Origin of the sequence: Halanaerobium saccharolyticum (assembly GCF_004362045.1) — a bacterium.
Classification (GTDB): Bacteria; Bacillota; Halanaerobiia; order Halanaerobiales; family Halanaerobiaceae; genus Halanaerobium; species Halanaerobium saccharolyticum_C.
In genome coordinates this window covers 1-57,671 of record NZ_SNWX01000007.1, presented here as the reverse complement: position 1 = coordinate 57,671, position 57,671 = coordinate 1, and the positions used below count along the sequence as shown (strand labels likewise).

48 protein-coding genes, 1 tRNA gene and 2 riboswitches (1 of these 51 running past the window's edge) are annotated in these 57,671 nt (G+C 35.0%); of the genes, 46 read left to right on the top strand and 3 right to left on the bottom strand.

Annotated features, from left to right (window positions below; genetic code table 11):
• The 5 genes from DFR79_RS06330 to DFR79_RS06310 form a co-directional block, all read left to right on the top strand.
• Window positions 1–657: the 3' portion of a bifunctional diguanylate cyclase/phosphodiesterase gene (locus DFR79_RS06330; protein WP_133514658.1), read on the top strand. Its footprint begins 1,332 nt before the window's first position; 657 of the gene's 1,989 nt are visible here — the last part of the coding sequence; its start codon lies beyond the left edge, outside the window; the stop codon is at window positions 655–657.
• A 40-nt stretch (window positions 658–697) separates the two neighbouring features.
• Window positions 698–2,668, top strand: coding sequence for a methyl-accepting chemotaxis protein (locus DFR79_RS06325; protein ID WP_133514657.1), 1,971 nt, complete (start codon window positions 698–700; stop codon window positions 2,666–2,668).
• Between the two features lie 156 nt (window positions 2,669–2,824).
• Window positions 2,825–3,028: a cold-shock protein gene (locus DFR79_RS06320; RefSeq protein WP_076545296.1), complete on the top strand. Its 204-nt coding sequence runs from the start codon at window positions 2,825–2,827 to the stop codon at window positions 3,026–3,028.
• A 172-nt stretch (window positions 3,029–3,200) separates the two neighbouring features.
• Window positions 3,201–4,037: a DegV family protein gene (locus tag DFR79_RS06315; protein WP_133514656.1), complete on the top strand. Its 837-nt coding sequence runs from the start codon at window positions 3,201–3,203 to the stop codon at window positions 4,035–4,037.
• A 9-nt stretch (window positions 4,038–4,046) separates the two neighbouring features.
• Window positions 4,047–4,122, top strand: a tRNA-Thr gene (locus DFR79_RS06310).
• Window positions 4,123–4,134: 12 nt separating this feature from the next.
• Here the strand turns inward: DFR79_RS06310 and DFR79_RS06305 are convergent.
• Window positions 4,135–4,854: a hypothetical protein gene (locus DFR79_RS06305; protein ID WP_243727727.1), complete on the bottom strand. Its 720-nt coding sequence runs from the start codon at window positions 4,852–4,854 to the stop codon at window positions 4,135–4,137.
• Window positions 4,855–5,056: 202 nt separating this feature from the next.
• Window positions 5,057–5,142, top strand: a riboswitch (cyclic di-GMP riboswitch).
• Window positions 5,143–5,192: 50 nt separating this feature from the next.
• Here DFR79_RS06305 and DFR79_RS06300 point away from each other — a divergent pair.
• The 22 genes from DFR79_RS06300 (at window position 5,193) to gloA (ending at window position 29,674) form a co-directional block, all read left to right on the top strand.
• Complete coding sequence (locus tag DFR79_RS06300; RefSeq protein ID WP_133514654.1) at window positions 5,193–6,986, top strand: FapA family protein; 1,794 nt, start codon at window positions 5,193–5,195, stop codon at window positions 6,984–6,986.
• Between the two features lie 13 nt (window positions 6,987–6,999).
• Window positions 7,000–7,557, top strand: coding sequence for an HD-GYP domain-containing protein (locus DFR79_RS06295; protein ID WP_133514653.1), 558 nt, complete (start codon window positions 7,000–7,002; stop codon window positions 7,555–7,557).
• 91 nt (window positions 7,558–7,648) lie between these two features.
• The gene (modA, locus tag DFR79_RS06290; protein WP_166637992.1) at window positions 7,649–8,440 is read left to right on the top strand and encodes a molybdate ABC transporter substrate-binding protein; all 792 of its coding nucleotides are present in this window, start codon (window positions 7,649–7,651) and stop codon (window positions 8,438–8,440) included.
• Window positions 8,437–9,294 (top strand): molybdate ABC transporter permease subunit, encoded by an 858-nt coding sequence (locus tag DFR79_RS06285; protein WP_133514651.1) that lies wholly within the window; start codon window positions 8,437–8,439, stop codon window positions 9,292–9,294. The genes modA and DFR79_RS06285 overlap by 4 nt, the downstream gene beginning before the upstream one ends.
• Before the next feature lie 181 nt (window positions 9,295–9,475).
• Complete coding sequence (locus tag DFR79_RS06280; RefSeq protein WP_133514650.1) at window positions 9,476–10,612, top strand: pyridoxal-phosphate-dependent aminotransferase family protein; 1,137 nt, start codon at window positions 9,476–9,478, stop codon at window positions 10,610–10,612.
• A riboswitch (Fluoride riboswitch) is annotated at window positions 10,604–10,673 on the top strand. Its footprint overlaps the gene before it by 9 nt.
• A gap of 108 nt (window positions 10,674–10,781) precedes the next feature.
• Window positions 10,782–11,972, top strand: coding sequence for a cation:proton antiporter (locus DFR79_RS06275; RefSeq protein ID WP_133514649.1), 1,191 nt, complete (start codon window positions 10,782–10,784; stop codon window positions 11,970–11,972).
• A gap of 86 nt (window positions 11,973–12,058) precedes the next feature.
• Window positions 12,059–12,355: a hypothetical protein gene (locus DFR79_RS06270; protein WP_243727726.1), complete on the top strand. Its 297-nt coding sequence runs from the start codon at window positions 12,059–12,061 to the stop codon at window positions 12,353–12,355.
• Entirely contained in the window at window positions 12,355–12,957 is a 603-nt protein-coding gene (locus DFR79_RS06265; RefSeq protein ID WP_133514648.1) for a permease, read from the top strand. Before DFR79_RS06270 ends, DFR79_RS06265 begins: the two co-directional genes overlap by 1 nt.
• A gap of 182 nt (window positions 12,958–13,139) precedes the next feature.
• Window positions 13,140–13,571 carry a complex I 24 kDa subunit family protein gene (locus DFR79_RS06260; protein ID WP_133514647.1) on the top strand — a complete coding sequence of 144 codons (432 nt, stop codon included), beginning with the start codon at window positions 13,140–13,142 and terminating at the stop codon, window positions 13,569–13,571.
• 45 nt (window positions 13,572–13,616) lie between these two features.
• Entirely contained in the window at window positions 13,617–14,849 is a 1,233-nt protein-coding gene (locus DFR79_RS06255; RefSeq protein ID WP_133514646.1) for a complex I 51 kDa subunit family protein, read from the top strand.
• Window positions 14,842–16,554, top strand: a complete 1,713-nt coding sequence (locus DFR79_RS06250; protein ID WP_133514645.1) for an NADH-dependent [FeFe] hydrogenase, group A6 — start codon at window positions 14,842–14,844, stop codon at window positions 16,552–16,554. The genes DFR79_RS06255 and DFR79_RS06250 overlap by 8 nt, the downstream gene beginning before the upstream one ends.
• Before the next feature lie 381 nt (window positions 16,555–16,935).
• Entirely contained in the window at window positions 16,936–18,009 is a 1,074-nt protein-coding gene (gene carA / locus DFR79_RS06245; RefSeq protein WP_133514644.1) for a glutamine-hydrolyzing carbamoyl-phosphate synthase small subunit, read from the top strand.
• A gap of 77 nt (window positions 18,010–18,086) precedes the next feature.
• Window positions 18,087–21,302 carry a carbamoyl-phosphate synthase large subunit gene (gene carB, locus DFR79_RS06240; protein ID WP_133514643.1) on the top strand — a complete coding sequence of 1,072 codons (3,216 nt, stop codon included), beginning with the start codon at window positions 18,087–18,089 and terminating at the stop codon, window positions 21,300–21,302.
• Window positions 21,303–21,606: 304 nt separating this feature from the next.
• Window positions 21,607–22,146, top strand: a complete 540-nt coding sequence (gene pyrR, locus DFR79_RS06235; RefSeq protein WP_133514715.1) for a bifunctional pyr operon transcriptional regulator/uracil phosphoribosyltransferase PyrR — start codon at window positions 21,607–21,609, stop codon at window positions 22,144–22,146.
• Between the two features lie 232 nt (window positions 22,147–22,378).
• Window positions 22,379–23,677 (top strand): uracil-xanthine permease family protein, encoded by a 1,299-nt coding sequence (locus DFR79_RS06230; RefSeq protein WP_133514642.1) that lies wholly within the window; start codon window positions 22,379–22,381, stop codon window positions 23,675–23,677.
• Between the two features lie 22 nt (window positions 23,678–23,699).
• Complete coding sequence (locus tag DFR79_RS06225; RefSeq protein ID WP_133514641.1) at window positions 23,700–24,641, top strand: aspartate carbamoyltransferase catalytic subunit; 942 nt, start codon at window positions 23,700–23,702, stop codon at window positions 24,639–24,641.
• A complete protein-coding gene (locus tag DFR79_RS06220) occupies window positions 24,625–25,923 on the top strand; it encodes a dihydroorotase (RefSeq protein ID WP_133514640.1) in 1,299 nt (432 codons plus the stop codon). The genes DFR79_RS06225 and DFR79_RS06220 overlap by 17 nt, the downstream gene beginning before the upstream one ends.
• Entirely contained in the window at window positions 25,907–26,809 is a 903-nt protein-coding gene (gene pyrF, locus DFR79_RS06215) for an orotidine-5'-phosphate decarboxylase (RefSeq protein WP_133514639.1), read from the top strand. Before DFR79_RS06220 ends, pyrF begins: the two co-directional genes overlap by 17 nt.
• 64 nt (window positions 26,810–26,873) lie before the next feature.
• Window positions 26,874–27,650, top strand: coding sequence for a dihydroorotate dehydrogenase electron transfer subunit (locus tag DFR79_RS06210; protein WP_133514638.1), 777 nt, complete (start codon window positions 26,874–26,876; stop codon window positions 27,648–27,650).
• 61 nt (window positions 27,651–27,711) lie between these two features.
• Window positions 27,712–28,623: a dihydroorotate dehydrogenase gene (locus tag DFR79_RS06205; RefSeq protein ID WP_133514714.1), complete on the top strand. Its 912-nt coding sequence runs from the start codon at window positions 27,712–27,714 to the stop codon at window positions 28,621–28,623.
• Between the two features lie 24 nt (window positions 28,624–28,647).
• Entirely contained in the window at window positions 28,648–29,220 is a 573-nt protein-coding gene (pyrE, locus tag DFR79_RS06200; RefSeq protein ID WP_133514637.1) for an orotate phosphoribosyltransferase, read from the top strand.
• 70 nt (window positions 29,221–29,290) lie between these two features.
• Window positions 29,291–29,674, top strand: a complete 384-nt coding sequence (gene gloA / locus DFR79_RS06195; RefSeq protein ID WP_133514636.1) for a lactoylglutathione lyase — start codon at window positions 29,291–29,293, stop codon at window positions 29,672–29,674.
• A 111-nt stretch (window positions 29,675–29,785) separates the two neighbouring features.
• On the opposite strand, the gene DFR79_RS06190 is transcribed toward gloA, so the two are convergent.
• Complete coding sequence (locus DFR79_RS06190; protein ID WP_133514635.1) at window positions 29,786–30,367, bottom strand: DUF6036 family nucleotidyltransferase; 582 nt, start codon at window positions 30,365–30,367, stop codon at window positions 29,786–29,788.
• A gap of 75 nt (window positions 30,368–30,442) precedes the next feature.
• Entirely contained in the window at window positions 30,443–30,652 is a 210-nt protein-coding gene (locus DFR79_RS06185) for a hypothetical protein (RefSeq protein ID WP_133514634.1), read from the bottom strand.
• Window positions 30,653–30,837: 185 nt separating this feature from the next.
• On the opposite strand from DFR79_RS06185, the gene DFR79_RS06180 reads away from it, so the two are divergent.
• The 19 genes from DFR79_RS06180 (at window position 30,838) to DFR79_RS06090 (ending at window position 57,501) form a co-directional block, all read left to right on the top strand.
• Window positions 30,838–31,608: a DUF368 domain-containing protein gene (locus tag DFR79_RS06180; RefSeq protein ID WP_133514633.1), complete on the top strand. Its 771-nt coding sequence runs from the start codon at window positions 30,838–30,840 to the stop codon at window positions 31,606–31,608.
• Window positions 31,609–31,624: 16 nt separating this feature from the next.
• Complete coding sequence (locus DFR79_RS06175; protein WP_133514632.1) at window positions 31,625–34,225, top strand: PD-(D/E)XK nuclease family protein; 2,601 nt, start codon at window positions 31,625–31,627, stop codon at window positions 34,223–34,225.
• The gene (locus tag DFR79_RS06170; protein ID WP_133514631.1) at window positions 34,209–37,361 is read left to right on the top strand and encodes a UvrD-helicase domain-containing protein; all 3,153 of its coding nucleotides are present in this window, start codon (window positions 34,209–34,211) and stop codon (window positions 37,359–37,361) included. Before DFR79_RS06175 ends, DFR79_RS06170 begins: the two co-directional genes overlap by 17 nt.
• A 113-nt stretch (window positions 37,362–37,474) precedes the next feature.
• Complete coding sequence (gene gpmA, locus DFR79_RS06165) at window positions 37,475–38,215, top strand: 2,3-diphosphoglycerate-dependent phosphoglycerate mutase (protein ID WP_133514630.1); 741 nt, start codon at window positions 37,475–37,477, stop codon at window positions 38,213–38,215.
• Window positions 38,216–38,430: 215 nt separating this feature from the next.
• Window positions 38,431–39,579, top strand: a complete 1,149-nt coding sequence (locus DFR79_RS06160; RefSeq protein ID WP_133514629.1) for a S1C family serine protease — start codon at window positions 38,431–38,433, stop codon at window positions 39,577–39,579.
• 152 nt (window positions 39,580–39,731) lie between these two features.
• Window positions 39,732–40,421: a response regulator transcription factor gene (locus DFR79_RS06155; RefSeq protein ID WP_133514628.1), complete on the top strand. Its 690-nt coding sequence runs from the start codon at window positions 39,732–39,734 to the stop codon at window positions 40,419–40,421.
• Entirely contained in the window at window positions 40,414–41,814 is a 1,401-nt protein-coding gene (locus tag DFR79_RS06150) for a HAMP domain-containing sensor histidine kinase (protein WP_133514627.1), read from the top strand. Before DFR79_RS06155 ends, DFR79_RS06150 begins: the two co-directional genes overlap by 8 nt.
• 58 nt (window positions 41,815–41,872) lie before the next feature.
• Window positions 41,873–44,515, top strand: coding sequence for a DNA polymerase I (polA, locus tag DFR79_RS06145; RefSeq protein ID WP_133514626.1), 2,643 nt, complete (start codon window positions 41,873–41,875; stop codon window positions 44,513–44,515).
• Window positions 44,508–45,338 carry a DNA-formamidopyrimidine glycosylase gene (gene mutM, locus DFR79_RS06140; protein WP_133514625.1) on the top strand — a complete coding sequence of 277 codons (831 nt, stop codon included), beginning with the start codon at window positions 44,508–44,510 and terminating at the stop codon, window positions 45,336–45,338. The genes polA and mutM overlap by 8 nt, the downstream gene beginning before the upstream one ends.
• A 21-nt stretch (window positions 45,339–45,359) precedes the next feature.
• Entirely contained in the window at window positions 45,360–46,340 is a 981-nt protein-coding gene (coaE, locus tag DFR79_RS06135) for a dephospho-CoA kinase (protein WP_133514624.1), read from the top strand.
• A 20-nt stretch (window positions 46,341–46,360) separates the two neighbouring features.
• Window positions 46,361–46,972 carry a lytic transglycosylase domain-containing protein gene (locus DFR79_RS06130; RefSeq protein WP_133514623.1) on the top strand — a complete coding sequence of 204 codons (612 nt, stop codon included), beginning with the start codon at window positions 46,361–46,363 and terminating at the stop codon, window positions 46,970–46,972.
• 260 nt (window positions 46,973–47,232) lie between these two features.
• Window positions 47,233–49,044, top strand: coding sequence for an ABC transporter substrate-binding protein (locus DFR79_RS06125; RefSeq protein WP_133514622.1), 1,812 nt, complete (start codon window positions 47,233–47,235; stop codon window positions 49,042–49,044).
• Between the two features lie 107 nt (window positions 49,045–49,151).
• Window positions 49,152–50,186, top strand: a complete 1,035-nt coding sequence (locus tag DFR79_RS06120; RefSeq protein ID WP_133514621.1) for an ABC transporter permease — start codon at window positions 49,152–49,154, stop codon at window positions 50,184–50,186.
• 8 nt (window positions 50,187–50,194) lie between these two features.
• Complete coding sequence (locus DFR79_RS06115; RefSeq protein ID WP_133514620.1) at window positions 50,195–51,070, top strand: ABC transporter permease; 876 nt, start codon at window positions 50,195–50,197, stop codon at window positions 51,068–51,070.
• Window positions 51,071–51,106: 36 nt separating this feature from the next.
• Window positions 51,107–52,138 carry an ABC transporter ATP-binding protein gene (locus DFR79_RS06110; protein ID WP_133514619.1) on the top strand — a complete coding sequence of 344 codons (1,032 nt, stop codon included), beginning with the start codon at window positions 51,107–51,109 and terminating at the stop codon, window positions 52,136–52,138.
• Window positions 52,138–53,112, top strand: a complete 975-nt coding sequence (locus DFR79_RS06105) for an ABC transporter ATP-binding protein (protein ID WP_133514618.1) — start codon at window positions 52,138–52,140, stop codon at window positions 53,110–53,112. Before DFR79_RS06110 ends, DFR79_RS06105 begins: the two co-directional genes overlap by 1 nt.
• Window positions 53,113–53,234: 122 nt before the next feature.
• On the top strand, window positions 53,235–54,824 hold the full coding sequence (locus DFR79_RS06100) for an ABC transporter substrate-binding protein (protein ID WP_133514617.1): 1,590 nt from the start codon (window positions 53,235–53,237) through the stop codon (window positions 54,822–54,824).
• A gap of 272 nt (window positions 54,825–55,096) precedes the next feature.
• Window positions 55,097–56,104, top strand: a complete 1,008-nt coding sequence (locus DFR79_RS06095; RefSeq protein ID WP_133514616.1) for a LacI family DNA-binding transcriptional regulator — start codon at window positions 55,097–55,099, stop codon at window positions 56,102–56,104.
• 101 nt (window positions 56,105–56,205) lie between these two features.
• Window positions 56,206–57,501 (top strand): ABC transporter substrate-binding protein, encoded by a 1,296-nt coding sequence (locus tag DFR79_RS06090; RefSeq protein ID WP_133514615.1) that lies wholly within the window; start codon window positions 56,206–56,208, stop codon window positions 57,499–57,501.
• Window positions 57,502–57,671: the final 170 nt, after the last annotated feature.

Sequence of the window (57,671 nt, the reverse complement as noted above, 5' to 3'; positions counted from 1 at the left end):
CATCATCCAGAATTTGGTCAGATTTCGCCCGGATATTTTATTCCGATTGCCGAACAGAGCAACTTAATAACTCAAATTACCCGCTGGGTGATCAAAAGAGTGATTAAAGAATTCTCGGAGAATGAAGTATTAAGAGAATCAGAAAAAATAATTTCAATTAATTTATCTGCCTATGATCTAAAGGATGATTCACTAATTACTTTTTTAGAAAATTTAATTGAAAAAAGGGAATTATGTCCTGATCAGATTGATTTTGAAATTACAGAATCAATTTTTCTGGATGCAGCTGAGCGAGACTTAGAAAATTTAAATAAATTAAAAAGAGCTGGCTTTTATATTTCTCTTGATGATTTTGGTAAGGGTTATTCCTCGCTTTCTTATTTAGCTAAACTACCGATTGATATGCTAAAGATTGACATGTCTTTTATTCGTAATTTAGATCAGAGAAAAACCAGAATCTTAACTGAAAAGATAATTGAACTTTCCCATGAGCTTGATTTTATGGTTATTGCAGAAGGAGTAGAAGAACAAGAGGAACTGGAAATATTAAAGAAATTGAACTGTGATTTTGTACAGGGATACTATTATTATCGTCCGATGCCAATAAATGAATTAGAATCTATTATTTCTATAGATTGCAATATTCAGTCTGTATGATATAATTTTACTATCACATAGAAAAAAGGTAGGGGTTTAAATGCTTAATTCAATCAAGGGAAAAATGTTACTGGCAGTCACAATCTTAATTTTACTTATTGTTGGTGGAACAGCTTTTACTTTATATAATCAATCAACAAATATTTTAGAAGAAACAATAATGTCAAGTGCTAAAGAGAGTGCGAGACAGAATTCTAACACCATTAATCAATGGCTAAGTGGGATAGAAGTATTCTTAAAAGATTTAGCTGATTCTAATGATGTTCAGACTATGATGTGGAGCAGTCAGGAAAGATATCTCAAAGAAGCAAAACATCCAGAACTGGAAAATATAATTGTGGCAAGACCGGATGGAAGAGCTAATGTAGTTGGCGGTGAAAATATTAATGTTTCCGACAGAAATTATTTTCAGAGGGCGCTAGAAACAAACGAAGTCACATATTCAAATGCACGTCCCAGTCAATTAACTGAGGGTAATGTGATTTCTATTGCGGTACCTATTGTTGACCTGGGAGAACAGGTTGGTGTTTTAATTGGAACTGTTTCTACTGAGTATTTACAGCAGTTAATTACTGAGATGAACATCAATGGGGCCGGGTATGGCTGGATTATAAATCAAAATAAAAATACCATTGCTTATCCGGAACAGGAGTACATAGCAAGTAGAGAACTGGCCGAAAGCAATCAGGATCTTATTTCAATTACAGACAAGATGATTGCAGAAAAAAGTGGAGCAGTTCATTATAGCTTTAATAATCAGCGAAAAATAATGGCCTATCATCCTGTAGATATAAATGGATGGTCTGTTGCTATGACAGCAGACAGGTCAGAAGTTATGAGTGACCTTGTTAATTTGAAAAATGTCAGCTTAATTATTGCACTGGCTGCTTTAATAATTGGAATAATAGTTACAGTAGTTATTGCCTCTTATATAGCAAAACCGCTTAATTATGTTACTGCAACTGCCCAGAAACTGGCAGCCGGTAATTTTAATATTAATATTGAGGATAAATATCTAAAGCGGAAAGACGAAATTGGAAAATTAACAAATTCATTTTCCGAAATGATCAATAACCTAAAATCAATGATTCTGGATGTCAAAAACGTTTCAGAGCGGGTTGCAGCCTCCAGTGAGGAACTGTCTGCAAGTGGAAATCAGGTTGGAGAAAGTGCAGATGAGGTAAGTAAAGCTATCCAGGAAGTGGCTTCTAACACTGAAGAACAATCAGCTCAGGTTGAGGAAACTTCTGCAACTATGGAAGAGTTAATCAAACAGATTACAATGATCAATACTTCTTCTGATGCTATGGACCGTCAGTCAGTGAATGTAATGGAAAATATAGAAAAAGGTAATCAGTCGATTGATAAATCTGCAGCTGAAGTCAATAAAGTTAAGAATAATTCGGAACAGGTAGAAAAAGCAGTTCATTCTCTGGCTGAGTCATCCCAGAGAATTGGAGAAATTGTTAGTCTGATCAAAGATATATCTTCTCAGACAAATCTGCTTGCTTTAAATGCAGCCATTGAGGCTGCCAGAGCAGGAGAGGCGGGACGCGGTTTTTCAGTAGTAGCAGACGAAATAAGACAGCTGGCTGAAGAATCAAATCAGGCCACAGATGAGATTACAGAATTAATAGCAGATATTCAGAAAGATGTACAGGCTTCGGTAGAAAACATGGAGGAAACAGAAGAAGTAGTTGATTCCAGTGTTAGTTCTATTGAGGAAAGTGGGACAGCATTTGAAGAAATAGAACATACAGCAGGAGTATTAAGCAGAATAATTACCAATATAAATAATAAAGCAGAAGAAATGGCAGCAAATAGTGAGGATGTAGAAAGAGCAATTAGAGAAATTGCAGCAGCAAGTGAAACTGCAGCTGCCAACGCTGAAGAAGTTGCAGCTTCCAGTCAGGAACAGAATGCAGCCACAGATGAGATTATTACTGCTTCCCAGGAGCTGGCAGAGATGGCAGAAGAGCTATCAGATTCTATTTCCAGGTTTAAATTGTAAGTGATTGTGAGTATAAGATCAATACATTTAAATATATTGATAAATTGCAAATCAGAAAAATTTGACAAATAAGAAATCAAATGATATATTTAAATCACTGAGTATTCTAAACTAGTTACACATACTCAGCTTAAATTTTAGGAGGAAGATATTAATATGGTTTACACAGGAAAAGTTAAGTGGTTTGATGAGAAAAAAGGTTATGGCTTTATTGAAAGAGAAGATGGCGACGACGTATTTGTACATTTCTCTGCTCTTCAGCAGGAAGGTTTCAAAACTTTAGAAGAAGGTCAGGAAGTTGAATTCGAAATCGTTGAAGGCGATCGTGGACCTCAGGCAGAGAATGTTGAAGTTATATAATTAAAACATAATTATGTAAGCTTGCCCCGACTGTTAATTTGGTCGGGGCTTTTCTATGTGCAAATTGAAAATAAAATTGAATTAATTTGTTGATTTTTGCTTACAATAAAGATAAAATTATATAGTAGATTAAACTTTAAAGTTTTAAATAGAATATATTGGAGGTAATACTATGGACTTCAAAATAATAGTTGACATCTGCTGTGATTTAACAGAAGAATTAAGAAAAAGATTTAATATCTCAACAGCACCACTGTCGATAGATGTGGGAAATAGGCACTTTGTAGATGATGAAGATCTTGATCGAGAAGGTCTATTAAACGCAATGCGCAACAGCAGTGAGGCTCCTAAAACTGCAAGTCCGGGTCCAGGGCCTTTTTTAGATTTATATCGAAAATACGAAAATATTTTTGTGGTAACACTTTCTAAAGAATTGAGTGCAACTTATCAGAATGCTGTCCTGGCAAAGGAAATGCTGATGGAAGAGGCTGAAAATAAATTTGTCAAAGTTTTTAATTCTTTTAGTGCTTCTGCAGGTGAGACAATGATTGCTTATAAATTGGGTGAATTAATCGAAGCTGGTTTAACTAGAGAAGAGATTGTAGAAAAGACTGAAAAATACGTTGAAGAAATGCAGACATTGTTTGTACTAGATTCTTTAGATAATTTGATTAAAGCAGGACGCATGGGAAAATTGAAAGGTAAAATTGCTTCTTTTTTTAATATAAAGCCCGTTTTAGGGGCTACTGCAGAAGGAACTATAACTCTTGTTGATAAAGCCAGAGGTAGTAAAAGAGCAGTTAGAAAGCTGATAGATAAAATTGGAGAAAAGGGAGAAAACTTAGAACAGAAAGTACTTGGTATTGCTCACTGTAATGCTTTAGAGAAAGCAGAATTTATAAAAGAACAGGCTTCAGAAAAGTACAATTTCAGAGAAATAATTATTGTAGAAACTGCTGGAATCAGCACAGTCTATGCCAATGAAGGTGGGATAGTACTGGCTTTTTAGTAGAAAAAAGCCGGTGTAGCTCAATTGGTAGAGCAGTGGTATCGTAAACCACAGGCTGCAGGTTCAACTCCTGTCACCGGCTCCATTGATATATTTTCTAAGCTTTCCAGGCTTCTACAAACTTAGTTAAACCCTGCAGGAAAAATCCTCCTGCAACCCAGTAATAAACTAATTCTGGGTTAGAAATAATTAACATTCCAACAATTATATAAATTAAACCTGAAAATACCAGTGTTACTTTACCTGTTTTATCTGCTTCATCTGCCAATTTATCCACCCCCGAAATTAAGGCACTTGATTTATAATGCCTTAAGATCTTATTTTTTGGATTAAATTCTCCCAGATGTGATCTTAAATCTTTCCAGAAATCCGGGAAAAATATTATATTCAAAAATATTCCTCCGAGCAGTAAACTTAAGAGATAAGTTGTGCTGTGCCAGTAATCTCCCCCGCTTAATAATAAACCAATCTCATCCATAAACAATCCCAGTCCGATTCCATAAATTAAAGCATTGTCTCTGCGGTCTATAAATTCTGTCCTGGTAATCGAAAACCACCCGGCCAGAGCAATTAGAAATATTCCGATATATAAATGATGAATATGATAGCCGAAAAGGATTATATTTGAACCGATATAAAATTGTAGATCACCAGTTTTAGCAGCAGTTGAGGCTGCACTACCAGCAGAACCGGCAATCATTACAGCCAGTCTAATAAATAAAAAAGTTAGAAGGTAGGAGCTGCTGATAATAAAAGGTATTCTTCCATCTTTTTCATAATTTTCTTCTTTGTTATTCTTTTGAGCAGTAATTAGCATCACCTCCCAAAATTTTATTTACATTAAGTATAATAAAAGCTTTGTTTTATTGCAAGATTATAGCTAACAAATATTATGAAGTTTTTGTGAGGATACATAATATAAACTATCCAACTTTGCCTGATTAAACACTATAAAAATGATTTAGGGCTTCTGTTAAAATAAAGGATAATGAGTGCTAATCAAGAATATAAATATTAGAGTATATAAAAGGCAAAATTGTTGAAAAACAGTGACGCAAAGTTAAGGGGTCTAAGGCTTGAGAGCTATGATTGCCCGACTGCCACCTTTATCCAGAGGGATGGTTCTTTGTAAAAATAGGGGAAGAAGGTGTAACTATGACTAACAGCAATGGAAAAATAGAAATTAAACAGGGTAAAATTTTAGTTTCTGATCCAGAAGGTAATGGCAGGTATGCCAGACTTAAACCTGGAGAAGGAATTGAAATTTATCTAAATGGCGAAAAAATAAAAGAAGAAAGGGTAGTTTTTGCTGACAGTAAAATTGAAATAAAAAAAGAAAATCAGGATGCTAAAAAAGAGCTCAGTTTAGAATTGAATAATAATGCTATGGAGGCTTATTTAAATATTGAGCTGCAGCCTTCCTATCAGCTTGAAATTAAAGATCATTCGCCCTCTGATCTCGTAGAAGTTGAAGCCGAAAAAACAGGGGAAGAATATCCTGAAATAGAAAAATCGGAAATTTCAATTATTCTGCTGCAGAATAGAGTCAGGTATGGAGTTAAAAAAGATCTGATAGAAGAAATAGCAAAAAATAATAAGAGCGGAAATTTTTTGATTGCCGAAGGAAAGGAAGTAATTCAGGGTGAGGATGCAAAAATTGAACCAGTAGAAAAAGACGAAAGAACTCTGAGCCGTGATTTTAATTGTATTACTTCTTTTTCTGTAGGAGAGATTGTAGCCGAAAAAATACCGGCAGTTCCAGGCAAGGACGGGATAAATGTCCAGCAGGAAAGGGTTAAAGCTCCACAGGTTAAGGATTATCAGTTGACAGCAGGCAATGGTATTAAATTGATTAAGAATAATATGAAAGCAGTAGCTGTGGATGCTGGCAGACCTAAAATTGAAAAGAAAAAAGATAAATTTGTGGTATCAATTGTACCTCAGTATGTTGTCAATGGAGATGTTGATAAAACGACCGGAAATATTAAATACGAAGGGGATTTAATTGTTCAGGGAGGAATTTTTGATTATTTTGATGTCAGAATTGGGAATAATCTGCAGGTCAAAAAAAGTATTGCCGGCTGTAAGGCTTCAGTAGATGGTGATGTACTGGTAAAAGAAAATATTGTCCATAGTGAAATCACAGCCGGATTATTTATGCCAATAAAATTAATAGAGAAGATTAAAAAATTATATGAAGAATTGGATGCTCTTCTCCAGGCAGTTGATCAGATTTTAGGTGCTGCCAAAAATAGAAAAGGATTTTTAGAAAAAAATATGCAGCTTGGAAGGATCCTACGGCTGCTCTTAACCGATAAGTTTAAAGAATTACCACCACATGTTGCAGAGCTGGCCGAAGAGATGGAAGAATTTAATTTTGAATGGAAAGCTGCAGCTACTTTAAAAGAACTGCATTCTGAGTTTAAGGGTTATAAAAAAATCTTGAGGCTTAAAAACACGGAACTTTTTGAAAAGTTAAGAGAAGAGTTGGAAAATATTATTGATTCACAGGAAAATTTAAAGGAATCAGATGTTTATGCAAAATATATTCAGAATTCGGAAATTACTGCTTCTGGAAATGTAATTATCATGAAAAAGGGCTGCTATAATTCTACGATTCATTCGGGGCAGAGTATTATTAATATTTCTGGCAGAGGTTTTATCAAAGGTGGAAAATATTTTGCCAGAGATTATATTTATTTAAAGGAGGTAGGAAGCTCCTTAAGTGTTACTGAATTTCAAGTGGGTAAGGGGATTTATATCAAAAATACAGCAGGTAATATCAAAATTAGTTCTGCTGGAGATTTTATTTTTATAGACAGGCCAAGATCAAATATTTACTTAGAGGTAGATCAACAGGGTCAGCTCAAACAAAAGGTGGGTTCTCCTGATTTCAAAAAATTAAAAGAAATTTCTACTTATCAACAGATACCAATTGTAAAAGCTTAAGGGGGGATTAATTATGGATAATGAAATGAATTTAATATTACTTTTGTTTGAGGGGCATGACCTACATAATCAAAGACACGCCCAAAAAACTGCTATTTTTGCAGAAATGATTGCCGAAGAATTAAAAATGTCAAAAGCTGAAATTGAGCTTCTAAAAAAGGGAGCTCTATTACATGATGTTGGTAAACTTTTACTGCCACATGATATTTTAAATAAACCAGGAAAATTAGATAAAGTAGAGAAAGAAGTAGTTAGTGAGCATCCCGAAATAGGAGCTAATCTTTTAGAAGAAGCTGGTTATGACCAGAGAATTATTGAAATTGCAAAATACCATCATGAATGGTGGAACGGGAGCGGTTATCCTGAAGGATTAGAAGGGGAGCAGATTCCCCAGATGGCTCAGATTATCTCTATTATCTCTGCTTTTGATGTAATGACTTCTTCTAATATTTATTCTTCAATTAAATCGATTGAAGCAGCTCTGACAGAATTAGCTGATTACAGCGGTCTTCAATTTTCGCCTCACCTAGTAGAGGTTTTTAGTAAAATTGTGAGAAGAGAAATTATCTAGATTTATTTAACTGTAACTATTAAGTGAATTACTATGTTCCCATTATATGAGGTTAAACCTAACGAAATTGATTTTAAAGAGGTTGATAAAGATGGAAAAAAGAAAGATAAGCTTGATTTTAAGTTTTATTATATTGATTCTAATTATGTTTACACTCCAGACATCTGCCGCTGCTGCAATTAGAGTAATGGCAGCAGCCAGCTTACAGGAGCCTTTAAATGAAATAAAAGAAAGATTTGAGGCGGAAAATACTAATTTTGAACTTGAAATCAATTATGCAGGCAGCCAGGCACTTTTTAGTCAGATTAAACTGGGAGTAAAATTTGATTTATTTTTATCAGCTAATTTTCATTATTTAGCTCAGTTAAAAAAGGAAAATATGATTACAAAAGATAAAATATTTGCTAAAAATGAATTGATTATAATCATAAACTCTAGCAGTAAAAAAGTTGCCAATCTAGAACAATTACTGGGCAGTGATTATTCTCTGCTTATTGGAGCAGAAGCAGTTCCGGTTGGAGATTATACTCTAAAAATGTTCAATCAATATTTAAAATCAATTTCAAATAAAGAAAAGAGACAAAAATTAAAAAACAGTTTTGATTCTGCAGTTGTTTCCCGGGAATTTGATGTAAAAAGTGTATTAAATAAAGTTAAATTAGGAGCGGCTGAGGCTGGAATTGTCTATTTAAGTGACTACAGTCAGGATGAAAATTTGTATAAAGTCGAGATTCCGGCAGAATATAATATTGAGGCCAGTTATTATATGGGGTTGAGCCAGCAATCGCAAGCTGGAGCAGTAAAATTTTATAATTATATTTTAAGTACGGCAGCTCAGAAAGTATTTGGAGAATATAATTTTAAGCAGGTGCAAAATAAATGAATGAGAATATTTTCTCAGAAGCAGAAAAGAAAAACAACAGTTATCAAAAAACAGCTCTATTTTCACCGACTTATTTTAATGAACCTCAGAGCTTTTCCTTTACTGCTCAAATTTTAATTATTCTGACAGCAGCTTTGAATATAATTTTTATTGGTCTTGTAATCTCATCTCTATTTATTGAAAGCTCGGTCACAGATATTATTAATGTTTTCAGTAGTGTCAATATCTTATCTGCATTTAAAATCACATTTTTTTCCTTAAGTATTTCCGCTTCATTGACAGTACTGCTGGGTACCCCCTTCAGTTATCTGATCAGCCGTAGAAATCAATATATTAATAAAATATTAAATATTTTGATCAGTTTACCGCTTTTGCTTCCTCCAAGTATTACTGGTCTAGCACTACTTTTAAGTTTTGGCAGTCGAGGGATATTAGCCAGTTTGACTTCTAATCTTGTTTTTAGTTTTACTGCCCTTATTATTGTTCAACTATTTGTAATGCTGCCTTTATTTACTTTGACCTTAAAAAACTCATTTTCTTCAATTGATGAAAACATAATAGAAGCAGCTGTAGTTGAAGGTGCAGCTGAAAATGATCTTTTATTTAAAGTTTATCTACCATTAAGTTTAAGAGGATTTACTACAGCTTTAATCATTTCGATTTTAAGAGCAGCTGGGGAATTTGGAGCCACTATAATTTTTGCTGGTAATATGAGCGGCAAAACTCAGACTTTAACTACGGCAATTTATAGTTTGACCCAGACAAATTTATCTCAGGCTGTTGCCCTGGCTGTAATTATGATCAGTGCCTTTTTACTTCCTTTATTTCTGGTTGAATTCAGGATTAAAGATTAGCTTTGACTCCAGAACTGAAAAAATAAGTAATTGTTCAAAAAAAGAGGCTGTACTGTTTATTCAACGATAATCACTTCAAATCAAAAATGACAGTACAGTTTCTGAGACAAATCAGCTTGACAATCTCCTATAAAAAGTTATAAAATCTATATTAGACCGTAAAAATATGGGAGTGATTTTTGTGAGTGATTTACTAATAATGACACCCGGTCCAACTGAGGTTAGCGAAGAAGTTAGACGGGCAATGAGTCGCAAAATTACCAACCCTGATCTTGATCCTGAATTTTTTGATTTTTACCTGGATGTAAGTTCAAAATTGCAGCAGGTAATGAGAACAAAAAATGATGTGATTATTATGAGTGGGGAGGGGATTTTAGGACTGGAATCTGCCTGTGCTTCCTTAATCGAGCCAGGAGATAGGGTTTTAGTCTTAGATAATGGAATCTTCGGGAGAGGATTCGCTGATTTTGCTGATCTTTATGGAGCAGATGTTATAAGATGGGAATTCCCATATGATAAAGAGATTGATATAGATAAATTGAAATCAAAGCTGGCAGCAGAAAACGATTTTAAATTTGCTACCTTTGTTCACTGTGAAACTCCAACTGGGGTAATAAATAATGCTGAAGAGATCACTAATTTATTAAATAAATATAATATTTTATCCGTTGTAGATTCTGTTTCTGCAATTGGTGGTGTGCCGATAGAGGTAGATAAATGGGGAATTGATATAATTCTTGGAGGTTCTCAAAAATGTCTTTCGGTTCCGCCGGGACTGACTTTTATGAGCGTCAGTGATGCGGCCTGGGAAGCGGTAAATAATAGAAAAACTGCTGTCAGGGGTTATTATACCAATTTACAGCTCTGGCAGAACTGGTATGAAGAAAAATATTTCCCTTATACTCAGGCAGTAAGTGATATTTATGCTCTAGATGCGGCTCTGGATAAATGGCTGGCAGATAAAGAGGTTTTTGAGCGCCACAGTAAAATTGCTGCGGCTGTCAGAGAAGCAATAAAACAATCCAATCTTAATTTATATTCCGAAAATGGTCATTCTGATACAGTTACTGCAATAGTAATACCGGAGGGTATAACTTATCAGGAGTTAAATCAGCTGATGACAGAAAGCCATAATGTGATGATTGCAGCCTCACTGGGAGAATTTGAAGATAAATTAATCAGAATTGGCCATATGGGAGAAAATTGTTATGAAGAAAAATTATATCGCACTTTAAAGGCTTTTGATCACAGCTTGCGAGAACTTGGTTTTGATCTAAATGTAGATTTACATAAGATATTCGTAAATGAAATGAATTAAGGGGATGGAGCTCCCCTTTTAACTACTGGAGGAAATGACAGTTGATGGCTCCTATCTATTTAGGATTACCCTATCTAGATAGGAGTTTTTTTTATGGTTTATGGTACCGGGTACTTGGAAATAATTTCCAAGTACCCGGTACCAAGGTACCAAGAAAGGAGAGATTACTTTGGCTTTAAGTTTAGCTCTAATTATTTTATTTGCATTATTATTTGGGAGGTTTTTTGATAGATTAAAGCTGCCTGCTTTACTGGGAATGCTTTTAATTGGAATTTTCTTGGGCCCTTATGGCTTTGATTTAATAAGTCAGGATATCTTAAATATTTCTTCAGATTTAAGAATGATTGCTTTAATTGTGATTTTAATTAGGGCTGGTCTGGGGATTGAAAAGGAAACCTTAAAAAAAGTGGGAGTTCCAGCAGTTAAGCTAAGTTTTATTCCCGGGTTAATGGAAGGGACAGCTGTGATTTTAGCTGCTATTTATTTGCTGAATTTTGGTTTTGTAGAAGCTGGTATTTTAGCTTTTATTATAGCTGCGGTTTCACCGGCAGTAGTAGTACCCCAGATGTTAGCTTTAATTGAACAGCAGAAAGGAACAAAAAAAGGGATTCCCACTCTGGTTTTAACTGGGGCTTCAGTTGATGATGTTGTGGCAATCACAATTTTTTCTGCTTTTTTAAGTATTTATGGAGGCCAGCAGATCAATGTTTTGAGACAGGTTTTAAATGTACCAATTGCAATTCTGCTGGGTATTATTTTAGGTACAGGGATTGCTTTATTTTTAATTTATATTTTTAAAAAATATCATATTCGTGATACCAAAAAGGCACTGCTGCTTTTGAGTTTCGGAATTCTAATGAATTCTTTAGAACATTTTTTAGAAGGAATAGTTCCAATAGCTACTCTACTTGGAATTATGGTAATTGGTTTTGTAATTCAGGAGCGTTATTCAGTTTTAGGGAAAAGATTATCCTCTAAATTTAATAAGATCTGGGTTTTTGCAGAATTGATGTTATTTGTTCTAATCGGGGCCGAAGTAAATATTTACCTTGCGCTGGAATCAGGTTTGATTGGATTAATTATCATCGCTATAGGATTAGGTGCAAGATCACTTGGTGTTTTGATTTCATTAACTGGAACCCATCTTAATTTAAAAGAAAGAGCTTTTTGTGTTCTGGCATATACACCAAAAGCTACAGTTCAGGCTGCAATTGGTGCAATACCTCTGGCGGCAGGTGTAGCTTCAGGAGAACTGATTCTGGCCCTGGCAGTCTTATCTATTGTAGTCACAGCTCCTCTGGGAGCAGTAGCTATTAAAAAAGCGGGTCAAAACTGGTTAAGTGATGATTCAGCTCTTTAAAAGCTGCTGATTGTCCAGAAATTTTATTTTATAAAGAAAAAATATATGTAAAAAAATCAGATCTTTTTGCTTTTTTGACACCAGAGTTGATTAAAGAATTTCTAGGAGGAGATTTTTCTTTAATTCAGGTTGGAGCAGCCGCTTTATTTGGAGCAGTAATGATGATTCCCAGTTTGATTGCCCTCCCTTTAGCTGGATCTCTAATTGATGCTGGAGCTTCATATACACCGATAGCAGCTTTTATTACGACTTTAACTATGGTCGGTTTTGTTACTCTTCCAGTTGAATTAAAAGAGTTAGGTAAAAAAATAACAATTTATAGAAATAGTCTTGCTCTGATTTTTGCTGTAGTAATTGCATTTATGATTGGGGTGTTTATTTAATGGGAGCAGCAAAAAATATTGAAAATACAAATGGAAAAGAAAATAACCAAAAAATACAGGCTGAAAAGCAGCAGAAAAAAATAAAAGATAATCTTAAAAAGATAATTAAAACTCTTATTTTTTGGGGAATAATACTGGCAGTATTTAAATATTTTTTTCCTGAACGATTTCCAGATGCAGTTTCTATATCAGTTCGCTACTTAAGAGAAATGGTTATGATTTTTCCGGCAGTGCTTGTTATTATGGGATTGTCTGACCGCTGGGTGCCCACAGCACTGGTAGAAAAATATTTAGGATATAATTCTTCCTTCAAGGGAAAATTTCTAGCAGTTTTTTTGGGAACACTGCCCACCGGACCAATGTATATTGCTTTTCCAATTGCAGCAGAACTCCTGCGCAAAAATGCAAGTCTTTCTAATGTTATAATATTTTTAGGAGTCTGGGCTTCATTGAAAATTCCTCAGTTAGGAGTGGAAATTCAATTTATAGGACTCAAGTTTTCAATACTCAGATTTATTTTTACTTTAATCTCAATTTTTCTGATTGGATTTATAATGGAAAAAATAATAAATTTAGAGAAAATTAATAAAAACTTTAAATAAATTTAATATTTTATAAATAAAAGAAGTTATTAACATTTGATTATAATGGTTCAGATGTGATATTATTAACTTAACGCAGAAAAGTCAGAAGAGAAAAAGTATATATTTTTGACTCAAAAGACTGAAAATTCATAAAAATTTGATTAATTTAGTTAAAAATATCACAAAGGAGTTGGTTATTAATGGATAAGTTTAAATCTCTATTTTATCAGGACAGCCTCTTAGAAAAACTGCATCAATTTCAGAATACTTATGGTTATATTCCGGAAGCTGAAATTGAAAATCTGTCTGAGAAATATCAATTATCCAGAGCAAATGTTTACGGAGTTATTTCATTTTATTCAATGTTTTATACCGAACCGACAGGAAAATATATAATTAGAATTTGTGACATTATTTCCTGCCATCTCAACGAATCCGATTCTGTTCTAAAGGCTGTAAAGTCATATCTGGACTTGAAAAGTCACCAGACTACAGAGGATAAAAAATTTACATTAGAGGTGGTAGAATGTCTGGGCCACTGTGGAGAAGGTCCTGTAATGATGGTTAATAATAAGATATTTACAAAAATAAATAAAAATAAGGCTCTGGAAATTTTAAATGACTGTATGTAATTTTAACTTCAACTTTACAGGAATATTTTTGAAAGGAGTGAGCTTATGGTTCAGGAAAAATTATATCTAAAAGGGGATAAACTGCTGGATATTTCGAATTATGAATTTAAATCAATAAAAAATGCACTACAAATTGGTAGAGAAAAAACAATTCAAAAAATAAAAGATTCAGATTTAAAAGGCCGTGGGGGAGCAGGATTTCCAACAGGAATCAAATGGGAAATGGCAGCAGATGTTGAAGGGAAAGAAAAATTTGTGGTCTGTAATGCTGATGAGGGAGAACCAGGGACTTTTAAAGACAGATATTTACTGGAAGAAAGGCCGCTGAAAGTTCTGGAAGGTATTATGCTTGCAGCTTATGCTGTTGGTGCAGATAAGGCATATATTTATATTAGAGGAGAATATTCAAGAGCAATTGAGGTGTTTTCTGAAATAATTAAAGCTGCTCGAGAGAAAAATATTCTAAATGATAATCTATTTAACAGTGGTTTTAAATTAGAATTAAAACTTGTTCGAGGAGCAGGTGCCTATGTATGCGGGGATGAAACATCATTAATTAATTCCATTGAGGGAAAAAGGGGACGGTCCCGGATTAAACCTCCTTATCCGATTGAAAAAGGATTGTTTAAGCAGCCGACAGTAGTTAATAATGTTGAGAGTTTATGCTGTACCGCAGAAGTTATGAATCCGGATTCTGAAGATTTTTCAGAGCTTGGAACTGAAGGAAGCCGGGGAACAAAATTACTCTGTTTAAGTGGTGATCTAAATAGACCTGGGCTTTATGAAGTTGAGTTTGGCCAAATTACTCTTATAGAAATAATTTATGATTTAGGTGGAGGCATTAAGGGGAGTGAGGATTTAAGATTTGTGATACCTGGAGGAATTTCAACGGCAGTAATTAAAGCAGATGATTTAGATTTTCCCTACAGCTACCAGGCTTTTGAAAAAAGAGGCAGCAGTCTGGGTTCTGGAGCGGTTATTGCAGTCAGTAAAAAGCATGATCTTTTAGATTTAATGTTGAATGTTTCCAGATTTTATATGGATGAAACCTGCGGCACCTGTTTTCCCTGTCGAGAAGGAAATAGGCAGATTAATAAAATATTAAAAGCATTTAAAGAAGAAGACGGGAAAATAGATACTGAATTAATTTCAGATATTGGTAATACTATTAGATTGGCAGCTCGCTGTGGACTGGGACAGTCTTCTCTTAATTTTATAACATCGGTTATTGAAAACTATGGCAAAGAATTAAAGTTTGGAGGTAAAATCTATGCTTAGAGCAGAAATTGATGGACTTAATATAGAACTGGAAGAAAAAATGAGTATTTTAGATGCTGCCAAAAAAGCAAATATAAATATTCCTACTCTCTGTTATGAAGATGGACTGTCAATTTATGGTGGTTGTAGACTCTGTGTTGTGGAAATTGAAGGAGAAGATCTGCTTAAACCTGCCTGTGCAACTAAAATTGAAGCAGGAATGAAAATAAAAACTCATTCTAAAAAGGTAAGAGACCTGAGGAAAAATCTATTTGAATTAATTATTGCAACTCATAATATTGATTGTCAGCTAAACTGTTTAACCTGCAGCCGGGCCAGCAACTGTGAGTTAAAGGATATTGCTGAAGATATTGGATTATCTAAGATGAGATTGGCCCCCATCAAACGCGGTGATAGTATTGATAACTCCAGTTATTCAATTGTTAGAGAACCAGAAAAGTGTATCAGCTGTAATCGCTGTATCAGAAAATGCGAAGAAGTACAGGGTATTGGCATTTTTACAACAGCAAATAGAGGTCCAGAAACTGTAGTTACCACTTTTAAAGATAGAGGTATGGGGAATGTAGAATGTACTAACTGTGGTCAGTGTATTCTTTCCTGTCCCACAGGTGCTCTGCACGAACTTTATCAAAAAGACTCAGTTTTAGATATTTTAAATGATGAAAGTAAACATGTAGTTGTCCAGACTGCACCTGCAGTTAGAGTTGCAATTTCCGAACCTTTTTCCAAGCAGGCAGGAGATATATCTACCGGTCAGCTGGTTACAGCACTAAAAAGACTTGGCTTTGATGCAGTATTTGATACCAATTTTGCCGCTGATTTAACAATTATGGAGGAAGGTACAGAATTAATCGAAAGAATTAATAATAAGGGAGAATTGCCACTATTTACTTCCTGCAGTCCGGGCTGGATTAAATTTATTGAGCATTTTTATCCAGAGTACCTGGATAATTTGTCATCTGCTAAATCACCCCAGCAGATGTTTGGAGCAGTTGCTAAAAGCTATTATGCAAAAGAAGCAGGTATTAATCCTGATGATATTGTGGTAGTCTCAGTAATGCCCTGTACAGCCAAAAAGTTTGAATCGAAGAGAGAAGAGATGGCAGGAGATGTGGATTATGTTTTAACAACTAGAGAACTTGCTTCTATTATTAAGTCGGCAGGTATAGATTTTCTTAATTTAGAAGAGAGTGAATATGACGAATTGTTAGGAGTTTCCTCAGGTGCAGCAGATATTTTTGGGACTACTGGTGGAGTAATGGAAGCAGCACTGAGAACAGCTACTGAACTAATCACTGGAGAAGAACTTAGGAAAATAGAATTTGAAGATGTAAGAGGTCTGCAAGGAATAAAAAAGGCAGAAGTAGAGATTGGTGGTTTAAAACTAAAAGCTGCTGTTGCTAATGGACTTGGTAATACCCGGAAAGTAATGGAAATGGTCAAAGAGGGAGAAGAGTTTGATTTTGTAGAATTTATGGCCTGCCCGGGAGGATGTATGGGTGGTGGAGGCCAGCCAATTTCCTCTGATCAAAATGTTTTAGAAAAAAGGCAGCAGGCTATTTATCAGATAGATAAGAATAAAAAGTTAAGGAAGTCTCACGAAAATCCGTATATTAAAAAGTCATATGATGACTATCTTGAAAATCCGGGTAGTGAAATTGCTCATAAATTACTGCATACCAAATATAAGGCCAGAAAAATTTAATTAAAATTAAGAAAATGCTGTTAAATTAAGTATTAATTAATCTAAAATAATTAATTTTCTTAATCTTAGCTTCTCTATTGACAGTTTAATTTTTAAATGGTAAACTATACAACAATAATAAAAGAATATAATTTCCTTTTAAATCAGTCCAGAGAGGCTGGTAAAGGTATACAGGTATAGCTATATTTAGATTTTATAGTCTAACTATATCAATTTTAACCTTCAAACCATTCTTTCTGGGGCGAGGGTTTTATTTTTATCAATAAACTTTAGTGATTTGATTTACAAACTGATTAAAAAAGTAAAGTAGTAAAGTAATAAAGTAGAATTACTAAAATCACTGCAGTGATTCTAGTAAAAGAAAAAAGTGGAGGTAGTTCAATGAAAAAAGCAAAACTTGTTCTAGAAGAAGGGAGTATTTTCGAAGGGAAAATTTTTGGGGCTGAAAAAGAAAGTGCTGGCGAAATTGTTTTTAACACCAGTATGACTGGATATCAGGAAATTTTAACTGATCCTTCCTACAAAGGAGAAATAGTATGTATGACTTACCCTTTGATAGGTAATTATGGAATTAATACTGATGATTTTGAGTCTTCTAAATCACATGTTAATGGTTTTATTGTCAAAGAATTTGCTGAAGAACCGGAAAATTGGCGCCTGAAAAAGAAACTTGAGAAATACTTAAAGGAAAATGGAATTACAGCAATCAGTGGGATAGACACCAGAGCTCTTACTAAAATACTTCGACGACAGGGAACAATGCGTGGAATCATAACTACTGAAAATTTGGATCAAGAAAAATTAATAGAGAAAGCAAAAAAAGCTCCCGGACTTGCAGGTCGAGATTTAGTTTCACTGGTCAGCAGAGAAGAAATTGAAAAATATGGAGCAGGAAATAAATATAAGGTAGTTTTAGTTGACTGTGGAGCTAAAGCAAATATTAAGGATTCACTGCTTAAGCGGAATTGTGAAGTAATAATGGTTCCGGCCAGTACTTCAGCCAGGAAAATTTTAAATTTTGAACCTGATGGAGTAATGTTTTCGAATGGTCCCGGAGATCCGGAAGCTGCAGACTATGTGGCAGATACAATTGCTGATCTTTTAGGTGAAGTTGCAATCTTTGGAATCTGTCTTGGTCATCAGCTTTTAGGTCGAGCCTGTGGTGCTGACACATATAAACTTAAATTCGGTCACCGGGGAGCAAATCATCCGGTTAAAGACTTAAGTACAAATCGAGTCTATATCACTTCTCAAAATCATGGTTTTGCGATCAGGGAAGAATCTTTGCTGGATCTGGAGCTGGAATTGACCCATATTAATGTTAATGATAAAACAGTAGAAGGTTTTAAACATCAAAAATATCCGGCATTTTCTGTTCAGTATCATCCAGAAGCTTCTCCAGGACCTGAAGACTCACACTATTTATTTGACCAATTTATAGAAATGATGAGCTGATGGTACCAGCTGATGGTACCGGGTACTTAGAAAATATTTCCATTTCAATAAATTTCAAAAATTTAAAGGAGGAAAAGATGCCTAAAAGAGAAGATATCAAAAAAGTTATGGTTATTGGTTCAGGGCCAATTATTATTGGTCAGGCAGCAGAGTTTGATTATTCAGGAAGTCAGGCCTGTCGGGCTCTTAAAGAAGAAGGGCTGGAAGTTGTACTTGTTAACAGCAACCCGGCCACAATAATGACAGATGAGAATATGGCAGATCGGGTATATATTGAACCTTTAACCGTTGATAGTATAATAGAAATTTTAAAAAAAGAAAATCCGGATGGATTGATTCCTACTTTAGGAGGACAGATTGCTCTAAATCTAGCAATAGATTTAGCAGAAACAAATATTTTAAAAGATTTGAATGTAGAGCTTTTAGGAACTCCAATTGATACAATTGAGAAGGCAGAAGATAGAAATAATTTTAAGGAATTAATGAATGAAATAGGAGAACCAATTTTAGACAGCAAAATTGCGGAAAATATTGATCAGGCAAAAAAAATTGCAGCAGGAATTGGTTATCCTGTTATTGTGCGTCCGGCCTATACAATGGGGGGAACCGGTGGTGGAGTTGCTGATAATTTAGAGGAATTAAAAGAGATTACCGCCCGTGGTTTTAAACACAGTCTAATCGGACAGGTTTTAATAGAGAAAAGTATTAAAGGCTGGAAGGAAATAGAATATGAAGTAATGCGGGACAAAAATGATAACTGTATAGTTGTCTGCAACATGGAAAACTTTGATCCGGTTGGAGTTCACACTGGAGATAGTATTGTAGTAGCTCCCAGCCAGACTCTGACAGATAAAGAATATCAGATGTTTAGAAGCTCTGCCTTAAAGATAATTAGAGCCCTGGGGATCGAGGGAGGCTGTAATGTTCAGTATGCCCTGGATCCAGAGAGTTTTCAGTATTATATAATTGAGGTAAATCCTCGAGTCAGTCGTTCCAGTGCTCTGGCTTCCAAAGCAACAGGATATCCGATTGCTAAAGTTTCAGCCCGGATTGCCCTGGGTTACACTCTAGATGAGATAGAAAATGCGATTACGGGTAAAACTACGGCCTGTTTTGAACCGGCCTTAGATTATGTAGTTTTTAAGATTCCTCGCTGGCCTTTTGATAAATTCCATTATGCAGATCGTGATCTTGGAACTCAGATGAAGGCGACCGGAGAAGTAATGGCTATCGAAAGAAATCTGGAAGCTTCAATGCTTAAGGCGGTGCGTTCACTGGAAATCGGACGTTATGGCTTTTATTTAGAAGAATTTAGAAAAATGAGTGATCAGGAGATTGAAGAAGATTTATTTGCAGCAGATGATAATAGATTATTTGTGATTGCTGAAGCGCTTCGTCGTGGTTGGACAGTTGAGAAAGTCCATCAGTTCACTGAGATTAGTACTTTCTTTTTACACAAAATAAAAAATATTATCGAGCTAGAAAACTCGCTGGCAGCAAATAAAGATAAGATAAATGAAAGTAGAGAACTTCTGCTGGAGTCTAAGGAAAAAGGATTTTCGGATTCGGAGATTGCTCTTTTAACTGAAAGAACTGAAGCAGAAATAAAATCTATTAGAGATCAGCTGCAGCTTAAACCAGTTTTTAAAATGGTGGATACCTGTGCGGCAGAATTTGAAGCAGAAACACCGTACTATTATTCTTCCTACGAGAAGGTTAATGAGGCTGAACCAACAGATAAGAAAAAAGTTATGGTTATTGGTTCAGGTCCAATTAGAATTGGCCAGGGGATAGAATTTGATTACTGCAGTGTTCATTCTGCCTGGACCTTAAACGAAGAAGGTTATGAGTCGATTATTGTTAATAATAATCCAGAAACTGTGAGTACAGATTTTGATACCTCAGATAGATTATACTTTGAACCCCTGACAAAAGAGGATATTATGCATATTATTGAGAATGAGAAACCTGAAGGTGTAATCTGTCAGTTTGGTGGTCAGACTGCCGTTAATTTAGCAGAGCCGCTGGCAGAAGCAGGAGTAGAAATTTTAGGAACTTCAGTTGACTCCATTGACCTTGCAGAAGATAGGGATAGATTTATTGGACTTTTAAATGAACTTGAGATACCTGTTCCGGCTGGAGAAGTTGCCGCTTCACTTGCGGAAGCAGAAAAAATTGCAGCTGGGATTGGTTATCCAGTACTTGTTAGACCTTCGTATGTACTTGGAGGTCGAGCAATGGAAGTTGTATATAATAAAGAAGAATTAGAAGAATATATGAAAAATGCTGTTAAAGTATCACCTGACAGACCGGTACTGGTCGATAAATATTTAACCGGGACTGAGATTGAGATAGATGCAATTTCTGATGGAGAAACAGTTATCGTGCCTGGAATTATGGAGCATGTAGAGCGAGCAGGTGTTCATTCGGGAGACAGTATAGCGGTTTATCCCCCACATCGTCTTTCGGAAGAGTTGAAAGAAAAAGCGGTGGAATATACCGAAAGAATTTCGAGGGCCCTAAATGTCAAAGGTGTTGTCAATATTCAGTATGTGGTCAGCGAGGGAGAAATTTTTGTCATTGAAGTTAATCCCCGCTCCAGCCGGACAATTCCTTATCTCAGTAAAGTAACAGGAGTACCAATGGTTGATCTGGCAACAAAAGCTTTACTCGGTCGCAAATTAAAAGATTTAGGTTGGGAAAGTGGAATGGTTCCTGAAAAAGAGCATGTAGCAGTTAAGGTGCCTGTTTTTTCCTTCTCTAAATTAACTCAGGTAGATACCAATCTGGGACCGGAGATGAAATCAACAGGTGAGGTTCTTGGGCTTGCTGAGAGTTATGAAAAGGCCCTCTATAAAGGATTAATTGGAGCTGGACTTGAAATTCCCCGAGCTGGTACAATTCTGGCTACAATTGCCGATAAAGATAAGGAAGAAGCAGTAAGTTATATTAAAGACTTTGCAGAACTCGGTTTTAAAATTGCTGCCACTGAGGGAACAGCAGCAGCTTTAAAAGAAGAGGGGCTGGAAGTTGATATTGTTAAAAAGATAGGAGAGGGCTCACCTGATTCACTGGAGATGATTGCTGATGATCAAGTTGATCTGGTAATCAATACTTTAACTAAAGGAAAGGTTCCGGAAAGAGATGGCTTTAAAATCAGAAGGTCAGCTGTAGAAATGGGAATTCCCTGTTTAACTTCTCTGGATACCACTCATGCTATGCTCAAAGTTTTAAAGGAAATTGAACATGGTGAGAGAATAGAGTATAAAGCACTTCAGGATTATCAAAAGTAATATTAGGTACCGGGCACTTGGATTTATTTTCCATATAATAATTTATTGGTACCGGGTACAAAAATCATTTTTGTACCCGGTACCTAAAATATGCTGCCTAAAACAAAAATAAACCCTTGACTTAAAATTTATACTCTGATAAAATTAATTCAAATAAATAATGATTCTTTAAATTAGTCCAGAGAGGCTAGTAAGGGAAAATATAAATTTTAGCAACCTTCTTACTATGCTGTGAGAAGGTTATTTTTTTGTCGCTAGAAATATTCTCCCTAAAGAGGAGGTAATTTTTTTGGATAAATCAGAAATGAAGATCAAAAAAGAATTAATCGATTCTGCAGCCATGGGACGTGCAATTACAAGAATTGCCCATGAGATTTTAGAAAAAAACAAAGGAACTGCTGATCTGGTTTTGATTGGTATCAGGACTAGAGGAGTTCCACTTGCCGAAAGACTGGCAGCTAAGATTGAAGAAATTGAAGGTATCAAATTACAAACAGGTATTCTGGATATTACTCTTTACCGTGATGATCTGTCCACTGTAGCTCAGCAGCCAATTGTACATCGGACAGAAATCCCTTTTGATATCACTGGTAAAAAAGTTGTGCTGGTTGATGATGTACTTTATACAGGTAGAACGGTAAGAGCGGCTTTAGATGCCCTAATTGATCTGGGACGTCCTTTACAGATTCAGCTGGCGATTATGATTGATAGAGGCCACCGCGAGCTGCCGATTAGAGCAGACTTTGTTGGTAAAAATTTACCAACTTCTAAAGAAGAAGTGGTAGATGTTAATTTTGAAGAAATTGACGAAAAAGATGCAGTTTTACTGCTGGAAAAAACTTAAGTTTAAATAATTTAATAAAAGATCCTTTAAATTGGTCCAGAGAGGCCGGTAAGGAATTTACTTAGCAGAACTCTACCACTGTCAGTTGAGGTAGAGAATGCAAAATGAGTCTAAACTCCTTATCAGTTCGCTGGTAGGGAGTTTTTTAATGTCTAAATGAATTTTATTATTTTTTAATGAGGGAATTTGACAAAAGTTTTTCAATAATTTTATAACATCCAGGAGGTATAAAATGAAAATTTTAAAACAAAGTAAAGAAAATTTAGCTCAACTTAAAGAAGATGGGATTACAAGGAATCGACTATTTATACTGGCTCTACAGCACATGTTTGCTATGTTTGGCTCAACAGTACTGGTACCAGCACTGACAGGCTTAAATCCGGCAGTGGCACTTTTTACATCTGGACTGGGAACCCTGATTTTCCACTTAATTACCGGGGGAAAAGTACCTGCCTATCTCGGTTCTTCTTTTGCCTTTATCGCTCCAATCATAGCGGCTCAAAATCAGTTTGGTCGAGATGGAGCTATGCTTGGAATTATCACAGTTGGTCTTGTTTATGCTCTAATGTCAGTAGTAATTAGACTGCTGGGCACAGAATTTTTCCGTAAGCTGCTGCCGCCGGTAGTAATTGGCCCGGTAATCATTACAATTGGATTGGGACTGGCTCCAACAGCAAAAGATATGGCTTCGGAACATTTATTGGTAGCCTTTGTTACTCTGGCAATCGCAGTCGGAGTCAGTGTATTTGCTAAGGGAATTATTAAGGTAATTCCAATCTTGCTCGGAATCATCGGTGGTTATACCTTTGCCGCCTTTTTAGGACTTGTGGATTTTGCTCCGGTAATGGAAGCTTCCTGGGTTGCTTTACCTAAGTTTGCCTTACCAACAGTAAGTGGTAACTTAAAAGCGATTACACTTGTGGCACCGATTGCCTTAGTAACTATGGTTGAGCACCTAGGTGATGTTGTGGCAATCAGCTCCACTGTTAAAAAAGACTTTATTGAAGAACCTGGTTTACACAGAACCCTCCTGGGAGATGGAATTGCAACCTTAGTTGCCGGACTTTTCGGTGGACCTCCAAACACAACTTATGGAGAAAATGTGGGAGTTTTAGCTCTAACAAAAGTATATAACCCAATGATTATTCAGCTGACAGCAGTAATAGTAATCTTAAGTTCCTTTGTTCAGAAGGTGGGAGTTTTAATTCAGACTATCCCAACTGCAGTTATGGGTGGAATAGTTTTCTTACTCTTCGGCATGATAGCTTCAATCGGTCTCAGAACCTTAGTTGAAAATAATGTTGATCTTTCTAAAAATAGAAACCTGGTTATTGTTTCAGTTACTCTGGTAGTTGGAATTTCAAATCTGACTCTGAGCTTTGCTGGGCTGGAATTTGGTGGAATGGGACTGGCAGCGATAGTCGGGATAGTAATGAATTTAATCTTACCAGCAATGGATAAAGATGATGAAGCGGAAGAACTTGATGAGGATCTAGATCTGGAGCCAGAATTGAGATATGAAGCTAACTAAAATCTGAGCAGGAGGTAAGTAAATGAGTTTAAAAAGAAAAGATTTTTTGGGTCTCTACAATGTATCAAAAGAAGAGATCAATGAAATTCTGGATACAGCAGTAGCCATGAAAGATATTTTAACCAGAACAGTAAAAAAAGTTCCAACACTGCGGGGGAAGACAGTAATCAATTTATTTTATGAACCTTCAACCAGAACTAAGTTTTCCTTTAATCTGGCGGCAAAAAGATTGAGTGCAGATGTAATGAGTATTTCCAAATCTTCCAGCAGTATAGCAAAAGGAGAGAGTTTGCTGGATACAGCAAAAACTATGGAAGTTATGGGAGCTGATGTGGTAGTTATCAGACATAGTGCTCCTGGAGCAGCTAAATTTCTGGCAGAAAATATTTCAGCAAGTGTACTTAATGCAGGAGATGGTGCTCATGCTCATCCAACTCAGGCACTCCTTGATATTTACAGTATCAAAGAAAAATTGGGGCAGATAGCAGGTCTTAATGTTTTAATTGTAGGAGATATTGCTCACAGTCGGGTTGCCCGCTCAAATATCTGGGGTTTAAATAAACTTGGTGCTGAAGTTGCAGTTGCCGGACCACAGACTTTAATGCCTCGAGAAATCGAAAAAATGGGAGTTAAGGTTTATACAGACCTGGACCAGGCACTGGAAAATGTAGATGTTGTCAATATTTTAAGGATCCAGATGGAAAGACAGGAAAGTGGACTTTTTCCCTCGATTAGAGAATACAGAGAAATTTACGGAATGAATGCAGAGCGCTTAGAGCGGATCGGAAAAAAGGCGATGATAATGCATCCAGGACCAATGAACCGGGGTATAGAAATTGAAAGTTCAGTTGCAGATAGCTCACAGTCAGTAATTACCGAACAGGTCAAAAACGGTGTGGCAATCAGAATGGCACTGCTTTACTTACTGGCCGGGAGGGAGATAGATAATGAAAACCTTAATTAAAAACGGGAGTGTTTATGATTCTAAAAATGGACTTACTGGGAAATACGATATTTTAATTGAAGGTAATAAAATTTTTGAGATAAATAAAGAAATTACAAATCAGGGTTATGAAGTAATAGATGCAGAAGGGGAAATTATTATCCCTGCCTTAATTGATATTCATACTCACCTGAGAGAGCCAGGTTATGAAGAAAAAGAAACGGTAAAAACTGGCTGTGAAGCAGCTGCAGCGGGTGGCTTTTCTGCAGTAGCGGCAATGCCCAATACCAAACCAATTGCTGATAATCCGGCAGTTGTTGAGCATCTTAAACTTAAATCAGAAAAGGCTGCTGTTAGAGTTTACCCGATTGGAAGTATTACTCAGGACAGTAAGGGAGAGGTGCTTTCGGAAATTGGAACTTTGGCGAAAACAGGAGTTAAAGCACTTTCTGATGATGGAAATCCGGTTATGAATTCCGAAATTATGAGGAGAGCAATGGAATATGCATCTGCTTTTGATCTGCCAATAATTGACCACTGTGAAGACGAAAATCTTTCTCAGGATGGAGTAATGCACGAGGGTTATTATTCCACAATTTTTGGGCTGAAAGGAATTCCGGCAGCTGCTGAAGATATAATGGTGGCCCGGGATATAGTACTGGCTGAGATGACGGGAATCCACTTGCATATAGCCCATTTAAGTACAGAAGGCAGCCTTAATCTGGTCAAAGATGCGAAAGACAGAGGGGTAAATGTTACTTTCGAAGTCACACCTCATCATTTACTGCTGACTGACAAAGAAGTGGGAGATTATAATCCTGATACTAAGGTTCATCCACCACTTCGTTCGGAAAGAGATAAAAATGTTTTAGTTGAAGCATTAAAAGCTGGAGAAATAGATGTGCTGGCAACAGATCACGCTCCCCATACATTTGAAGATAAACTGGGAGAATTTGATTATGCAGCCTTTGGGATTTCCGGTTTAGAAACAGCACTCGCACTTTTGTATCATAATTTTATTAAAACAGAAATTATTGGCTGGGATGATTTACTCAGAATGTATTATTACAATCCTGGTAAAATATTAAATATTGAGTCTGAAGGTTTAAAACAGGGAGCAAGAGCGGATCTCCTGATTTTTAATCCCGAGCGAGAATGGACTGTTGATAAAAACAAATTCAAATCTAAGGGTAAAAATACTCCCTTTGCCGGTCAGAAGTTATCTGGAAAAAATGAACTGACTTTTGTTGGTGGTAAGTTAGTCTATGATGATCGAGGAGGCAAAAATGAAATACTTTATTGATCAGCTGCAGCAGAAAATTGAAGCTAAGAATTCTAGAATTTGTGTGGGGCTGGACCCTCATCTGGAACTAATTCCGGGGAATATTCTGGCACCTGAATTATTAGCAGATCTGGAATCAAATCAGAAAGAAATCTCAGCAGCAGTCTTAAAATTCAATCGAAATTTAATTGATGCAGTTGCTGATATGACAGCAGTTGTAAAGCCACAGATGGCATTTTACGAAAAACTTGGAGTACCTGGTATGGAATGTCTCTGGCAGACAATAGCCTATGCTAAAACTAAAGATTTAATTGTACTGCTGGATGGAAAAAGGAATGATATCGGATCCACAGCAGGAGCCTATGCGGAAGCTTATCTTGAAAACAAAAAAACAGAAGTAGATTCGATAACAATCAATCCATATTTAGGCAGTGATGGAATACTTCCGTTTTTGAGAAATAAAGAAAGAGGAGCATTTGCACTTTTAAGAACTTCAAACCCATCTGCAGGAGATCTACAGGATCTTAAGCTGGATGATGGTAGAACAGTTTACCAGGCGGTTGGTGATTTTCTCCAGGAAGTAGGCAGAGATTATGTGGGCGAATCTGGTTATTCCAATCTGGCAGCAGTAGTTGGAGCGACCTATCCAGAGGAATTAAAAGAAATAAGAGCTCAGCTTGATACAGTATTTTTCTTAATTCCTGGTTTTGGTGCTCAGGGTGGAGGCGCAGCAGACATAAAAGCAGGTTTTGACGAAGATGGCAGAGGAGCAGTTGTTAATTCATCGCGGGGAATCAATTTTGCCTACAGAAAAGAAGAATATTCTCATTTTGGGTCAGAAAACTATGCCAAAGCAGCTAGAGCTGCAGCCGAAAAGATGAAAAAAGAAATTAATGATATTTTGTAATGTTCTGGTACCGGGTACTTGGAAATTATTTCCAAGTACCCGGTACCACTAAAGGAGGATTTTTATGTTTAAAATAATTGCTAATAGAGAGGTTGGACCTGGAATTTTTCAGCTTGTTTTAAATTATGATCAGCTGCCTCAAAATCCGGAGCCAGGACATTTTTTTAATATCAAAGTCAGCCAGGATGGTAGTGAGGACCCGCTTTTGAGAAGACCATTTAGTATTTTTGATTTTGATGCTGCAGAAAAAAAGATAGAATTTGTCTACAGAGTCATTGGTAAAGGAACAAAAATTCTTTCAAATTTAGAAAATGGTACTGAGCTTGATGTATTAGGCCCTCTGGGAACTCCTTTTTCTCTAAATAAGTCAGGTGGCAGCATTCATTTGATCGGTGGAGGAATGGGAATTGCTCCTTTATATTACCTTGCCAAAAAATTAAAAAGCAGCAGGCAGACACTATACCTGGGAGCTGCAAATAAAGCAGAATTGGAATTTTTTGAAGAAAAATTTAAAGGACTGGGTGTGGAGTGTCACCTGGCAGCAATGGAAGAGAAACTTGAGATCAGGGGTTCAGCTCTTGTTTTATGGTTAAATTATCTTGAAAAAAATACTCCCGATTATATTTATACCTGTGGTCCAGAAAAAATGCTGGCAGCAGTAGAAAAGGAAGCACTGAAACATAATATTGGCGGTGAACTTTCGGTTGAAAAAAGAATGGGCTGTGGGATTGGAGTTTGTTTATCCTGCAGTTGTGAGTCCCGGGATCAAGATCAGAAAAATAAAAGAGCCTGTGTGGAAGGTCCAGTATTTGGGCTGGGGGAGGTAATTCTTAGTGTTTAAAGGAGAGGTAGATAGTCTAAAACAAAAATTAACGGAAGCTGACTTAAATTTATCAGTAGTAATGAAATCACAACAGCATCAGCAGCAGAATAATTTAAAGTTAAAAAATCCTCTGATTACTGCTTCTGGAACCTGTGGTAACGGGAAGGAACTGGCTGATTTTTTTGATATAAATCAGTTGGGAGCCTTTACAACCAAGGGGATTACTGTTAAACCCCAGGCTGGGAATAAAACCCCCAGGATTGCAGAAACAGCAGCCGGGATAATTAATTCAATTGGCTTAGAAAACCCTGGTGTAGACAGTTTTATTAAAGATATTCTGCCGGAAACTAAAAATTATAGTCTGCCTATTTTAGCTAATATTTCTGGCTACAGTAAAGAAGATTTTATTACTCTGGCAGAGAAATTAGAAAAGAGAGAAGAAATCACCGGAATTGAAGTTAATTTATCCTGCCCCAATATTAAAGGTGGAGGAATGATCTTCGGTACTGATCCAGAAAAAGTTTATCAAATTACTAAAAAAGTACGAGAAATTTATTCTGGCTATCTTATAGTTAAACTGACTCCAAATATTACTGATATAACTGAAACTGCTTTAGCTGCAGAAAATGCGGGAGCAGATGCAGTATCCATGATTAATACTCTTTCGGCAATGAAAATTGATATTGATCAACAAAAGCCTCTGCTTGCTAATACTTTTGGTGGGCTTTCCGGGCCAGCAGTACGACCGGTAGCAGTAAGGATGGTCTATCAGAGCTTTAAAAAACTTAATATCCCAATTTTAGGCCTGGGAGGAGTTAGAAGCGGCAGTGATGTGATTGAATTTATGCTCGCTGGAGCAGCAGCAGTTGGAATTGGAACAGTCAATATGATTGACCCTACGGCCGGACCAAGAATAATTGGTGAAATTAAAGAATACATGCTTAAACATCAAATTAAGAATTTGAGTTCAATTATTGGTGCAGCTCACTAAATTTATTAAACAGGAGTGGATGAGATGACAAAAGAGGAAATTAGAGAATTATTAGTAGAGACAGATGTAATTCAGGAAGGACATTTTGTTTTAAGTTCAGGCCGCCATGCTGATATTTACATGCAGTGTGCAAAAGTTTTGCAGTATCCAGAACATGCATCAACTCTGGCCGCTGAGATTGCAGATAAGTGGGAAGATAAAGAAATAGATGTAGTTATTGGACCGGCTTTAGGTGGAGTAGTATTATCCTATGCAGTGGCAGAAGAGCTGGGAGTTCGTTCAATTTTCAGTGAGCGTAAAAATGGCGAGATGAAAATCAGACGTGGTTTTGAGCTGAAACCAGGAGAAAAAGCATTAGTTGTAGAAGATGTTGTGACAACTGGTGGTTCAGTTAAAGAGGTACTGGCAGTTTTAGAAGAGCTGGATGTGGAAATTGTTGGTTTAAGTTCAATTGTTGATCGCAGTAATGGCAAAGTTGATTTTAACTATGATTTTAAGCCGCTGCTCCCGGTCGATATTCAATCATATAAAGCAGGTCAGTGTGAATTATGTCAGCAGGATTTACCAATTACCCGCCCGGGCAGCAAAGAAAAATAATTTTTGCATTTTGCTCTTAAGCTGATTATAATAGAAATTGGAGAAAAACTTAAAAGGAGCTGTGATAATAATGCAAAATTATGATTTTGTTCATTCCTGTATTCGAGTAATGGATTTAGAAAAGTCTATTGAATTTTATGAAGATGCTTTGAACCTGAAGGAGAGTTCTCGCAAAGATTTTCCCGAAGCTGAGTTTACTTTAGTTTATCTAACAGATCAGAATGAGAATTTCGAACTGGAGTTAACTTATAACTATGATCGAGAAGAACCATACACAATTGGTAATGGCTACAGTCATATTGCAGTTAAAGTAGATGATCTGCAGAAATCCTACCAGCGCCACAAAGAAGCCGGCTACAAAGTTGGAGATCTAAAAAGCCTGAGTGAAGGTTCTTCTGGCTATTATTTCATAACAGATCCAGACGGCTACAGAACAGAAGTTATTGCAAGATGACCAGTTGTTGAATTAGTTACCAAAATTTACTAAGTACCGGGTACCCGGATTAATTTGACAAATGATTTAAATAAAAAAGCTCAACTTCTGGCAAAAATCCAGTGGTTGAGCCTAATTTTTTATCTTTTTATCCACAATTTTCTTAAATTCTTTTAATTCTTCTAGAGTTTTTTCAGACTCTGATTTCTGATAAAGATAATCCCAGTCAATATCTTCATAATTTAAATAAATCATTCCAATTATCCATTCCTGATCAGCATACTCTTTCCAGAATTTATATCTATTTAGCCTATCTATTATGATATCTTCGATGCCAATAATATAAGCTTTTAAACCTTCAATTTCGATTTCATTTATCTTTTCATAATCACCTGCCAGGTCTGAGCCAGGAACTTCCAGGGCAAAATCAAGCTGATCATAGGTCCAGTATTTCCCTTCTTTTCTAAATCCTAATTTCTTGATAACTGAATTAATTTCTTGAATTCCAGCAGGGGTTACCAGATCAACATCCATAGTGCTGTATCCACCAGCTGTATAAAATTCAACAGCCTGGCCTCCAACAATGATTGGGCGAATGTCGATATCTTTTAAGGCCTCTGTTATAACAGCTGTTAAAGCAATATTAATATATAGTTTATCTTTATTAGAATTAATAATTTTATTGATTTTTGACTTTAAAAAAATTTTGTCCATAATAGACCTCCTATTGTGTTATTATCACCATTTAAATATAAATTTGATTGTTTAATTTTACTGAGAACCCAAAAATTATTTAAAACGATATAGGTGGTTTCCGACTTTTTCAATCATTTTTTCTTTTCTTTTTTTAGCTAGTTTATAAAGTAAGTATTGTTTATCCTGTTGTCGGCTGCGTTTGGTTTTAGTTTTCTTTTTGTTAAGCTGATCTCGGAGTTCTAAAATATCAATTTTTGCTTTTTTTCTTTTTTTATTATATTCTTCAAAATTAATTTTTCGCATTTTAAAACCTCCTAGTTTAATCATACTAATTATAAGGACCTCTGTCAAAACAAATTAGAGATTGATCTTAGATAGAGTAGAAATGCAATAATTTCCAGGTACCCGGTACCAGGAAAAAGAAGGGAAAAAAGAGGCAATCTTGAATATATAATATAGAGAAAACAGTCAGAGAAAGGAAGATTTATTTGCGACAAAAAAATACATATTTAGCTCTGTTTTTAAAATCGATTCCAATTGGGCTGGCCAATACTCTGCCGGGAGTAAGTGGAGGAACAATTGCCCTAGTTTTAAATATTTATGAGACTTTAATTAATGCCATTAAAGATATTAAAATTAAGAAGCTTACATTTATTGGACTGGGAGCTGTCCTGGGAGTTTTTATTGGCTCAGCTGTGATTACAGACCTTTATGCAGGTAATCCCCAACTGGTCAATTATTTTTTATTTGGCCTGGTTGTGACTTCAGCTCATTCTACTTATAGAAAAATAGGAAGTTTTAGTTTTCTAAAACTACTTTTTATGGTTTTAGCTTTTGCACTGGCCCTCTTTTTTTCCCGCGAAATACAGCTGGGTTTTGTTAATGCACAGGGATTAATGCTCTTTTTTATAGCAGGTTTTTTTGGCAGTATTGCCATGATTTTACCGGGAATCAGTGGAGGAACTCTGTTAATTTTAATGGGGGTTTATCATCCCATATTAGCAGCAGTTAATAATTTAGAAATCTTAACTTTAATTGTTTTTGCCCTTGGTATGGGAGCCGGTCTTCTGGTTTTCGCCTGGCTTTTTTCCTATCTCTTAAAAAAACATCAGGCAAAGATTATGGTAATCCTTACAGGTCTAATTCTGGGCTCGGCAGCAGCAGTTTTCCCGGCTCAGTTTGAGATTGCAGGTTTAATAGCCTTTTCTGTAGGAGTAATTTTGATAATTATCTTGGAGATTATCGGTAAAAATACTTAAATAAGGATGAATAATTGTGGACCTTAAATATTATGATTATCAGCAGGATCTATTTAAAGAAATTATCGGTCAGGAAGCCGAAGTCTATCTTTTTAAAAATTATCAGGATTTAAAAGAGGCAGTCAGAGTCTATCAGCCTGAGCCTTTGCAGAAACAGAGTTTGTTTTTAACTGTCAAAGAATTTAAAGAACGGCTTTTCAGCAGTAACCAGATTGTAATTAAAGAAGAAAAATTACCTCTAATTTTATTTTCAGTCCTGACTGCAGAAGAGAAGTCAGAGCTCAGGCTGGACAGCTATCAGGATATCTATCAGTTTTCTCAGCGCTTTTTTGACTATTTTAAATTAAAGCAGAATTACAGGCTGTCGGGATTTAATCAACTTGCAGATTGGCAGCAGGAACGAGTGCAGAGATTAAATAAAATCAAAGCCAGATATCAAAAAAAATTAAATAAGCTAGGATATCTAGATCAGCTGCTGCTGAAAGAAGAAAAAAATTTAAACACTGGATTTTTAAGTGATTATCAAAACATTAATTTTTTTAATATCTTAGATTTCACACCCTATTTTAAGAATTTACTGCAGGAATTGAGTCAGGATTTTAAAATTAAGCTGCATTTGCAGTTAAAAAAGGGCGATTTTGATGAAGAAAAGTTAGAACTCAAAAAAATAACTCTGCCCGAAATTGATAAGAATAGATTTGAAATCCGAAAAAATAATTCAAATTTAAAAAGCCTGGCTGCATTATTAGATGAGTTAAGTTTAAGTGAGGCAGAAACCGAAATAATCGATCCTGCTGAAGAAATTGAGACAGCTGATATTTTGAGCCAGAAACTTGATCTGGCCAGGTATAAAAGCTTGCAGGAAACTGAAGCTTATATCTTTTTAGAAAGTCTGTATCAGCTTTATCAGCAGGGAAAAAAGGGTTCAAATATTTTAATTGAACTTAAAGAATTATATTCTTTTACAGGACAGAAACTCTTTAGAGACTGGCTTGAACTGGAGGCAGAATCCTTACTGCAGATTAAGAATTTGATTGGAGAGGATTATTATTATCTTGATCAGGATTTGATTGAACACCAGCTCCCTTCCTTAAAAAAATTATTACTTTTTCTGAAGCAAATTAGAAAAACCAAAGATACTGCTGGCTTAATTGAATTATTAAGCAAACTATTTGATTTCCTGCTAAAAGATCAGCCTCAGGAAATAGTAGAAAAATTTAATGATAGTTTACTGGAACTTCAGAGTGTTGAAGAGATGGGGATTGTGACCAGCTGGCAGGATTATTATGCAGATCGGGGAGCCGGACTATTTGCATTGTTTTTAAATCACCTTAAATTTAAAAGCCTGTCTCTTGCTGCAGAGGAAGATGCGGTTCAATTTTTAAGTTTAGATAATACAGCCCAGAAAAAGCACAGAAAATTACTTTTTAACAGCTGTATTCAAAAAGAATTTTCCCTTAAAAAAGACGGACTTTTATTTTTAAGTGAAAAACAGCTTCAGGATAATGGTCTGCAGCTGAAGCATAAAAAACTACTTTTAAAAAAATACAATTTTCTGCGCCATCTTTTCAGTGCAGATAAAGCAGTGATTTTTACTGTAGAAAATGAAGATCAAAATATTTCACCAGCAGTTATTTTGGAAGAACTTATTATAAAATATGGTTTAGAGTTTAAAGAATCTAAATTAAAAGCCCTGAGTGAAAAAGAAATTTTAAATAATATATTTAATTTTAATAAAAAGCCAGAGCTAAGAGTTAATGCCTCAGCTGCTTTTAATAGAGAACTTCAGCTTGCAAATGATGATTTTGGCAGTTCCTTTAATTTCAGTTATTACAAGTATAAAAACTTAAAAGACTGCTATCACCGTTTTTATCTGGAAGAACTTGTCCAGCTGGATACTGAATTAAAAACAACCCCTTATCTTTCTTTAATGAGCCTGGGTATTTTAACACACAAAATATTTGGAGAGTTAATTATTTATGCCAGAAAAGAAAAAATATTACCATCTGATCTTCCGGCTGCGGTGCGGAAGAAGATTATCAAAAAGTCAATAAAAGCAGATGAACTTAAAATTGATCAGGATTATTTAAACTACTATCATCAAATAATACATAAAAGTCTGGATCGTTCTTTTATGCGCTTTGCCGGGCTGCTGGAGAAATATCTGCCGCAGGATTACAGTAATATTTTAGTGGAATGGCCGCAGTGGAATAAAGAGCTGCAGCAGTATTTTAAAGCTGGCCGGATAGATTTTTATCTTTCCGGTAGAATTGATCTGCTGTTGTTAAGTGAAAATCAGTATTTTATTATTGATTTTAAGACAGGTAGTGGTGATCTTAAGCAGCTTGATTTTTATTCACTGATGCTGCGTCAAAATTATGAGGAACAGCTGCCTGCAGAAAGTCGGAAGGCAATTTACAATGTTTTTGGCGAAAACTTTGAACATTCCTATTATAAAAAAGACAGAGAGGATCAGCTGGGTGCAGAAATTAAGGAACTTTGTCTGCAGTTATTTGCTGCCGGTGAATATGAGCGTATTTATAAAAGCCGCTGTCAGCGCTGTCCTTACAGAGAAATTTGTAGAGTGGAGGTTAAAAACAGTGAAGAAAGTCATTAAAGCCAGTGCAGGTACAGGAAAAACTTATAGATTATCATTAGAATACCTGGCTGCACTTTTAAAAGATATAGATTTCTCCGAAATTATTGTTATGACCTTTACTAAAAAGGCAACAGCTGAGATTAAGAACAGAATACTTCAGCATTTGAGAACAATTATTACTGATAGTTCTGAGAAAGAAAATATTATCAATTCTTTAAAAAAAATTTATCCCGATCTAAAAATTGAAAAGGAAAAATTAGAAAAAATCTATCAAAAAATGATTTTAAATGATGAGGAAATAAAGATTTACACAATTGATGCTTTTATAAATCAAATTTTCAGTCGGGGAATTGCTCCTTTTTTAGAAATATATAATTATCAGATTATAGATGAAAGCCAGAATGAGGAGATTATAGAAGAACTTTTAAAAATAATTTTAAATAATGAAAAATACTATAAACAATTACAGGGTTTTTTAGAAGGAAATACTGCCCGGGATCTGGAACCCTATTTAAATTTCATTAAAGAAATAGTAAATAATGCCTGGAAGTTTATGCTTTTAGAGTCTAGAGATAAAGAAAAACTGCCTCAGGCCGATATTGTAAAATTATTTGAAAGCAGTTATCAGACATTAAAAGATGCTGCTGAACTGAGAGGAGAAGAATTTTCAGCTTCTTATTTTGTCAAGGATGGACGGCCATTTTTTGAACAGTATCCGGAGCTGAAAACTGAAGCTAACAAAAAGGAATTTCTTTATCGGAGGAGAAATTATTTACTGAATGAAAGCTACTGGAGCGGAAACAAACTGCGGGCTAAGAAAACAAATGAACTAAAGACAAAATTAGAATTTGAGTATGATTTATTTAGAAAAAAACTTGCTGTAGAAGTTTTTAACCAGGAAGTTATTCCAGCAGAAAAAGAAATCATTGATTTTGCTGAACTGGTTTTATCAATTTACGAAAAGCTCAAATTTAAAAGCGCTAAGTTTACTCATGCTGATCTCAGCAACTATACATTTAAATATTTAAATGATCAAGAAATTGGCCTAATTGAAGACGGAAAAGCAGCTGATTACCTGCTTGATCTCTTAGGAGGCGAGTATAAAGCCCTATATATTGACGAATTTCAGGATACCAGTATTCTGCAGTGGAAAATTTTGCGGCCTCTAATTAAAGGAGCAGAGGATTTTATTGCTGTTGGAGATGAAAAACAGTCAATTTACGGCTGGAGGGGTGGAGAAAAAAAGCTTTTTGCGTCTTTGGCAGAAATTATTGAGGCCGAAAGTGATCGTCTGGAGCGCTGTTATCGCAGTGATCAGAATATAATAAATTTGCTCAATGATTTCTTTTCCGGGGCAGAAGTTGACTGGGAATATCATTCAGTGGAGGCTAATTCAAAAGTTGAAGGCCTGAGCAGTATAGTTTATGGAGGCAGTTCCGCTTATTATAATACTGAGACCAAAAAATTTGCCGGTCTGGCAGAGAAAAAACAAAAAGAAATTGAAGATTTAAATAGTCAGATTAAAGGAGATTTACCAGCTGAAATAGCAGCTGATATTAAAAAAAGATATGCAGCAGATTACGGTCAGGTAAGTGTGCTGGCCAGAACAGCAAAGGAATTAAATTTAATTGCCGAAAATCTGGAAAAAGAAAAAATACCCTATATTTTAGAAAATAGAAATTCGCTTTTAGATGCTCCACTGCCTGGTGCTATCTATGACTTTCTTTATTTTGCAGCAGCCAGAGACTTTTATTTTTTGCTCAAATTTCTGCGCAGTGATCTGATTAGATTGAGTCAGCAAAAATTAAAACTGCTGCTTGAAAACCAGAGTAAAATAAAAAAATATTTCAATTCTACCGAGGCTGAACTGCCAACTGATATAAAAAAAGTAACAGAATTAAAAAAGCTGTTAACTGAAATCAAAAAAGTAATTGAGCTGGATTATCAGGAGCTGATTAATTATCTTTATCAGAAAACAGAAATTATCACTCTGGCTTCAGAAAACAGTCTTGCTTTAAAAAATATTTACAGTTTTTTTGAAATACTAAACTCATACTCTTCCCTCAAAAAATTATTAAATTATCTGCAGGAGAATAAAGATAGTGAAGAACTTAAACAAAAAAAGGTAGAAAATAAAGAAGCTGTAACTTTAATGACCATTCATCAGTCAAAGGGTCTTTCACTACCTGTAGAATATTTTTACTGGAATCCCGGCCGCAGGGGAGGAAATGAAGGTCAGGGAATCAACTTTTATCTGGATTTTGATGATAAATATGATCAACTAAATGAATATCTTTTCATCCAGAACGAATATTTATCAATTTTAGACTGGTTAGACTATGATTTTAAAGAAAAAAATGATACAAAAGAAGAGATGGAAGAGATTAATAATCTTTATGTCGCTTTAAGCAGAGCCGAAAATGATCTTCATTTTTATGTGGAAGCACCGAGAAAAATAAAGCCAGAGAGTGATCTAATGTGGTCAGGCAGCAGTTATGATTATTACGAAAAAATGCTCTTAAATGCTGTTGAGGCAGATAATTTACTGGGGCTGCTGCAGCCTGAAACTAGAGGTCAGTCAAGAAAGTCCAAAGTTCAGCTAAATGATAGTGATTATAAATTAGCTGAATTAAATAAATACTTAAAGCAAAAAGCAGATTCATTTACTGCCGAAGAAAATGAAGATCGAAAATATAAATTTTTTCAGAAGCAGGCCAGCGGTTTAAAAATAGCAGAAACTAAGATCAGGGGACTGGCTCTTCATTATTATCTGGAAAATATAAAATATAATCAGGAGGCGGAAAAACATTCTGCTCGAAAACTGCTTAAAAGCAAGTATGGAAATTTAATGGGAAGAGAAAAAATTGAGACAGTAATTAAAGAAGCAGAGCAGTTTATTAGTTCTCATTCTGAAATATTTTCAGAAAAATATCAGATTTTTAATGAATATCTACTTAAAGAACAAACCAAGACAGGAAAAAAACAGTATTGGATCGACAGGCTGCTGGTTGATCAGCAAAATAAAAAAGTTAGGATTATAGATTATAAAAGTGGTAGTTATCGTGATCCTGCTCAGCTTAAAAAATACCGGGAACTATTAGAAAGGCAGCTTGAAGCAGGATGGGAGATAGAAACTCAATTTGTGGACATTTAAATTTGTAAATTAATTAATATTCTTTTTGAAAAGATTTGACTATAATTATATAAGTGAAGAAAGGTTCTTATATTAATTTTTAGTAATTAACTAAAGTAGGAAAGGGTGATTTGATGAAAATTGTACTGGTCAGACACGGAGAGAGTGAATGGAATTTAGCTAACAGGTTTACAGGCTGGACAGATGTTGATTTAAGTGAACAGGGAGTTAAAGAAGCAGAAGAAGCAGGTAGACTATTAAATGAAGAGGGGTTTAGATTTGATCTGGCCTATACTTCATATTTAAAAAGAGCAACTAAAACGTTAAATATAATTCTGGATATTATGGATCTGCACTGGATTCCAGTAATTAAATCCTGGAAATTAAATGAAAGACATTATGGGGCCTTACAGGGATTAAATAAAGCTGAGACTGCTGAGAAAGAGGGGGAAGAACAGGTGCATATCTGGCGCCGCAGTTTTGATACCCCACCACCTGAATTAGATAAAGATGATGAACGTTATCCGGGTCATGAAGAAAAATATGCAGAGCTTAGTGAAGAGGAACTGCCAACTGCAGAAAGTTTAAAAATGACAATTGATAGAGTAATGCCTTACTGGAAAAATGAAATTGTACCAGAGATGAAAAAGGGAAAAAAAATAATTATTTCAGCTCACGGCAATAGTTTGCGAGCACTGGTTAAACATCTTGATGGAATTTCAGATGAGGATATTTCTTCTTTAAATATCCCGACAGGAAGGCCTTTAGTTTATAAGTTTGATCTGGAGATGAATGTTAAAGATAAGTATTATCTTGGTGATCAGGAGGAAATAGAAAAAGAAATGAAGAAAGTAAAAAATCAGGCAAAAAAGTAATTTAATCTAAATTTAATTTTTGCTTAATTATTCTTTAATTTCTCTTTGTTATATTTCTATTGTAAGATAAAACAGTTAAAAGTTTAAATAAAAGCAGAATGAAATTTCCTCCTTAAGATTATATTCTCTCTGGTATTTCCCTACAGCGCTGGAGAGAAGAATAAGTACCAGTTAACTGTTTTATTTGATCATACTAAAAAAGGAAGGTGTTAATCATGAAAATTAAAAATAATCTTTTTAAAAAGGTTTTATTAGCTTTGATTGTAATTTCTTTGATGGCTTCTGTATCACCAGCTGTAATTGCTCAAAATCAGAACTCACAAAAACTTTATATGTCAAATCATTTTGCTGATATAGCTGAAAAGGCAAATGATGGTGTTGTTAAGGTTACTTCTACAATTAAAGTATCTGGAAGCCAGCAGCTGCCGGAAATGTTTAATGATCCTTATTTTAGATTCTTCTTTGGTGATCGTTTTCAGGGACCAGAACAGCCGCCGCGAGAAAGAAAAGGTTTTGGTTCAGGGTTTATAGTTTCTAAAGAGGGATATATTGTAACTAATCAGCATGTAATTGATGGTGCTGATCAAATTGAAGTTTCTATCAATGGAATAAAAGAACCACTGAAAGCAGAAGTAGCCTGGTCTGATTTTAGTCTTGATCTGGCAATCTTAAAGGTAAATACTGAAAATATAAATCAGGAACTATCCCCTTTAAAGATGGGTGATTCCAGCAAGTTAAGACCTGGAGAATGGGCAATTGCTATTGGTAATCCTCTGGGTTTTGAGCACACAGTGACAGTTGGTGTAATAAGTGCTTTAGGACGCCCAATACAGATTCCAACTGAGAGTCGTCAGGTTAGAACTTATCAAAACTTAATTCAGCTTGATGCAGCTATTAATCCTGGTAATAGTGGTGGTCCACTGCTCAATATTAAAGGTAATGTGATTGGGATCAATACTGCTGTTTCTCAAGTAGGACAGGGAATCGGTTTTGCAATTCCAATCAATGAAATTAAAGGTATTGTCAGTGAACTTCAAAAGACAGGTGAAGTTACCAGACCATGGCTGGGAATTGTCTTTAGTGAAATAACTAAAGAAGTTCAAGAATATTTCTCTCTCGATAATCAAAATGGTGTTGTAGTTATAGAAGTTTATAAGGGTAGTCCTGCTGATAAGGCTGGTTTAAAACCTTATGATATAATCAAAGAAATTGACCAAAAACAGATAAAATCAACTTCTGATGTTAGTGAAATAATCAAAAATAAAGAAGTAGGCGATAAGATTATGTTTAAGGTTATTAGAAATGGACAATCTAAGATTATATTTGGACGTATTGGTGATAAACCCGATAAAATTAGACAGTAAAGAATTATAATAGAGAATCCGGGCCTCACCAGCCCGGCTTTTCTTTTTTTAATAATATTCTGAAATATTTCAAAAAGATTAAATTACTGAGAACTTATTTTTAACGGTTTAATTTTATCCTAATAATTGATATAATAAGAGGGGTGAGTAAATTGGACAAACAAATACTATTGATTGAAGATGATGCTCAAATTGCAAGGTTTGTAGAATTAGAACTTGAACATGAGGGTTATCAGATTGATAAATATGATAATGGTTATGATGGAATTAATGCCTTAAAAGAAAACAATTTTGACTTATTATTATTAGATATTATGCTTCCGGGATTAAATGGGATTGAAGTTTGCAGTAGAATTAGAGAATTTTCGGACATACCAATAATTATGCTGACTGCAAAATCTGATCTGGAAGATAAGGTAACAGGACTGGATACAGGTGCAGATGATTATCTGACCAAACCTTTTGAAATAGAAGAGCTGCTGGCCAGAATAAGAGCTCATTTAAGAAGAGATAAAGGAAATGTGGAATCAGATAACATCTTAAAAACTGCAGATGTAGAGGTTAATCTGGATGCTCATATTGTTAAACGGGCGGATGAAGAGATAGAATTAACAAAAAAAGAGTATGACCTTTTAGTTTATTTAATTCGAAATGAAGGTATTGTTGTCAGTAGAGATAAATTATTAAATAATGTCTGGGGTTATGATTATACTGGAGAAACAAATATTGTCGATGTTTATATTCGTTATTTACGCAGTAAGATTGATGACCCTTATGAGCAAAAATTAATACATACAGTGCGTGGTGTAGGCTATGTACTGAGGTCAGATAAGCATGTTTGATTTTGTAAATAAAAAAAGCAAGATTTCCTGGAAAATTACAATCCTTTATGCTTTTATGTTTATGATGCTCATTTTTTTAGTTAATCTATCAATTTATTTTTTTCTTTCCAACTTTATTGATGATAATATCAAAAAGAGTATCAATAATACAATTGAGTTAGTGCTATCCCAAACTTCAGGGATTGGAGATCCGGTTAATTTTTTTGATACAGAACTTTTACAGCAGATAAGCCGCAGTGAAGAAAATATATTTTTTAGAGTGCTTAATAAAGATGGGAAAATACAGGCTCAGTCAAAATATTTAAAGGATATGGATATTCCATTTAGTGCAGAAATTGAAGAATTTCGTTCCGGGACAAAGAGGCTTGCTGTTAAAACAATACCAATGAATAATTTTGTTTTTTCAAAAGGTTATTTACAGGTAGTCAGAGATATCACCTTTGAAAAAAACTTTCTTGATTTTTTAATCATAGTTTTAACCATGGCAGGTGGTATCGGAGCTTTGATTTCTGTTTTTTTAGGCTATTTTACTACCAAAAAAATGCTGTCCCCAATCAATAAAATTACCGAAACAGCAAGAGAAATAAGCTCCAGTGATTTAGGCCGCAGACTGGAAGTTAGCGGACCTGATGATGAACTAAAAAAATTAGCTCTAACTTTTAATTCAATGCTTGACCGACTGGAAAAGTCTTTTAAAAGACAGAAACAGTTTGTATCTGATGCCTCTCATGAATTAAGGACACCTATTTCCGTGATTAAAGGTTATGTTGATCTGCTTGATCGCTGGGGTAAAGAAAAAAAAGATGTTAGAGATGAGGCAATAGATGCTATAAAAAAAGAAACAGTTAATATGAAGCAGCTAATGGAAAATTTACTACTTTTAGCTCGCGGGGATGATAGTGAACTAAAAAGAGAAGAAGAGATGTTTAATTTTAATAATTTGATCAATGAAATAATTAGTGAATTTGAAATAATGGAAAAGGAAGTAAATTTGGAATTTGTAGAAAAAGACGAAATCAATTTTTATGGGGATCAGAATTTATTCAAACAGCTGCTGCGTATTTTTCTGGATAATGCAATTAAATTCACCTCCCACAAAGGCAGAATTGAGATTAAAATTGAAAAAATTGATTCAGATAACTTTTATTTTTCTGTAACAGATGATGGCCCGGGAATTTCCAGTGAGGATTTGCCATTTGTTTTTGATCGTTTTTATCAGGCTGATAAATCAAGGACAAGAAAAGCCAATAAAGGGTCTGGTCTGGGACTTGCAATTGCAAAACAGATTGTTGATAATTATCAGGGAGATATTGATGTAGAAAGTGAAGCAGGTGCAGGAACAAAATTTATTGTAGTTTTACCTTTAAATAAAAATAACAAGAAAGAAGCTTAATTTTGACTAATTTAACTTGACTAATATAAATAGAAGTCTTACCTGGGAGATGATTTTTTTGACAAATAGCGAAAATGAGGAGAAAAAAACACTTTTTTTATTAGATGGACACAGTTTAACCCATCGTGCATTTTATGCTTTACCCCTACTTACAAATGATGAGGGGGAATATACTAATGCGGTTTTTGGTTTTGTGCGGATGCTTTTTAGTTTAACAGAAGAATGGAATCCGGACCGGATGATTATTACCTTTGATAAAAAAGCACCTACTTTTAGACACAAAGAATATGAGGATTACAAAGGTACCCGCAAAAAAATGCCGGAAGAACTGGTGCCGCAGATACCGCTGCTGCAGCAGACAATAGAAAAGTTAAAGATTCCGATGCTGGCTAAAGAGGGATATGAGGCTGATGACTTACTGGGAACTCTTTCTAAAGAAGCAGCTGAAGAAGGATATAAAGTCTATATTGTTACTGGAGATAGAGATGCCCTGCAGCTGGTTTCAGAAAATGTAAATGTCCTGTACACCCGCAAGGGAATTTCTGACTTAGTAAAATTCGACCTGGATAAAGTTATGGAAAAATATGAACTTCCACCTGAAAAGTTAATAGACCGCAAAGGGTTAATGGGTGATAGTTCTGATAATATTCCTGGAGTACCCGGCATTGGTAAAAAAACTGCTCTCAAACTATTAAAAGAATTTGGATCAATGGAAGAAATCCTGGCAAATATAGATCAGGTTTCCGGGAAAAAGAGGAAAGAAAATCTGCGTAAGTATTCTGAGCAGGCCAGAATGAGTTATAGACTTGGGAAGATCAAAAGGGATGTACCAGTAGATATTGATTTTGATCAGTGCCGCCTGGATCTTTATGATGATCAGGAAGCTGCAGAACAATTTAAAAAATTGGGCTTTACTTCTCTGCTTGATCGTTTTGATTTTAAAGAGGAAGCGAATTTCGAAGATCTAGAAATTGAAAATTTAAAAGAGGAAGACTTGAATGATTTAAAAGAAAAAGCAGTAAAAGCTGGCGAAATTGCTGTGGCTTTACGCTTAGAAAAAGACAGTAAAGCTATTGAGGGCAGGATAGAAGAATTATTATTTTCTTTTATAGATGAGGAAAAAATATATTCATATCAGCCAGCAGCAGAAATAGACTCAACTATTAAAGATATTCTTGAGTCAGAAAAGATCGCAAAATTAATGTCTGGGGCAAAGGATGCTTCTCTGGCTTTGTTAAGACATCAAATAGAGGTTTTAAATATTAGTTTTGAACCCCTGCTTGCTTTTTATTTACTCCAACCCTCATCTTCACTACCGGAAGTAGAAGAAGTTTTCAGCCGCGAATTAACTTTAACTTTCGAAGAGCTGGAGGAGGAAAATAAACTTGCAGTAAAAATTTCCAAACTTTTTCAATTAAGAGAAAAACTAATTTCTAAACTAGAAAAAGATAATCTACTTAAATTGTATCAGGAAATAGAGCTGCCTTTAATTAAAGTTTTAGCCCGGATGGAGTTTAATGGAGTTAAAGTTGATAAAGACTGGCTTGCTTCTTTATCAGAAAAGCTGGGCAAAAGACTTGATATAATTACTAAAAAAGCTCATCAACTGGCTGGAGAAGAATTCAATCTGAACTCTCCCAAACAGCTGGGCGAAATCTTATTTGACAAATTAGGTCTGCCGGTTATTAAAAGAACTAAGACAGGTTATTCTACAAATGCCAGTGTTTTAGAAAAACTGGAGGGTAAACATGAGATTATTCCCTTAATCTCCGAATATAGAGAGTTATCTAAATTAAAATCAACCTATATTAATTCTTTACCTCCTTTGATCAATGAAGAAACAGGAAAAATCCACACTTCTTTTAATCAGATGGTAACTGCTACCGGGCGTTTGAGCAGTACCGATCCTAATCTGCAGAATATACCAATTCGGACTGAGGAAGGTCGTGAAATCCGCAAGGCCTTTATTCCTTCGGCTGAGAATATGGTATTACTTGCTGTAGATTATTCTCAAATTGAACTGAGAGTTTTTGCTCACCTGAGTGGAGATAAAAAGTTAAAAGAAGCATTTAATACCGGTGCTGATATTCACACAGAAACAGCAGCTGAGGTTTTTGAAGTAGAACCAGCAGAAGTATCTCCTAATTTACGCCGACATGCAAAGGTCATTAACTTTGGTATTGCTTACGGGATGAGTTCTTATGGTTTAAGTCAGGATCTGGATATTCCAGTTGAAGAAGCCCAGGAATACATTGATAAATATTTTGAACGTTTTTCCGGGGTTAAAGAATATATGGACCAGACTATAGAAAAGGTCAAAGAATGTGGATATGCAGAAACCATGTTTGGCCGCCGCCGCTATATTCCGGAAATCAACAGCAGCAACTATCACCGCCGATCGTTTGCAGAGAGAACTGCAATTAACACTCCTGTTCAGGGGACAGCGGCTGATATAATGAAAAAATCAATGCTGGATGTCTATGATGCCCTAAAAGAAGCAGATTTTGATTTAAATATCTTGCTTCAGGTTCATGATGAACTGGTATTTGAGGTTAAAAAATCTGATTTAGATCAGGCAGCAGAATTGATCAAGGAAAAAATGGAAAATACAGCTGAATTAGATGTCCCTCTGATAGTTGACCTCCAGATTGGAGAAAACTGGAGAGATAAAGAAGACTATGAGGTGAAGCGTAATGCCTGAGCTACCCGAAGTAGAAACTGTAGTTAAGGGTCTGAGACCTTTAGTTACAGATAAAATTGTGACGGCAGTAGAGATTAGAGAAGAAAATATGATTGCCTATCCTGAAGCTGATATTCAGGCTTTTAAGGATTCTTTAATTGGCTCAAAAATTAAAGCAATTAACCGCCGTGGTAAATATATAATTATTGAGCTGAATACAGATAAAAATATGGTTATTCATTTAAGAATGACCGGGAAATTACTGGTTAAAGAGGTTAAGGAATTTAGAGATAAACATACTCATGTTGTTTTCAGCCTCAATGATGGTCAGGAAATTCGTTTTAATAATATCCGTAAATTTGGACGAGTTTACTTAATTGACAAAAATCATCCCGAACAGGCTGGTGGGCTTGCTGATCTGGGGCCAGAGCCTTTAAGTGACAATTTGACTGTTGAAGATTTCAAAAAACTTTTCGAAAAGAGAAGAGCTTTAATGAAATCTCTGCTTTTAAATCAGCATTTTATTGCCGGGATTGGTAATATTTATGCAGATGAAATTCTTTTTCGCTCTCAAGTTAGGCCGGATAGAACTGCTGACACTCTAACCGAATTAGAAAAAGAAGCAGTTTATCATAATATGCGTGAGATTCTCCGGAAAGGAATAATTTATGGAGGAACCAGTTTTAGTGATTATGTTAATGCCTTTGGTGAAAAAGGTTCTTTCCAGGAAGAACTCAGGGTTCATCAACGAGAAGGAGAAAAATGCTGTAATTGTGATAGCTTAATTAAAAAAATTAAGATCAGTGGACGCTCAACTTATTTTTGTCCTCAATGTCAAAAATAAAAAAGGAGAAAGGGGATAATAATGATTATAGGCTTAACAGGTGGTATAGCTACTGGAAAATCAACGGCTGCTGAGTATTTAGAGCAAAAGGGAGCCAAAATTATTGATGCAGATCAGATTTCTCATCAGATTAGTCAAAAAGGTAAAAAGGGATGGCAGCTGGTAGTTGATGAATTTGGTGAAGAAATCTTAAAGAAAAATGGAGAGTTTGATCGAGAAAAGTTAGCTGATATTGTTTTTTCTGATCCGGATAAAAGAAAAAAACTGGAATCACTGCTGCATCCATTGATTATTTATGAAATGAAAGAGCGAGCCCATCAGTACCTTGAGAATAATGAGATTGTTGTTTTTATGGCACCACTATTATATGAGGCTGGACTGGCTCGTTTTTGTGACCAGGTCTGGGTGATTTCCAGTTCTGATGAAAATCAGATGAAAAGATTAGAAAAAAGAAATAATCTTAAGCAGGAGGAAGCTTTAAAGAGAATAAATTCTCAAATGTCTCAGGAAAAGAAAAAAGAAAAAGCTGATGTAATTATCGAAAATAACTCAACAATTGAAACTTTAAAATCAAAATTGGACATGTACTGGGAGAAAGTATTGAAGGGGGAAGATACTAAATTGATTAGAATAGCTCTAGTAGCTCACGATGAGAAAAAAGATGATATGATTAGGTTTGCAAAAAAACACAGAGATGTTCTGACAAAAATGAGACTGATCGCTACAGGAACAACCGGTCAGCGATTAATTGATGAAACAGGTCTGGATGTAGAAAGAATGGCTTCTGGCCCAATTGGGGGAGATCAGATGATTGGAGCAGAAATTGCTAAAGACCGTCTGGATGGAGTTATTTTTCTAAGAGATCCTTTAACTGCTCAGCCCCATGAACCAGATGTTAGTGCACTTTTAAGACTCTGTGATGTGCATGAGATTCCTTTAGCCACTAACCTGGCAACTGCAGAAATGATTATTCACTCTCTGGCTGAAAAAAATAGAGCTTAAGTAAAGGGAGGAAAAGGCAGTTGAGTACAGAATATATTAATAAAGGGATTATTCTCTTACTTTTGACGGTATTATTGTTTTTAGTTGTCAGTAATAATTTTGATTTGTGGATAATCAGAAGAAATATAGAACCTGTTAAATATCAGAAGGAAATAAATAAATATGCGAAAGAATTTTCTTTAGAGACTGAATTGCTAGCTGCTTTAATTTATGTAGAAAGCCGTTTTGATAAATATTCTGAGTCTGCTAAAGGTGCTGTTGGTTTGATGCAGTTAATGCCTTCTACAGCTTTCTGGATTGCAGAACAGCTTGAATATGATAAATTTAATTTAGAAGATCTTAATGATCCAGAATTGAATATTAAATTTGGCAGCTGGTATTTTGCTTATTTATATCAAAAATTTGATAATAATTTGATTAAGACTATTGCAGCCTATAATGCAGGAGAAAGTAATGTTAGAAACTGGATTGATGACGGCTGGAAGGGAAATATTGAACACAAATTACCTTTTGATGAAACAGATAATTTTGTCAGGAGAGTTATCTCCACTCGAAATTATTATCGAGAAAATAATCTTAAAATTTTCAGTTTATCAAATTTAAATCTTTTTTTATCTCAAGTATCTGAGTAAAAAATTTTATATAATATTCATAGATAGAAAATATTACCGTATATTGAATAATAATGATATATAATTGGATACAACTTGATTTTTTTAGTAAATAATTATATAATTTAAGTTAGTAAAAAATTTAAGTGTTAAACTATTAAATTTGTTTTTTTTCTTTTTAAAAAACAGACACATCTGACAAGGGAGGTGTAAATTTAAAAAGAAGAGATTAGTGATTAGCGAGTATATATATATTAAATAATTAGGAGGGAATTTCGAGTATGCAAAAAAAATTAGTAGTTTTATTAACTTTAGTTTTAGTCTTTTCAGTATTCTCAGTAGTAGGAGCTCAGGAAGTTAAAAATCCTGATACATTTATTGAAGTAAATATGGGAACTATTGATAGTCTTGATCCTCATTATCAATATGATTCAGCAAGTGCTGAGATTATTGACAATGTTTATGAAAATTTAATTAAATTTAATAAAGGTAATATCAATGAATTTGTACCTCATCTTGCAACAGAAGTACCAACTGTAGAGAATGGTTTAATTAGAGAAAATGGTACAGTTTACGAATTTCCAATTAGAGAGGGTGTTACTTTTCAGAATGGTAATCCTCTAACTCCAGAAGATGTTAAGTATAGTTTTCTGAGAGCTTTAATTCAGGATCGCGATGGTGGTCCAGTCTGGATGCTTTATGAGCCATTATTCCAGAAGGGTTCATTAGCAGATGTTGTTACTGAAGTATTAGGAGAAGAAAAGAGCCCTTCAGAACTGACAGCAGAAGAATCCAAAAAAGTATATGCTTATTTAGAAAAGGCAATCGAAGTTGATGGAAATAGTGTTGTTTTCAATTTACCTCAAGCATTTCCTCCATTTTTAAGTATTATCTCTCAGAATAATGGAGTTGGAGCAATTATTGATAAAGAATGGACTATCAAACAGGGAGGTTGGGACGGTCAGCCAGGAAGTATTGCTGAATATACTAACCCAACTAAAGAAGAAGATCCATTATTTGATACTATGAATGGTACAGGCCCCTACGAATTAGTAGAGTGGGTTAATGGTGAAGAAGTTATTTTAAATAGAAATGATGACTACTGGCGTGAACCAGCTTCAATCAAAAAAGTTATTATTAGAATGATTGATGAATGGTCTACCAGAAAGTTAATGTTACAGCGTGGAGATGCTGATATTGTTTATGTTGATAAGCAGTATTTACCACAGGTGAGAAACATGGACGGTGTTGAAGTTATTACCGGCCTTCCAAACCTCTACATGGGTGCTGGACTGATGAACTTTAATATTGTAACAGAGGGTAATCCTGATGTGCACAGTGGAAAACTTGATGGTAATGGTATTCCATCTAATTTCTTTAGTGATATTCATGTCAGAAAAGGATTTCTCTATTCGATGAACTACGAAGCATTTGTAAAAGATGTGCTTCAGGGTGATGGTCAGAAAGGTCGGGGTCCAATTCCAGAACCTTTCTTAGGCTATGATGAAAATTCTCCAACTTATAATTTAGATCTGGAAAAAGCTGAAGAACACTTTAGACAGGCTTTTGATGGTGAGTTATGGGAGAAAGGTTTTGAAATCACAATTCTTTATAACACAGGTAATGATGTTCGTAAGAGTGCTGTCGATATGTTGAAGTACTATGTTGAACAGATAAATCCTAAGTTTAAAGTCAATGTTCGGGGAATTCAGTGGGCAACTTATTTAGATAAATTAATTGCAAATAAGTTTACTCTAGGGTTTATTGCCTGGGGTGCTGATTATGCTGACCCACATAACTTTGTGGTACCTTTCTTAGCAAGTGATGGAACTTATGGTGGCTTTAAAGGTAAAAACTATATTGAATTTGCTAAAGAAAATATTGATCCTTTAATTGAAAAAGGGGTTTCTTTAACAGATCCAGAAGCGCGTGAAAAAGTATATAAAGAATTACAGAATATTGCATATGAGCATGCAATTGATATGTATCTCTATCAGCCAACTGCTCAGGTAGTTATGAGAGACTGGGTTGAAGGATGGTACTATAATCCAATTAGAGATCCAGGGCAGTATTTCTATTCTTTAGACAAGTAATTTTTTAGTCAGTAAAAATATTACAATAAATATCTGGGGGGATATTTAACCCTCCAGATATGTTATTGTTTATATAATAAAAAAGTTGGAAAGGATGAATTTAGAGGATGATTTCTTATATTATAAGGCGTTTATTTATACTACCAGTAATCCTCTTTGGAGTAAGTTTGTTAATATTTTCTATGATTATGATGTTGGGCCCTTACCAGAGGTTAAGTACCTATATAACTGATCCTGCTCAGTTAAAAGGAGTAGATGATGTTGAGCAGCTTATTGCAAAATATGGACTAGATGATCCCTGGTATGAACAATATGGTCGCTGGATTAGTGGGGTCGCTCAGGGGGATTTTGGTTGGTCAGAATCAGCTGGTGCACCGGTAACTACAGCGATTGCAAATAGATTTCCGGCAACAATTGAGCTAGCATTGTTATCATTAATACCTGTTATATTTGGTGGGATTATATTAGGGGTTATTTCTGCAGTGCACCATAATAAATTAATAGATCATATTATTAGAATTTTTGCAGTTATAGGATGGTCATTCCCCTCATTTGTTTTTGGATTATTGGTTTTAATGATTTTCTATGGGGTTTTAGGATGGCTGCCGCCAGGACGGCTTTCAAACTGGGCAACTGAAATTGTCAGGTCAGCAGAATTTGCAAATTATACAGGAATGTATATTTTAGATGGACTATTGAATTTTAATTTTGCAGTTGTTTTAGATGCAATCAGACATATGATTGCACCAGTAATTACAATTTCAATATTATGGTGGGCTTTTATATTAAGAATAACCCGTTCAAATATGCTGGAGACATTAAAAAAAGATTATATCAGAACTGCAAGAGCAAAAGGTTTAGCCGATAATATAGTTGTCTATAAGCATGCGGTTAGAAATGCTCTGATTCCGGTAGTAACAGTTGCTGGACAGATGATATTAGGTCTTGCGGGTGGTCTGGTTATTGTAGAGAGTATTTTTAATATAAGAGGTCTGGGACAATTTATGGCCACTTCAGCTCAGCAGCTTGATTATCCAGGTGTACTGGGTGGAGCACTATATTTCGGACTATTATTAATACTAATTAATCTCTTTGTTGATGTTTCTTATGCTGTAATTGACCCAAGAATTAGATTGGAGTGATGGTTTAAGTGGAATGGCAAGAAGTTTTAAAACGGTTATTACAAAATAAAATTTCATTATTAGGTATATTAATTATTTTATTTTTTATTGTTGTAGCAGTACTGGCACCCTGGATTGCACCTCCTCAAGATCCAGATGAACCATATTTGATTCCCAGGGGTGGCTGGTCGATTGAACCTCAGCCGCCAAGTGAAGAACATATTTTTGGAACTACTGAAGGGCAGTATGATATATTTTATGGTATTGTCTGGGGGACAAGAACTGCTTTTAGAATTGGTTTGGTTGTTGTTGGAATAAGTAGTACTTTGGGTATAATTATTGGTACCGTTGCTGCTTATTATGGTGGTCTAATTGACGAAATAATTATGAGGATTACGGATGTCTTTATGTCAATCCCCTTTATTATTGCTACTATTGTACTGGTCACTATTTTAGGTCAGGGGATCACAAATGTTATGATTGCCTTAATTACATTTAGTTGGATGAGTACAGCAAGACTGATGAGATCCCAGGTATTATCAGTTAAAGAAGACGAATTTGTTCAGGCAGCGCTTGCGCTGGGGGCTAATGATTTTAGAATAATTTTTAGACATATTATTCTTAATACAATTTTCCCAGTTGTTATCCAGGCTTCTATGAGGATGGGATCGATGGTTATTACCGCATCCACTTTAAGTTTTCTGGGAGTAGGAGCTCCAGAAGGGTATGCTGACTGGGGGCAGATGATTTCATTTGCCCGAAATTGGATATTAGGGGTAGAAGGTGATCCACTTCATTACTGGTATACACTAGTTATTCCTGGTATTGCAATCACCTTATTCTGTTTGTCCTGGAATTTAATTGGTGATGCTTTCCGTGATATATTAGACCCAAAGCTTAATTAGATTTGTAAATAGACGCTAATAAGGTAGGTGAATTTTTTGAGTAAAGAAGCACTTGTAGAAGTTAAAAACTTAAAAACTTATTTTTATACAGAAGAAGGAGTAGTCAAGGCGGTAGATGGAGTTGATTACGAAATCTATCCCGGTGAAACTTTAGGTATTGTAGGAGAATCTGGTTGTGGAAAAAGTGTTACCTCATTATCAATTATGAGACTGGTAGAATCTCCTCCAGGAAGAATAGAGGCAGGAGAAATTAATTTTAAGGGAACAGATTTAACTAAGTTATCTGAAAAAGAAATGCGAAAAATTAGAGGTAATGATATTTCAATGATTTTTCAGGAACCAATGACTTCTCTTAATCCTGTTTATACTGTTGGTGATCAGATTATAGAAGCAATTATGCTGCACAAACAGGTAAAAAGAAAAGAAGCCAGACGCCAGGCAATAGAAATGCTGCAGAAAGTGGGTATACCTCTGCCGGAACAGAGAGTAGACGAATATCCCCACCAGTTATCTGGAGGTATGAGGCAGCGGGTAATGATTGCAATGGCTTTAAGCTGTGATCCTCAGTTATTGATTGCTGATGAGCCAACAACAGCACTTGATGTAACAATTCAGGCTCAGATTTTAGAATTGATGAACTCCTTAAAAGAAAGCTATGGAATGGCAATTATGATGATTACTCATGATCTGGGAGTAATTGCTGAGGTTTCTGATAGAGTAGCGGTTATGTATGCCGGAAAGGTAGTAGAGTATACAGATGTAGATACCCTTTTTGATGATCCTAAACATCCTTATACCTGGGGATTAATGAACTCTATTCCTAAACTGGATAAAGATGTAGATCGTCTGGAAGCTATTCCAGGCAGTGTACCTTCTCCACTGAATTTCCCGGAGGGATGTAAGTTTAATACTCGCTGTCCTCTGGCTGAAGGTAAATGTTTTGATGTAGAACCACCTTTAGAAGATACAGATGGGGGACATATGGTTCGCTGCTGGAGATATGAACATTTAGAAGAAATTAAGAAACGTGGAGAAAGAATTTATGAGGATCGAGGTGTTCAAAAATAATGGCTGAGAATTTATTAGAAGTAAAAAATCTAAAAAAATATTTTCCAGTTAAAGCAGGAATATTTAAAAGAACAGTAGCTCATGTAAAAGCTGTTGATGATATTTCCTTTGTAGTTGAAGAAGGAGAAACACTCGGTCTGGTAGGTGAGTCAGGTTGTGGTAAATCAACAACCGGGAGAACTATTTTGCGACTTCTGGAAGCAACAGCAGGGGAAGTTATATTTGAAGGTAAAAATGTTATGGACCTTGATAAAAAAGAAATGCGTGCTATCAGACGCGATATGCAGATTATTTTTCAGGATCCATATGCTTCTCTTAATCCCCGGATGACTGTTGCGGATATTGTTGGTGAGCCGCTTGATATCCATAATCTTGCAAAAAATAAGAAGGAAAGAAATGAAAAGGTTAGAGAGATACTGGAAAATGTAGGTCTGGGAGCAGAATACATGAACCGCTATCCTCACGAATTTAGTGGTGGACAGCGTCAGCGGATAGGTGTAGCCCGAGCTCTGGCAGTAGATCCCAAGCTGATTATTGCCGATGAGCCGGTATCTGCTCTTGATGTATCTGTTCAGGCTCAGGTTGTTAACTTACTGCAGGATTTACAGAAGGAGTATGGATTAACTTATCTCTTTATTGCCCATGATTTGAGTGTTGTAAAGCATATCAGTGATCGAGTCGCAGTAATGTATCTGGGTAAGTTAGTGGAGTTAACAGACAAAAAAGAATTATTTGATAATCCAATGCATCCCTATACCCAATCATTATTATCTGCAATTCCAGAGGCAGATCCGAAGAAGAAAAAAGATAGAATTATTTTAGAGGGAGATGTACCTTCACCGGTAGATCCACCTTCTGGCTGTAGATTTCATCCCCGCTGTCCAAAAGCTTTTGAACCATGTCCTGTTAAGGAACCAGAGTTTAAAGAATATGGAGATGGACATTATGCAGCCTGTCATTTGTTAGATCAATAATTATTAATTAAATAGATAATTATTAGTCCCTGTTTATGGATATTTAAAATCCAGACAGGGATTTTCTTCTTTTTGAAGAATAATAATAATTGAGTAGGTATATTTTCTGGAGGAATATAATTATGAAAGTTAAAATTTCGTTACTGACTATTTTAATCTTATTTTTAATTCTTTTTCCCACTAATGCTGCTAATTATGGTGGGAACTTAAAAATTAAAGTTGAACAAAGGCCATTTAACTTAAACCCGATCTATGCTGCTAATGAGACTGCGCTTATGATTAACAACCAGATATTTGATACTTTAATATCTTATAACAGCCAGGGAAAGTTAACTGCAAATTTAGCAGAATCCTGGCAGGTAAATAAGGATTCTACGGTTTATAATTTTAAATTAAAGAAGAATATTTATTTTCATTCTTACAAAATTAAAGAAGGAGAAGTGCCGCTAAATGAAAGAAGTGTTACTGCAGAAGACTGGAAATGGTCATTAGAATATCTGGCTGCTGCTAGAAACAAATCCCCCTATGCTGAGTTATTAGCTAAAATTAAAGGTTATGACAAGTTTCGACAGGGTAAAAGTAAAGAAATAGCTGGTATTAGGGTTTTAGATACCTATAATTTAGAAATTGAATTAAAGCAATCTTATGCTCCTTTTATATATAATTTAGCTAAAAGGGCAGCTGTTGTAATGCCGGCAGAGGCAGTTTTAAATAAGGATTTTAATTTTTCTCTAACTCCAGTCGGTACAGGACCCTTTAAATTTGGAGGATTTTTTAAAAATAAAGTTACCCTACTCAAAAACGACAATTATTGGAAAAATAATTATCAGGACCAAAACACCCCCTATTTAAATCAGATTGAAATAAATTTTGTGGAAGGTAAAATTTTAAAAAATAATCTACAGAAATTTGATTTATACCAGCTTAATTCAGAGGAGTTTTCTGCCTTTCAACAGCAAAAAAATAATTTTAGTGATTATCAAATTATGAAATTTGAAAACAGCTATATCTATTTTGCTGCATTTAATTATAAAAGTGATTTACATTTCAATTCCAGTCAGATGAATTTTAAAGAGAGTATTAGAGATATTATCAATAAAAATGATTTTCCTGCAGCTTTAAATTTTAATAATCTTATTTTACCCGGGGCCAGCAGTAATAATCAACAATTATTAGCTAAAATAAGAGAAAACTTAGTAAAAAATGATAGTGCTACTCTGGATAATGAGTTAAATAATTTAAGCTTAACAATTAACAATTCAAAAACAGCTATTAAAATAGCTGAATATATGAAAAACCAGTTAAAATCAAAAGATATAAAACTTGAAGTAAAAAAATATAACTGGGCTGAATATTTTAAAAAGGTAAAAAGTCAAAATATAGATAGTCAACTTTTTATCATGTCATCTAAATACAGCAGCCGTTTTCAATTTATTTATGACAATTTTTATTCAACTTCAGCCAAAAACTATTTTGGATATCATAATAGCAGAGTGGATAATATGATAGATTATTTAAAATTAATAAGCAGCAGGCAGAACCGGGAAAAAGCTTACGAAATCATTACCGAAATATTAATTAATGATAATCCATTTGTATTTCTGCTTCAGGGAGCAGATAGTTATCTAATTTCCAGTAAAATAAAAAACGAGGAATTGTTTAAAAATGTATATTCAAAATATAACTTTGAAATGCTTTATTTTGAACAATAAATCAATTAAAAGCCTGAAAACCATTTCATGAATTTCAGGCTTTTTTCAAGACTTAAATTAACAGAAAGTTATAAATATTTTCAATTTGAATTATTTCCTCATAAAAGGAGATATTTTGACTTAAATTATCAGAAATCACATAAATATAGGCTATTTTATAAGAAATAAGCATAATATTTAAATAAATTTGATAATTTTGCAGGAATTTTTAATTGAGTGTTGAATATACTAATTAGTGAAATGGATTTCATTATTTACTGGGAGCGAAAAATATGGATGTCACTATGAAAGATGTAGCCAAATTAGCAGGAGTTTCATTAAGCACAGTTTCTCGTGTTTTAAATGATAGTTCACTGGTTAGAGAAGAAACAGCCAGAAAGGTGCAAAAGGCTGTTGATAAGTTGGACTATCAAATTAATGATTCTGCTCGAATATTGCGAACTAATACCAGCAATTTAATCGGAGTTATTGGAGCTGGGATGGAAAGGCCTTTTCTGGCTAATCTGCTTAAAGGAATTGAAGCAGAAGCCAGAGAAAGAGGTTATGCTCTAATCTACGGTGATTCAGATGGAGAATTCGAGAAAGAGCAGAATTATTTAAATATTATGAAACAAAAAAAGATAGACGGAATTATTTTGATTACAACAAATTATTATAATGATCTACTCTCCATAGTAAAAAACTATCAGATTCCAGTAGTTTTTGCTTCGGGTTATATTAATGATCCACAGATCAGCTGTGTAACAGTTGATAATGTTGCAGCGGCCTATGATATGGTAGAGTTTCTATGTAAAGCCGGGCATAAAGATCTGGCATTTATTAAGGGCCCTGATCTGGATCTACTTGCCAGCCAGGAAAGGCTTAGAGGTGTCAAACTTGCTTTAAGGCTTAGTGAAATAAGATACGAACCCAGGCGGTTTATTGAGGGAGATTTTACATTTGAAAGTGGTTATTCTGCAGCAAAAAAAATTATGAGTAAATTTCCAGATGTAACAGCAATTTTTGCTTTTAATGATGAAATGGCAGTTGGTGCAATAAGTTATTTAAGAGAACAGAATATTAAAGTGCCTGAAGATATTTCAGTAGTTGGATTTGATGGTATTGAGCTGGGGGAATATATTGATCCTGCTTTAACGACTATCAAACAATCAGGCTATCAGCTGGGTTTAAAGAGTATAGAAATTCTGAATAATATTATCAATCAGGAAAAAATTGAAGATAATAAGGTCTTTATTCCACATGAACTTGTGGTTAGAGAAAGCACAAATAGATTAGCATAATACTTAATAAGGGGGGTGATTGTAGTCAATAATAGGGGGTAGTTAAGATATATTCTTAACATAATTGTTTTATTAATTAACTTTAAGGAGGAGAATTATTAATGAGAAAATATTTGCTTTTAGTTTTAGTTTTGGCTTTAGTAGTTTCATTTACAGCTGTAGGTTTTGCTCAGGAAAAAACAGAAATAACTGTAGCTGCAGGTAGTGTGGGTAAAGAGTTAGAATTAACCCAGCAGGCAGCACAGATGTATATGGAAGAACATCCGAATGTTAAAATTAATGTTCTTTCTACACCTGATCTTGCTAATGATAGATTAGGTTTGTATTTACAGTTTTTGGAAGCTGAAAGTCCAAAAGTTGATGTCTATCAGGTAGATGTTATCTGGCCTGGAGATTTAGCTCAGCACTTTATTGATTTGAATAAGTACGGAGCTGAAGAAGTTACAGATAATCATTTCCAGGAAATAGTTATGAACAATACTGTTGAGGGAAGACTTGTTGCAATTCCCTGGTTCACTGACGCTGGACTTTTATATTATAGAACCGATTTGTTAAAAAAATATGATCGTGAAGTTCCTCAAACTTGGACAGAATTAGAAGAAACAGCTAAATATATTATGGAGCAGGAAAGAGCAGCCGGAAACCCTGACTTTTATGGTTATGTCTGGCAGGGTAATGCTTATGAAGGCTTAACCTGTGATGCCTTAGAATGGGTATTTTCTAATGGTGGCGGTACCATTGTTAGTCCGGATAAAAAAATTACAATTAATAATGAAAAAGCCATCGAAGCAATTGATATGGCATCAGGTTGGGTTGGTGGAATTTCCCCGACTGGTGTAACAGGTATGGCAGAAGAAGATGCAAGAAAAATGTGGGAAGCTGGTAATGCTCTATTTATGCGTAACTGGCCTTATGCTTATACTTTAGGTAATGCAGACACAAGTCAGATTAAGGGTAAATTTGATGTAGCACCTTTACCTGCTGGTGATAGTGGTAGTTCTGCTGCAACTTTAGGTGGCTGGAATCTTTCAGTTAGTAAGTATAGTGAACATCCTGAAATAGCTGCTGATGTTGCTTTATTTATGGCAAGTAAAAAGGTTCAAAAGATGCGTGCAATTGAAGGTTCATTTAATCCAACAATTAAGTCATTATATAAAGATGAAGAAGTTTTAGAAGCAGTTCCTTTCTTTGGTAAGTTATATGAGGTGTTTACTAATGCTGTTGCCAGACCTTCTACTGCAACTGCACCAAATTATAATCAGGCATCAGAAATTTTCTTCCAGGGAGTACATTCTGTATTAACTGGTGAAAGTGATGCTTCAACTGCAGTTCAATATATGGAATTAGATCTTAAAGATCTACTTGGTTATGAAATTGGAGAACCAAGACAGCCATAAGTTAATTAGACCAGTTAGATAATACCGAGAAGGACCGAGAGCGGTCCTTCTCAATTTTAGTTTGCCTGGCATGAATATTTGCTAATCAGTGAAAGTCTGATGTGGGGGTTAATAGTGCCAACCGCTAGCTGAAGACAAGGGTGTCCATCGCGAGGTGGAATCTGAAGGAA

Excerpts from the sequence above, each read along its gene's own strand:
- DFR79_RS06095 (WP_133514616.1), top strand. The coding sequence starts at position 55,097 with ATGGATGTCACTATGAAAGATGTAGCCAAATTAGCAGGAGTTTCATTA.
- DFR79_RS06185 (WP_133514634.1), bottom strand. The coding sequence starts at position 30,652 with ATGCGAAAAATTAATTTTGAAGAATATAATAAAAAAAGAAAAAAAGCA.
- DFR79_RS06220 (WP_133514640.1), top strand. The coding sequence starts at position 24,625 with ATGAAAACCTTAATTAAAAACGGGAGTGTTTATGATTCTAAAAATGGA.
- DFR79_RS06190 (WP_133514635.1), bottom strand. The coding sequence starts at position 30,367 with ATGGACAAAATTTTTTTAAAGTCAAAAATCAATAAAATTATTAATTCT.
- DFR79_RS06210 (WP_133514638.1), top strand. The coding sequence starts at position 26,874 with ATGTTTAAAATAATTGCTAATAGAGAGGTTGGACCTGGAATTTTTCAG.
- DFR79_RS06205 (WP_133514714.1), top strand. The coding sequence starts at position 27,712 with ATGAAATCACAACAGCATCAGCAGCAGAATAATTTAAAGTTAAAAAAT.
- DFR79_RS06320 (WP_076545296.1), top strand. The coding sequence starts at position 2,825 with ATGGTTTACACAGGAAAAGTTAAGTGGTTTGATGAGAAAAAAGGTTAT.
- DFR79_RS06230 (WP_133514642.1), top strand. The coding sequence starts at position 22,379 with ATGAAAATTTTAAAACAAAGTAAAGAAAATTTAGCTCAACTTAAAGAA.
- gloA (WP_133514636.1), top strand. The coding sequence starts at position 29,291 with ATGCAAAATTATGATTTTGTTCATTCCTGTATTCGAGTAATGGATTTA.
- DFR79_RS06260 (WP_133514647.1), top strand. The coding sequence starts at position 13,140 with ATGGATAAGTTTAAATCTCTATTTTATCAGGACAGCCTCTTAGAAAAA.
- pyrR (WP_133514715.1), top strand. The coding sequence starts at position 21,607 with ATGAAGATCAAAAAAGAATTAATCGATTCTGCAGCCATGGGACGTGCA.
- DFR79_RS06295 (WP_133514653.1), top strand. The coding sequence starts at position 7,000 with ATGGATAATGAAATGAATTTAATATTACTTTTGTTTGAGGGGCATGAC.
- DFR79_RS06150 (WP_133514627.1), top strand. The coding sequence starts at position 40,414 with ATGTTTGATTTTGTAAATAAAAAAAGCAAGATTTCCTGGAAAATTACA.
- modA (WP_166637992.1), top strand. The coding sequence starts at position 7,649 with ATGGAAAAAAGAAAGATAAGCTTGATTTTAAGTTTTATTATATTGATT.
- DFR79_RS06305 (WP_243727727.1), bottom strand. The coding sequence starts at position 4,854 with ATGCTAATTACTGCTCAAAAGAATAACAAAGAAGAAAATTATGAAAAA.
- pyrE (WP_133514637.1), top strand. The coding sequence starts at position 28,648 with ATGACAAAAGAGGAAATTAGAGAATTATTAGTAGAGACAGATGTAATT.
- mutM (WP_133514625.1), top strand. The coding sequence starts at position 44,508 with ATGCCTGAGCTACCCGAAGTAGAAACTGTAGTTAAGGGTCTGAGACCT.
- DFR79_RS06160 (WP_133514629.1), top strand. The coding sequence starts at position 38,431 with ATGAAAATTAAAAATAATCTTTTTAAAAAGGTTTTATTAGCTTTGATT.
- pyrF (WP_133514639.1), top strand. The coding sequence starts at position 25,907 with ATGAAATACTTTATTGATCAGCTGCAGCAGAAAATTGAAGCTAAGAAT.
- DFR79_RS06315 (WP_133514656.1), top strand. The coding sequence starts at position 3,201 with ATGGACTTCAAAATAATAGTTGACATCTGCTGTGATTTAACAGAAGAA.
- DFR79_RS06285 (WP_133514651.1), top strand. The coding sequence starts at position 8,437 with ATGAATGAGAATATTTTCTCAGAAGCAGAAAAGAAAAACAACAGTTAT.
- DFR79_RS06105 (WP_133514618.1), top strand. The coding sequence starts at position 52,138 with ATGGCTGAGAATTTATTAGAAGTAAAAAATCTAAAAAAATATTTTCCA.
- DFR79_RS06265 (WP_133514648.1), top strand. The coding sequence starts at position 12,355 with ATGGGAGCAGCAAAAAATATTGAAAATACAAATGGAAAAGAAAATAAC.
- DFR79_RS06325 (WP_133514657.1), top strand. The coding sequence starts at position 698 with ATGCTTAATTCAATCAAGGGAAAAATGTTACTGGCAGTCACAATCTTA.
- DFR79_RS06255 (WP_133514646.1), top strand. The coding sequence starts at position 13,617 with ATGGTTCAGGAAAAATTATATCTAAAAGGGGATAAACTGCTGGATATT.
- carA (WP_133514644.1), top strand. The coding sequence starts at position 16,936 with ATGAAAAAAGCAAAACTTGTTCTAGAAGAAGGGAGTATTTTCGAAGGG.
- DFR79_RS06300 (WP_133514654.1), top strand. The coding sequence starts at position 5,193 with ATGACTAACAGCAATGGAAAAATAGAAATTAAACAGGGTAAAATTTTA.
- DFR79_RS06090 (WP_133514615.1), top strand. The coding sequence starts at position 56,206 with ATGAGAAAATATTTGCTTTTAGTTTTAGTTTTGGCTTTAGTAGTTTCA.
- DFR79_RS06120 (WP_133514621.1), top strand. The coding sequence starts at position 49,152 with ATGATTTCTTATATTATAAGGCGTTTATTTATACTACCAGTAATCCTC.
- DFR79_RS06250 (WP_133514645.1), top strand. The coding sequence starts at position 14,842 with ATGCTTAGAGCAGAAATTGATGGACTTAATATAGAACTGGAAGAAAAA.
- DFR79_RS06225 (WP_133514641.1), top strand. The coding sequence starts at position 23,700 with ATGAGTTTAAAAAGAAAAGATTTTTTGGGTCTCTACAATGTATCAAAA.
- DFR79_RS06100 (WP_133514617.1), top strand. The coding sequence starts at position 53,235 with ATGAAAGTTAAAATTTCGTTACTGACTATTTTAATCTTATTTTTAATT.
- carB (WP_133514643.1), top strand. The coding sequence starts at position 18,087 with ATGCCTAAAAGAGAAGATATCAAAAAAGTTATGGTTATTGGTTCAGGG.
- coaE (WP_133514624.1), top strand. The coding sequence starts at position 45,360 with ATGATTATAGGCTTAACAGGTGGTATAGCTACTGGAAAATCAACGGCT.
- DFR79_RS06125 (WP_133514622.1), top strand. The coding sequence starts at position 47,233 with ATGCAAAAAAAATTAGTAGTTTTATTAACTTTAGTTTTAGTCTTTTCA.
- gpmA (WP_133514630.1), top strand. The coding sequence starts at position 37,475 with ATGAAAATTGTACTGGTCAGACACGGAGAGAGTGAATGGAATTTAGCT.